Annotated in this window: 43 protein-coding genes, 1 pseudogene, 1 CRISPR repeat array and 1 riboswitch (1 of these 46 only partly in view); of the genes and pseudogenes, 11 read left to right on the forward strand and 33 right to left on the reverse strand. The window is 44.9% G+C overall.

The window, feature by feature from the left end; translation table 11 throughout:
• On the forward strand, positions 1-564 hold the 3' portion of the coding sequence (gene pdaB / locus AWB54_RS08835; protein ID WP_061214246.1) for a polysaccharide deacetylase family sporulation protein PdaB. Its footprint begins 171 nt before the window's first position; the window shows 564 of its 735 coding nt (coding positions 172-735); the start codon falls outside the window, past its left edge; it ends in the stop codon at positions 562-564.
• A 744-nt stretch (positions 565-1,308) separates the two neighbouring features.
• Positions 1,309-1,521 carry a YgaP-like transmembrane domain gene (locus tag AWB54_RS08840; RefSeq protein ID WP_061214247.1) on the forward strand — a complete coding sequence of 71 codons (213 nt, stop codon included), beginning with the start codon at positions 1,309-1,311 and terminating at the stop codon, positions 1,519-1,521.
• Between the two features lie 31 nt (positions 1,522-1,552).
• On the opposite strand, the gene AWB54_RS08845 is transcribed toward AWB54_RS08840, so the two are convergent.
• The 3 genes from AWB54_RS08845 to AWB54_RS08855 all read right to left on the reverse strand — a co-directional run bounded on the left by AWB54_RS08845 (position 1,553) and on the right by AWB54_RS08855 (position 3,536).
• Positions 1,553-2,482, reverse strand: coding sequence for an MBL fold metallo-hydrolase (locus AWB54_RS08845; RefSeq protein WP_061214248.1), 930 nt, complete (start codon positions 2,480-2,482; stop codon positions 1,553-1,555).
• 101 nt (positions 2,483-2,583) lie between these two features.
• Positions 2,584-2,988, reverse strand: a complete 405-nt coding sequence (locus tag AWB54_RS08850) for a hypothetical protein (protein ID WP_235811139.1) — start codon at positions 2,986-2,988, stop codon at positions 2,584-2,586.
• A gap of 233 nt (positions 2,989-3,221) precedes the next feature.
• Complete coding sequence (locus AWB54_RS08855; RefSeq protein ID WP_061214250.1) at positions 3,222-3,536, reverse strand: hypothetical protein; 315 nt, start codon at positions 3,534-3,536, stop codon at positions 3,222-3,224.
• Positions 3,537-4,487: 951 nt separating this feature from the next.
• On the opposite strand from AWB54_RS08855, the gene AWB54_RS08860 reads away from it, so the two are divergent.
• On the forward strand, positions 4,488-6,950 hold the full coding sequence (locus AWB54_RS08860) for a sodium-translocating pyrophosphatase (RefSeq protein ID WP_394326492.1): 2,463 nt from the start codon (positions 4,488-4,490) through the stop codon (positions 6,948-6,950).
• Between the two features lie 312 nt (positions 6,951-7,262).
• Here AWB54_RS08860 and AWB54_RS08865 read toward each other — a convergent pair whose 3' ends face one another.
• Positions 7,263-7,523, reverse strand: a complete 261-nt coding sequence (locus AWB54_RS08865; RefSeq protein WP_061214251.1) for a type II toxin-antitoxin system Phd/YefM family antitoxin — start codon at positions 7,521-7,523, stop codon at positions 7,263-7,265.
• A gap of 471 nt (positions 7,524-7,994) precedes the next feature.
• On the opposite strand from AWB54_RS08865, the gene AWB54_RS08870 reads away from it, so the two are divergent.
• Positions 7,995-9,953 (forward strand): endonuclease MutS2, encoded by a 1,959-nt coding sequence (locus tag AWB54_RS08870; RefSeq protein ID WP_082736114.1) that lies wholly within the window; start codon positions 7,995-7,997, stop codon positions 9,951-9,953.
• A gap of 54 nt (positions 9,954-10,007) precedes the next feature.
• On the opposite strand, the pseudogene AWB54_RS15345 reads toward AWB54_RS08870, so the two are convergent.
• Positions 10,008-10,633, reverse strand: a pseudogene (locus AWB54_RS15345) (MerR family transcriptional regulator); the annotation flags it as partial.
• A 119-nt stretch (positions 10,634-10,752) separates the two neighbouring features.
• On the opposite strand from AWB54_RS15345, the gene AWB54_RS08885 reads away from it, so the two are divergent.
• The 5 genes from AWB54_RS08885 (at position 10,753) to AWB54_RS08900 (ending at position 18,272) form a co-directional block, all read left to right on the forward strand.
• Positions 10,753-12,729, forward strand: coding sequence for a sigma-54-dependent Fis family transcriptional regulator (locus AWB54_RS08885; protein ID WP_061214255.1), 1,977 nt, complete (start codon positions 10,753-10,755; stop codon positions 12,727-12,729).
• Between the two features lie 202 nt (positions 12,730-12,931).
• On the forward strand, positions 12,932-14,161 hold the full coding sequence (locus AWB54_RS08890) for a hypothetical protein (protein ID WP_061214256.1): 1,230 nt from the start codon (positions 12,932-12,934) through the stop codon (positions 14,159-14,161).
• A gap of 2 nt (positions 14,162-14,163) precedes the next feature.
• The gene (locus tag AWB54_RS08895) at positions 14,164-15,591 is read left to right on the forward strand and encodes an acetate--CoA ligase family protein (RefSeq protein WP_061214257.1); all 1,428 of its coding nucleotides are present in this window, start codon (positions 14,164-14,166) and stop codon (positions 15,589-15,591) included.
• Between the two features lie 70 nt (positions 15,592-15,661).
• A complete protein-coding gene (locus tag AWB54_RS16780; RefSeq protein WP_153014700.1) occupies positions 15,662-15,847 on the forward strand; it encodes a hypothetical protein in 186 nt (61 codons plus the stop codon).
• Entirely contained in the window at positions 15,831-18,272 is a 2,442-nt protein-coding gene (locus tag AWB54_RS08900) for a sodium-translocating pyrophosphatase (RefSeq protein WP_061214258.1), read from the forward strand. The genes AWB54_RS16780 and AWB54_RS08900 overlap by 17 nt, the downstream gene beginning before the upstream one ends.
• Before the next feature lie 421 nt (positions 18,273-18,693).
• Here the strand turns inward: AWB54_RS08900 and hypE are convergent, their stop codons facing one another.
• From hypE to AWB54_RS09010, 22 genes are all read right to left on the reverse strand, one after another.
• Entirely contained in the window at positions 18,694-19,698 is a 1,005-nt protein-coding gene (hypE, locus tag AWB54_RS08905) for a hydrogenase expression/formation protein HypE (protein WP_061214288.1), read from the reverse strand.
• A 6-nt stretch (positions 19,699-19,704) separates the two neighbouring features.
• The gene (gene hypD, locus AWB54_RS08910; protein ID WP_061214259.1) at positions 19,705-20,781 is read right to left on the reverse strand and encodes a hydrogenase formation protein HypD; all 1,077 of its coding nucleotides are present in this window, start codon (positions 20,779-20,781) and stop codon (positions 19,705-19,707) included.
• Positions 20,778-21,011: a HypC/HybG/HupF family hydrogenase formation chaperone gene (locus AWB54_RS08915; protein WP_061214260.1), complete on the reverse strand. Its 234-nt coding sequence runs from the start codon at positions 21,009-21,011 to the stop codon at positions 20,778-20,780. The genes hypD and AWB54_RS08915 overlap by 4 nt, the downstream gene beginning before the upstream one ends.
• Entirely contained in the window at positions 20,989-23,298 is a 2,310-nt protein-coding gene (gene hypF / locus AWB54_RS08920; protein ID WP_061214289.1) for a carbamoyltransferase HypF, read from the reverse strand. The genes AWB54_RS08915 and hypF overlap by 23 nt, the downstream gene beginning before the upstream one ends.
• A gap of 153 nt (positions 23,299-23,451) precedes the next feature.
• Entirely contained in the window at positions 23,452-23,913 is a 462-nt protein-coding gene (locus AWB54_RS08925) for a HyaD/HybD family hydrogenase maturation endopeptidase (RefSeq protein ID WP_061214261.1), read from the reverse strand.
• A gap of 29 nt (positions 23,914-23,942) precedes the next feature.
• Entirely contained in the window at positions 23,943-24,590 is a 648-nt protein-coding gene (gene cybH, locus AWB54_RS08930) for a Ni/Fe-hydrogenase, b-type cytochrome subunit (protein ID WP_061214262.1), read from the reverse strand.
• Positions 24,591-24,601: 11 nt separating this feature from the next.
• Positions 24,602-26,044 carry a nickel-dependent hydrogenase large subunit gene (locus tag AWB54_RS08935; RefSeq protein WP_082736115.1) on the reverse strand — a complete coding sequence of 481 codons (1,443 nt, stop codon included), beginning with the start codon at positions 26,042-26,044 and terminating at the stop codon, positions 24,602-24,604.
• Positions 26,044-27,108 (reverse strand): hydrogenase small subunit, encoded by a 1,065-nt coding sequence (locus AWB54_RS08940; RefSeq protein ID WP_061214263.1) that lies wholly within the window; start codon positions 27,106-27,108, stop codon positions 26,044-26,046. The genes AWB54_RS08935 and AWB54_RS08940 overlap by 1 nt, the downstream gene beginning before the upstream one ends.
• Before the next feature lie 81 nt (positions 27,109-27,189).
• Entirely contained in the window at positions 27,190-27,855 is a 666-nt protein-coding gene (gene hypB, locus AWB54_RS08945) for a hydrogenase nickel incorporation protein HypB (protein ID WP_061214264.1), read from the reverse strand.
• On the reverse strand, positions 27,855-28,208 hold the full coding sequence (hypA, locus tag AWB54_RS08950; protein ID WP_061214265.1) for a hydrogenase maturation nickel metallochaperone HypA: 354 nt from the start codon (positions 28,206-28,208) through the stop codon (positions 27,855-27,857). The genes hypB and hypA overlap by 1 nt, the downstream gene beginning before the upstream one ends.
• 144 nt (positions 28,209-28,352) lie before the next feature.
• A riboswitch (molybdenum cofactor riboswitch) is annotated at positions 28,353-28,471 on the reverse strand.
• Between the two features lie 349 nt (positions 28,472-28,820).
• Positions 28,821-29,618, reverse strand: coding sequence for an energy-coupling factor ABC transporter ATP-binding protein (locus AWB54_RS08955; RefSeq protein WP_082736116.1), 798 nt, complete (start codon positions 29,616-29,618; stop codon positions 28,821-28,823).
• Positions 29,611-30,576, reverse strand: a complete 966-nt coding sequence (gene cbiQ, locus AWB54_RS08960; RefSeq protein WP_061214266.1) for a cobalt ECF transporter T component CbiQ — start codon at positions 30,574-30,576, stop codon at positions 29,611-29,613. The genes AWB54_RS08955 and cbiQ overlap by 8 nt, the downstream gene beginning before the upstream one ends.
• A 4-nt stretch (positions 30,577-30,580) precedes the next feature.
• On the reverse strand, positions 30,581-30,895 hold the full coding sequence (locus tag AWB54_RS08965) for a PDGLE domain-containing protein (RefSeq protein WP_061214267.1): 315 nt from the start codon (positions 30,893-30,895) through the stop codon (positions 30,581-30,583).
• Positions 30,888-31,604 (reverse strand): cobalt transporter CbiM, encoded by a 717-nt coding sequence (gene cbiM, locus AWB54_RS08970; protein WP_061214268.1) that lies wholly within the window; start codon positions 31,602-31,604, stop codon positions 30,888-30,890. Before cbiM ends, AWB54_RS08965 begins: the two co-directional genes overlap by 8 nt.
• Before the next feature lie 255 nt (positions 31,605-31,859).
• Positions 31,860-32,660 (reverse strand): CooT family nickel-binding protein, encoded by an 801-nt coding sequence (locus AWB54_RS16700; protein WP_082736117.1) that lies wholly within the window; start codon positions 32,658-32,660, stop codon positions 31,860-31,862.
• Positions 32,653-33,264, reverse strand: coding sequence for an FmdE family protein (locus AWB54_RS08980; protein ID WP_061214269.1), 612 nt, complete (start codon positions 33,262-33,264; stop codon positions 32,653-32,655). Before AWB54_RS08980 ends, AWB54_RS16700 begins: the two co-directional genes overlap by 8 nt.
• Before the next feature lie 43 nt (positions 33,265-33,307).
• Entirely contained in the window at positions 33,308-33,730 is a 423-nt protein-coding gene (locus AWB54_RS08985) for a DUF3842 family protein (RefSeq protein WP_061214270.1), read from the reverse strand.
• A 272-nt stretch (positions 33,731-34,002) separates the two neighbouring features.
• Positions 34,003-34,917 (reverse strand): MBL fold metallo-hydrolase, encoded by a 915-nt coding sequence (locus AWB54_RS08990; protein WP_061214271.1) that lies wholly within the window; start codon positions 34,915-34,917, stop codon positions 34,003-34,005.
• Between the two features lie 53 nt (positions 34,918-34,970).
• Positions 34,971-35,222, reverse strand: coding sequence for a DUF4491 family protein (locus AWB54_RS08995; protein ID WP_061214272.1), 252 nt, complete (start codon positions 35,220-35,222; stop codon positions 34,971-34,973).
• Positions 35,223-35,434: 212 nt separating this feature from the next.
• Positions 35,435-36,172, reverse strand: coding sequence for an amino acid ABC transporter ATP-binding protein (locus tag AWB54_RS09000; RefSeq protein ID WP_061214273.1), 738 nt, complete (start codon positions 36,170-36,172; stop codon positions 35,435-35,437).
• Positions 36,156-36,962 (reverse strand): amino acid ABC transporter permease, encoded by an 807-nt coding sequence (locus tag AWB54_RS09005; RefSeq protein ID WP_061214274.1) that lies wholly within the window; start codon positions 36,960-36,962, stop codon positions 36,156-36,158. The genes AWB54_RS09000 and AWB54_RS09005 overlap by 17 nt, the downstream gene beginning before the upstream one ends.
• Before the next feature lie 34 nt (positions 36,963-36,996).
• Positions 36,997-37,830 carry a transporter substrate-binding domain-containing protein gene (locus tag AWB54_RS09010; RefSeq protein ID WP_061214275.1) on the reverse strand — a complete coding sequence of 278 codons (834 nt, stop codon included), beginning with the start codon at positions 37,828-37,830 and terminating at the stop codon, positions 36,997-36,999.
• A 252-nt stretch (positions 37,831-38,082) separates the two neighbouring features.
• Here AWB54_RS09010 and AWB54_RS16515 point away from each other — a divergent pair, with 252 nt between their 5' ends.
• Both AWB54_RS16515 and AWB54_RS16520 read left to right on the forward strand, forming a co-directional pair.
• Positions 38,083-38,634, forward strand: coding sequence for a glycosyl hydrolase family 18 protein (locus tag AWB54_RS16515; RefSeq protein ID WP_160328937.1), 552 nt, complete (start codon positions 38,083-38,085; stop codon positions 38,632-38,634).
• A gap of 2 nt (positions 38,635-38,636) precedes the next feature.
• Positions 38,637-39,122: a glycosyl hydrolase family 18 protein gene (locus AWB54_RS16520; RefSeq protein WP_268873643.1), complete on the forward strand. Its 486-nt coding sequence runs from the start codon at positions 38,637-38,639 to the stop codon at positions 39,120-39,122.
• 43 nt (positions 39,123-39,165) lie between these two features.
• Positions 39,166-47,513: a CRISPR direct-repeat array (repeat unit 30 nt; unit sequence GTTTCAATTCCTGATAGGTACGCTAAAAAC).
• A gap of 166 nt (positions 47,514-47,679) precedes the next feature.
• Here the strand turns inward: AWB54_RS16520 and cas2 are convergent.
• The 6 genes from cas2 to AWB54_RS09050 all read right to left on the reverse strand — a co-directional run bounded on the left by cas2 (position 47,680) and on the right by AWB54_RS09050 (position 51,129).
• Complete coding sequence (gene cas2 / locus AWB54_RS09025) at positions 47,680-47,943, reverse strand: CRISPR-associated endonuclease Cas2 (protein WP_061214278.1); 264 nt, start codon at positions 47,941-47,943, stop codon at positions 47,680-47,682.
• Positions 47,944-47,955: 12 nt separating this feature from the next.
• The gene (gene cas1b / locus AWB54_RS09030; protein ID WP_061214279.1) at positions 47,956-48,948 is read right to left on the reverse strand and encodes a type I-B CRISPR-associated endonuclease Cas1b; all 993 of its coding nucleotides are present in this window, start codon (positions 48,946-48,948) and stop codon (positions 47,956-47,958) included.
• A 15-nt stretch (positions 48,949-48,963) separates the two neighbouring features.
• Positions 48,964-49,509 (reverse strand): CRISPR-associated protein Cas4, encoded by a 546-nt coding sequence (gene cas4 / locus AWB54_RS09035; protein WP_235811140.1) that lies wholly within the window; start codon positions 49,507-49,509, stop codon positions 48,964-48,966.
• A 158-nt stretch (positions 49,510-49,667) separates the two neighbouring features.
• Positions 49,668-50,156: a DUF3368 domain-containing protein gene (locus tag AWB54_RS09040; protein ID WP_061214280.1), complete on the reverse strand. Its 489-nt coding sequence runs from the start codon at positions 50,154-50,156 to the stop codon at positions 49,668-49,670.
• A gap of 2 nt (positions 50,157-50,158) precedes the next feature.
• Positions 50,159-50,434 carry a UPF0175 family protein gene (locus tag AWB54_RS09045; protein WP_061214281.1) on the reverse strand — a complete coding sequence of 92 codons (276 nt, stop codon included), beginning with the start codon at positions 50,432-50,434 and terminating at the stop codon, positions 50,159-50,161.
• A 128-nt stretch (positions 50,435-50,562) separates the two neighbouring features.
• Complete coding sequence (locus AWB54_RS09050) at positions 50,563-51,129, reverse strand: group II intron maturase-specific domain-containing protein (RefSeq protein WP_061214282.1); 567 nt, start codon at positions 51,127-51,129, stop codon at positions 50,563-50,565.
• Between the last annotated feature and the right edge of the window lie 101 nt (positions 51,130-51,230).

The raw sequence follows: 51,230 nt of genomic DNA on the forward strand, positions 1-51,230 counted from the left end.
GATATTAGTTGGGGTAATAAAACTCCCCTGCCGGTTATTGAGATTCTGAAAGAAGCGGATATAACCTGCACCTTTTTCCTTTCCGGTCCCTGGGTTAAAGAAAACCCGGAAGCAGTACAAAGGATTAAAAAGGACGGTCATGAACTGGCCAGTCATGGCTATCGCCACATCAATTACAGTACTTTGAGTAAAAGCGAAATTAAGGAAGAGGTTATGAAAGCTCACAAGAATATCCATGAGGTAGGAGGAGTGAATGCTAATTTGATAAGAACCCCCAACGGAGACTATAATGACCACGTTATTGAAGCCATTCATGAAATAAATTATGAGGCTATTCAATGGAGTGTTGATTCTCTGGACTGGATGAATCCGGGAACCGCTACCATTATAGAAAGAGTAAAGAAGAAGGTTCATCCCGGTGCCATTATTCTTATGCACGCCAGCGATACTTGCAAGCAGACTACCGATGCTCTGCCTGTTGTAATTAAAAATCTTAAGGAGCAAGGCTATGAACTGGTTACAGTCTCGACCTTGCTTAAAGAAATGCCCCCAGAAAATAATTGAAGCCATTTGATCCTACCCTCAAATGGCTTCCAGCTTACTCTTCCTGGTCTTCAAAACCGTCAATGTGTTCCAGACCAATGTCTTTGAGTATTTCGTCTATTAACTTTTTATCCAATTGTAGTCCCTCCTTTCTAAGAATATATATAGCTTAATGTTCTCAAAAAGCCCCGGCCCAGTTTCATTATCGCTATTATAAATAGCTGGCAACAAGGCTGCTAAACATAAACCTAACCAAGCATAACGCATATCCCTGATTTTTACAAGGGTTAAACCGCTATTTACAGATAATAGAAAATCTCTTCGAGATACAATCGCCGAAAACTGATATTTCCGTTAGCACTTTGCTAGCGGTTTTTTTATATCTCGGCAAACCAACTTAGTAGTTTTTATCCACCATTTCTCCGTCTCAAGCTTGAATTCTAATTCCTGTCCTATTTTTAATTCATTCTATAATACCACTTTTAAGAAATCATTAGGACTTCGTAAAAAGCAGGTTAAAAAGGTTTAAAAATCTCTTTTTAAGAAAATCTGTCCTGATTAATCTAGCGTTTTTCTCCTATTTCTCCTGAAATAATCCCCACTATCCTAAACTTAACAATGCCAGCTCGCATACTTGGACTTTCCAGACTTAATACTAGACTTAAGTAATCTTTTTGCAAACGTAACGATAAGATAACAACTGATACTAAGGGTGGTATGAATCTATTTCCAGTCAAGCATTAAAAATAAAGTGAGGTTAAGCTAATGTTAAGTAGAGATGGGGTAATAGCCCGGTATATTTTAGCCTTTTGCTTCTTTTTCTCTTCCGGTTCGGAAATGTTAACCGGTTGGCTGGCTACCCTTAGCGGTATCCTGGGTTGTGTGGAATTGGCCACGGCTCTATTAAAATATTCCCCGCTATATGAATTATGGGCTGTAATAAAAAATCATTACCAACAAAACAAAGCACTGGAATAACGAAGGACATATCGAATAGGGCCAGGGAATTCTATCCTATTCTTATGTAATGGGTATCATCAATTTTTTTCACTTTCCCGGCTTTCTCCAGGCGCTTAAGATGCTTATCAATCATCATTTTGGTAAAAAAAACAGCAAACGGCGTTTTCCCTTTGAAGCCTTCTATGAAATCCTGTCGTGCAATATCATCAATAGTCCTGGGCTCAGCCAGGTAAACCAGGCTCTGTTCTTCCTTCTTCAAAGGCACATCCAGATAGGTCTGCAACAAAGCAGGAATATTGTCCTGAGCAGCGTCAAATACCCGCCGGTGCGAAGTTACCAGTATACGGGGATTTATTTCTATTAGCTTTTTTATTGATTTTTCCAATTCGTCGAAATCAGATAATCCTCCCCCATACCAGGGTCCGTCCGGTGCCAAATCCAAATCGGCGGAAAAGAGAATCCCTTCTTTTTCGCAATAAAAAGCATAATGACCGGGGGAATGACCCGGCAGATGGATGGCCCTCAGCGAAGTTACCCCCAGTTCGAAAACATCCCCATCCTTGATCAAGCCATCCAATTGAACTTCCTGAAAACCACGCTGGGCAGGTACATCTTCCGGAAGTGGCATAGTGCCCGAGAGAAGCCTTCTATCCATCTCACCCATCAGTCTTTCCCAATCATAAAAACCGGAGAATTTCAGGTAAAGCTCCTGGTCCTGATAGGTCAGAGCTTCTTCCCTGCCCGCCATAATCCTGGCTTGGGGGAAAAAACTGATTCCATTCACATGGTCAAAGTGGTTATGACTTAGCAAAAGCAGTTCGATATTGTCCACGGGTACTTCAGCAAAAGCCCTCCCACCTGAACCGGCATCTATAAGAGTTTGCATCTCATCATCGATGTACAACGAATTACTGTACGGGAACACAGCCCTGGCCTCCGGCCTAATCAACTTAATTACGCTGGTTAAAGCAATTATCATTTTGTAACTCCCCCTCCAAAAACAACTTCTCTTTCTAGATAAAAAAGCCCGGAAAGTCCCGGGCTTGACTAACATTTCATTATGGAACTATTAGCATGTATCTACTCCAACTTTTCCAACATTTCCAATACCATATCAAAGAAATAGTTAATATCTTCCCGGTTGTTAATTCCGGCTTTGAAAGCCACTTCAGGGAAACGGCTCTGACTGTTGACTTTAACACTAACTGTATATAGCGCCTGATCAATCTCCTCTTCCAGGCTCTCCAGGTCAGCCTCACTCCACTCTTCATCCAGAACTAATTCATCATCGTCATGATTATGTCTTATGTGATGAAGATTGATTTCCTCGTTATTATCGATAATCTGGGCAACTATCCACATTACATCCGTACAAGTCATATCCATTTCTTCGCTCAATTGTAGTATTTCGTTGGCTACAGGTGTGATCTTCAATAAGTCGGAGAGATTTACCGGTTCTCCCTTTCCCCATCTTTTCTTCACCATATCACCTCCGTAAATATTAGCCGACGGATCAACATAAGCTTTACCAGGGTTACTATTATGGGTAATACAATAAACCATTGCCTATTAATTGTCCATATCAAATTCTACTCTTATTATTAAGATAATATGTAAGTCCCCGCCAAAAAATAGGATTTAGAGGGTCTCACTATGACTTGCAGGTAATTATACCCTATTACTCAGACCACGCTCATAAAAATATCATAAATAAAATCTCATGGCAAATTTTTATGTGGGTTATTAAATTCTTCCACCCCATATAACTCTTTACGTTTTTGTCGACGTAAGCGTTCCACATCAGGCTGAACCATTTTCTTAAGTTCCAGTCGATTATCGCTAATAAATTTCTCCAGCTCAGCGGTAGATAATTTTTTATCATGACGGTTCAGACGAATACTGAGACATTCATTTAATTGCAGATAAAAACTGAATTCTGCTTTGGCTTTTTCTCCATTAAGTTCAAAAACCGCATCTCCGCCCGCTCTATTGCGGTCAGTCAGCCGTAAATTTTCAAAACCGATAAATTTCAAAAAACACACCTCCAGGCTTACATTCCTACATATTTCCTCGTTTAAGCATCGTAAGAAACTAGCAAAGTAGTTTCAACACAGCGCTGCAACGAGGCGGGGATTAGAACCCGTTGCCTATTTTAATTAATAGCCCGGGCTTAAAGAAGCGGAGAAATATTTAGCCTCGTTATAAATATTCGTTTCGACGTCTAAAAGCATAATCCCTGCAAAATGCATTGCTAGTATGTAGAAGTCATTATTATTATAGATTTTCCTATTTCGCAAAAGAGCAAGAATGGATAAGATAAATAAAAAACAGGAGACATCCCCTGATCCAATAGCTGTGTGTTTCATAAAATTCCTTGGCGATATTAGCTTTACATAAAGTTGTTGTCAAGTCAAGAGATAATCAAAGAAATCTCGTTAATTTCTGAGATAGCCTGAAATATCGCACAAATTTCCTGTTTTTTCGGTACTTTGCCAGGAAAGCCTGTATTTTGGGCTTTGAAATATATCTCGGAGAAGTCTAATATTTTTAATATGACCTTATTGTGACCATTTTTCACCTCAAATCAACCGCAGTAGAACCAAGCCTGTTCTGTGAGACCTTACTCATCAAGTGCAGTAGCTTAGCATATAAATCGTTTCGGGCTTTAAAAAATATTCTGTCTAAGACAGGATCAGGTTTTTATGAGGTATAAGGAGGCGATAAAACGTTAATAAATAAAATTATGTCAGCAAGCTATTCCGGGGGGTTAATATCCTGTGCTATAAGGACTTGTTGAAACTATTATTCGAAGAATTAAGCCATGTCAGCTCTAATTGGCCCCAGGTTAGACCCGGCAACACTCAAAATCAGAGTGGATTAGCTACCGTCAAAATGAACTGTTGACTGCCCGGGCGAGCTACATAAAGACTAGTGATTCCGCACTAAGCAAGACATAATAAATGAAGAAAGAAGGTTGATAAGTAGTGACTTTGGATTCTGTCACTCTATTTCCAATAGGGAAGCAGGTAAAAGCAGCAAAGGCCATGTTCTCTGCCCTTTTAAGCTTGCTTATGCTGTTGCTATGGCCGGCGGCAGCCTTTGCCGGTGAAGCCAACCTGGTTATTCCGACTTTGAGCCCGGCGCAGAATAATTTGCTTATTGTTGGTATCGTGGTTTGTGTACTGGGTATGCTATTTGGTCTTTATCAATTTACCCAGGTTAAAAAACTCCCCGCTCATCAATCCATGTTGGATGTGGCGAGTATTATTTACGAAACCTGTAAGACCTATCTGATTCAGCAAGGCAAGTTTCTTATTTTGCTATTTACCTTTATCGGAGTTTGCATAGCCTTCTACTTTGGCTTCCTGCAAAAAACTCCCTTGAGCGGGGTACTGCTGATCCTGGCCTGGACCGTGATAGGTATCCTCGGTTCCTACAGTGTGGCCTGGTATGGTATCCGCATGAACACCCTGGCCAACAGCCGGACCGCCTTTGCAGGCCTGGAGAAAAAACCGCTCAAAGTTTTGAATATTGCACTTGATGCCGGTATGAGCATTGGGGTACTCCTTGTCTGCGTTGAATTGATTATGATGCTCATAATCCTGCTCTTTGTGCCGCGGGAACTGGCCGGCGCCAGCTTTATCGGCTTTGCTATCGGTGAGTCTCTGGGGGCCAGCGCTTTGCGTATAGCGGGCGGAATATTTACCAAGATTGCCGATATCGGTTCCGACTTGATGAAAATCGTCTTTGGTATAAAGGAAGATGACCCGCGTAATCCCGGGGTTATTGCCGATTGTACCGGGGATAACGCCGGTGACAGTGTAGGCCCGACTGCGGACGGATTTGAAACTTACGGGGTAACCGGCGTAGCCCTGGTCACCTTTATAGTTCTGGCAGTAGCACCAGCCCTGCAAACGGCTCTTCTGACCTGGATATTTGTAATGCGCGTATTAATGGTTATTACCTCCATAGCATCGTTTTTTATCAACAGAGCTTTCAGCCAGGCCAAATATGCCGGCAAGGAAGAATTTGATTTTGAACAGCCCTTAACCAGCCTGGTGTGGATTACTTCCCTTCTTTCCATTGCGGTCACTTTCGCAGTAAGCTATTTCCTGCTGGGACCGTCCTCCGACGCACCAGCTAACCTGCAATCGCTATGGTTTATCCTGGCGGCAATAATAAGTGTTGGAACCCTGGGAGCCGCCCTGATTCCTGAATTCACCAAAATCTTTACCAGTCCCAAATCCGATCATGTGGCTGAAGTTGTCAAGGCCTCTCGTGAAGGCGGTCCTTCCCTGAACATTTTATCGGGTCTGGTAGCTGGTAATTTCAGTGCCTTCTGGATAGGTATGGTTTTCCTGGCTCTCATGTTTACCGCCTATTATTTCAGCGGCTTTGGATTAGCCGAAATTATGATTTACCCCTCCATATTTGCTTTTGGTCTGGTGGCTTTCGGTATGCTGGGTATGGGTCCGGTTACCATTGCCGTAGACAGCTATGGACCGGTTACTGATAATGCCCAGTCTATCTATGAGCTATCTCTGATTGAAACTATTCCCAATATCAGCAAACAGATTCAAAAGGACTTCGGCTTTAAACCTGACTTCGATAAAGCCAAGTACTATCTGGAAGCCAATGATGGTGCCGGTAATACCTTTAAGGCCACGGCCAAGCCGGTATTAATCGGAACCGCTGTGGTTGGAGCTACCACCATGATCTTCTCCTTGATTCTGGTTATCCAGAGTGTTCTGGGAGTGGAACCAGAGAGCATTCTTACCATACTCAATCCCTATACTATTCTGGGATTCATCTGTGGCGGCGCGGTAATCTACTGGTTTACCGGTGCTTCCACCCAGGCCGTAACCACCGGGGCCTACCGGGCCGTGGAGTATATCAAAAAGAACATTCAGCTCGACGAAAAGGCCAGCCAGAAAGCATCTACGGAGAAATCCAAGGAAGTGGTAAAGATCTGCACCCAGTATGCCCAGGCCGGCATGATCAACATTTTTATCGCCATTTTCTCCTTTGCCCTGGCTTTTGCTTGCCTCTCCGCTCCCAGGACCTATGAGGCTCCAGTAGCTCTCTTTGTATCCTACTTGATTTCCATCGCCTTGTTCGGTTTGTTCCAGGCGGTTTTTATGGCTAACGCTGGTGGCTGCTGGGATAATGCCAAGAAAGTCGTAGAAGTGGATATGCAGGAAAAGGGTACTCCTTTACATGATGCTACCGTGGTTGGTGATACTGTAGGCGATCCTTTTAAGGACACCTCTTCAGTGGCCTTGAATCCCATCATCAAGTTCACCACCCTCTTCGGTTTGCTGGCTATGGAAATTGCCATTTCCGAATCCTTCCGGGATATAGCTCCGGTAGTCGGCGGTATATTCCTTATTATTGCTCTGTTCTTCGTATGGCGTTCCTTCTACGGCATGAGGATTCCCACCGAATAGAATAATAATAGAGCTATAGTACCAGAATTAAAGCCTCAAAACCCTTATGTTCTCGTTTAAAGGGACAGATTGTTCATGTACAAGGCGGACGGCGAAAGCCGTTCGCCTTATGCGTTTTCTATGCAATGTTTTCCTGTTCCATATCCACTATAACCCGATAAATTGAAGTTGCTCGAAGTGCCTACATAACCTGAAAATACAGAGGAATTTAATGCTGTTTTGTTATACGCTATTATCCAGTGGTATACTGAGAAGGGTAAAAAATCAAATTCCAATCTATGGCGGGGATGAGCAAGTTCTGAGACAATCAATTTATACATTGTATTTTTCTCTTATCTTCTTCAGAGAAGTATCTCCTTCAAGTATCTCCCCTTCCGCCAATTGTTGCTCGGCATCCCTTAGTTTCTGGTAGACATCCAACATAAACATCTTTTCTTCGTACAGCTTAATGCTCATTATAACCATATCGCCATATCCATTTTTGGTCACAAAAATAGGTTCATCTGAAGCATGACACATTTGAGAAATCTCACTTGTATTTTTTAAATCCCGAATCGGAATGATTTTAGGCATAATTGTTACTCCTTTCGTGGCTCTAATGTACCATAATTATATCCTCAAATCAACAATCCCTTGAGGGAAGCGAGGGGACGTTCTTTTTGCTTCTGTATCCTGTCTTGCTTTTTGGAAGCGGGAGGAATATGATAAAGGTAGGCTCAAAGGAAAGGAATGCATTTATGTCCGAGGTTGTTCATTACCGACTGTAGTTGCATACAGGGCGGCAGATACCCCCGAAAAGGCCCCTGAAAAAGGGCTGTTTCGGTGTGCTGTTTGCAGCAGAACGACACCGGCAGGCATTCTTTCTTTAACAGGTATTAAGTTATGGTTAGAGCTGTGCTGATGGCACGGCTTTCTTATTACCTGCTTTATACTTTGGCCATAATCATTGGTTGATGGGACCGGACCTGGCACAGCCGTGTGCTCTGCTGCGGTCCGTTTTTTATTGGGCCGCCCTGTTCCTTATGAATTAGGGAGGAGAGACGAGTGAATCAATCAACCCTGGAGGTACTGGAATTTGACAAGATCCTGGAACAGGTTAAAACCTATGCTTTGACCGAAATAGCCCGGAACCGGCTGCAGCAGCTGCAGCCTTCGGCCCGTTGCGAACAGGTGCAGAACTGGATGGATGAAACAACTGAGGCCCGGGCCATGCTGGAGGTCAATGCCAGTGTCCCTATTCCCATAATGGATAGAATGAGCGAGGTCATGGCCAAGTTGGGCAAGGGCTTTGTCCTTACCCCTGCCGAACTGGAAGCCTGTCAAAACCTTCTTGAAGGGGTAAAAAGGCTGGGCAAGTACATGGAGGCACTGGAAACTACAGCTCCCCGGCTGGCTTCCTATGCTAGTTCCATGTTTGTCCTGCAGGAGTTGCAGGAGGAAATTGCCGGGGCAATCGTCAACCAGCAGGTAGCTGACCGGGCCAGCGCCGCTCTCTTAAAAATCCGTAAACGCCGGTTGATTATTGAGGAACGGATTCGGCAGAAGATGCAGGAGGTGTTAAGGTCGCCCGCCTATGCTTCCATGCTTCAGGACACGGTAATCCAGGAGAGAAATGGTCGTTTGGTGGTGCCGGTGCGCCGCCAATACCGGAAGGCCTTTGCAGGAACCGTGGTGGATACTTCCTCCACTGGCTCCACGGTATTCATCGAGCCAGCGGCGGTAACCCGCTGGCTCGATGAGCTGGGCCAGCTCAAAGCGGAGGAAAAGAAGGAGGTCTACCGCATACTGACCCATTTAACCGGACAGGTGGAAAAACACGCCCGCGAGCTGTCGGTAAATATTGAAACTATCGCTCATTATGACTTTGTTTTTGCCAAAGCCAAATACAGCCGGGCGCTGGATATGAGATCGGTTAAACTAAATACCCGGGGGTATTGCTTGCTCAAACAGGGCCGTCACCCGCTGCTGGGAGCGGGGGCGGTGCCGCTGGATTTTTACATCGGGGAATCCAACCGGGCCCTGCTTATTACCGGTCCCAATACTGGTGGCAAGACCGTGGCCTTAAAAACGGTCGGTTTGCTCACCCTCATGGCCCAGGCCGGTCTGCACGTGCCGTTGGAAGCGGGCAGTGAAATAGCTGTATTTGTGGATATTCTCGCAGACATTGGCGATGGCCAGAGCATGGAACAGTCTCTTAGCACATTTTCCGCCCATGTCCTCAATATTCTGACCATGCTGAACTGTGCCGATTCCCGCACTTTAGTGCTGCTGGATGAATTGGGAGCAGGCACTGACCCGGCTGAGGGACGGGGCTTTGCCATTGCCGTGCTGGAGGAGATCTTTGCCCGGGGGGCCACGATTGTGGCCACCACCCATTTTGGTGAGATCAAGGAGTTTGCCGCCTATACGGAAGGCTTTGTCAATGGCTGCATGGAATTCGACCCGGACAGCCTGCAACCACTGTATCGGTTAAAAATCGGTACCTGGGGCGACAGCCATGCCTTTTTGATAGCCTTGCGTCTGGGGATGGATCCGGACTTAATCGCCCGGGCGCACGAAATCAGCTATGGGGAGCAGATCAGTTATCGACCCGAGCCCCTGCCCCGGACGGAGAAGCTGATGGATTCAAAGGCGGTTGAGGAACATCGGGAAACGGCTCGCGCTCTGGAAAAAGCGGAAAAGGACCAGGAACGTCTGCAACGGCAGCGTCGCTATGAAAAAAAGAACCTCAAAATCGGGGACCGGGTCTATATCAGCACCATGCAGCGTACCGGGGTGGTCTGTGAGGAGGAAGATGAAAAAGGCGACCTGGTGGTACTGGTTTTGGGCAAGAAGGTGCGGATTAACCAAAAGCGCCTGACCCTGCACATCGACCGCGCTGAATTGTACCCGGAAAACTATGATTTGGATATCGTCCTGGAAAGCAAAGAAGACCGGAAGAAGAGAAAAATCATGAGGAAACGGCATGTTGAAGGATTGGTAATCGAACACCATGACGAGTAAAAGAGCAGGACGGTCCGTCAGGACCGTCTGTTACACTCCAGTCGAAAAGCCAAACTACTTTTTCTTTCCGGCAAAAACCAGAACGGCATCCCGTAAAAAGGCGGCAGTCCCGGGTTGTTTTTGGTCATAGTAGGCCCTGAACCGTTCGTCATCAACATACATTTGCGCCAGCCCGATATGGGCCTCTTTACTGTAGCTGTGCCAGTAGTAGCTCAGCCATTGACGATGCAGTTTAACTGCTTCCTGGGCCAAGTCGCCAGCCGGGTCACCAGCCTGAAAGGCGGCGTTAAGCACTTCTAGCAGCTCCTCGCCCAGCGGGCAACCTCTTCATATTGCTCCGGGCTCATATTCATGAGTTTTCGATTGGCCTGGTCAACGGTCTGGTCACCATACTTATTGCGAATTTCCTGACCGTACTTTTCCTCATTTTCCTCAATCAGCTTTTGCTTAAAGCCTACAAATTTTTCTTGATCAGTCATGGTAGCTCTCCCTTCCTTAAGAGCAATAGTTTTCTCAACATTGGCAATCAACAGGTCCAATTGCTCTTTTTTGGCAAGAAGTTTGGCATGGTGTTCCCACAATGCTCTGGTGGCATTGAAAGAGGGGGCGGTTACGATCTCTTTAATGCTTTCCAGGCTCAGTCCCAGTTCCTTGTAGAAAAGGATCTGCTGCAGGCGGTTTGCGATTGTGGGGCTTTCCTTTAATGGGGATTTCTGAGCCTGAACAGTCGGACAATTTAATGGAGGATTTCATGAAATAAAGTCGAATATCGCATTAATGAATTTTTGGAGGTGATCGGATGGCGAACAGCATTCAGATTGAATCCACAAATCTAAGAAATGAATGGGTAAGCTTTATTAAGAACGGAACGATGCCCAAAGCTGTTAGAGCACCTGTACTCCGCTCATGGATAAGGTGTAAAAAGCTGGGTATAGACCCTGAAGGCGGAAAAGGAAACAATGTGCTTTCCATAGTTGAATTGAATCGATGCTTAAAAGACAACGCCCTGTTGATCGGGATTGTCCGGGACCTCCTCCAAGGCGTTTCCTGGGCCGCAAAAAGCAGCGGCTATATATTCTATCTAACCGATAAGTATGCTAATCTTCTATACATCGCCGGCGATACCAGAGTATCCCGTGAATATGAAGAACTGATCAATTTCGGAGTGGGAGTAAACTGGGGTGAAGCTGCGGTTGGAACCACCGCTGTGTCTTTGGCTCTTGACGAAAACAGCCCGATATTCTGGATATCGGAAGAAAAGTATTGTGTTGTGCTGAAAGATAAGGCTTGTGCCTCGGTTCCCATACAGGCTAAAGACGGCAGTGTAGTGGGGATATTAGGAACTGCAACCGATACGGACGGACTTTTGAAATCTGCCTGCCCGGTCTTTGATTTTCTGTTAATGGCCGCTGCCGCAGTGCAAAACTATTACCAGCGCTTCGAGGTCGAAAACGTCTATTATCGTATTGAAAAGAGTCTATCCCTGGTTTTAGGCGAGATTCCCGAAGGAGTTCTCATTACCGACCAGGGCGGCATGATTGTGGAGGTTAACAAAAGTTTCGGGGCTCTGCTCGGGTTGGATATATCCGAAGCTATAGGAAAACCTGTCGACTCTGTATTCCCACAAGTCTCTCTGCCGCTAAGTCGGGATCTGACTAATGGCGTCCAGCTCTTTAAAAGCAGTTATGGAGAAAATAAGCATTTAAATACAGAGGGTCTGGTAAGTAGAAAGCTTGGTTTTAAAGACGCCAGCGGACTTAAGGAATATAGCATCCATATCCTGCAAAAAAAACCTGAAAAAATGAAGAACGTCTCGGGCAGCCGCCCTTTTCAGGCCAAAATATTTATTGATGATATCATAGGCGAGAGCCGGGAGATTAAACAGACCAAGAGTCAAGCCTTGATTATGGCCAAAGCACCTTACGAAGTCCTTATCGAGGGCAAAACCGGAACCGGCAAAGAGATGTTTGCTCAGGCCATTCATAATTCTAGCGACCGGGCAGAAGCACCCTTTGTTTCCATTAATTGCGGAGCAATCCCGGATGAGTTGATGGAAAGCGAACTTTTTGGTTATGAAGGTGGCGCCTTTACCGGAGCGCGCTCCCATGGTAACCCCGGCAAATTGGAACTAGCCGAAGGAGGCACTCTTTTCCTTGACGAAATAGGAGAAATGCCGTCGAACCTGCAGGTAAAGCTCCTGCGGGTGGTGCAAGAAAAGCAGTACATGCGACTCGGCGGCCTCCGCCCCGTTTCCACCAATGTAAGAATTATCTGCGCTACCAACCGGGATATGGAAAGCATGGTCGAAGCCGGAGCTTTTCGGGAGGACCTGTTTTGGCGTTTGAATGTGCTGGCCTTGCACGTCCCTTCATTGTATGAGCGCAAAACTGACATCCCTATTTTGATTGACTATTTCCTAAAACAGCATTCCGCTGAACAGGGCCTTCCGTATACCCTCAGCGATGAAGCACGAAATTTGATGATGACCTACAGCTGGCCGGGAAATGTGCGCGAACTTCAAAATGCGCTTAAATGCGCGGTGGTCTATGCCGAAGATGGGTTAATTCTTCCCTGCCACTTGCCGCAGCATATTGTTAATGACAGAAACATCCACCATGAGGAAGATTCGAATATGCCTCTGCAAAATGCTGAAAAGCAAGTGATTAACCAAGCCCTAAGCTCCTGCGGAGGCAATCTCAGCCAAGCTGCCCGGATGTTGGGAATAAGCCGAGTAACCTTGTATAAAAAGATAAAGCAATATTGTCTGGTTCGTTAAATATCTTTACAATTGTCCATATTATTTACGGAATGTTAAGCAGACGCTCCTTTAACCCCTGAAAAATTCAGGGGTTTTTTGTTGGCATGGTTTTTGCATTTAAAGGGGAGGAATCAGTCTGGAGCAATCCCAACAAGGAGGTGAAGCTCGGTTCCCCATACATCTTAACCTTGAAAACCATACTAACTAAGGAGGAAGGACAATGAAAGAAGAACAAAGCAAGCCCGCCCCGGAATATTTATTGGGCAGCCCAGAACAGCAAAGTTGGATGAAGAAATATTTCTTCTCACCCCGCGGCCTCGGATTCTTAGAGCCAGGAATAGTAGGATTGGATGACGCTAAAATGAGCGCCTACAATGTTGCTAAATCTTCGTATCAGATCCGTCCCGATGTTTTTAACATGAACTACCTCTCCAAAACCGTCGGCCTCGGTAAAGAGGAGATCATACAGCGGATGCAGCGGATGTACGAACAGCGCACCATCGTATTTGTTATGAATCCGGCGGTGTCTGTTTACGGTTGGGGTCTATATTATTGGATGGTCAAACTCAATGAAAACACCCCCCCCGAAGCCAAAGCCGAATTATCCGAATGGTTTCAAAACAAGGACGATATCTGCACTGGTTACGAATGCCAGGGGGATTTCGATTTCTACAACGGCAATCATATGAGGGTAATTGACAACCTTCTTTACGACGTTTTAGAACCGTGGAAAAACCGGCCGGAAGTTAAATACGTACATCTATGCCCTATCCGCCGCGACCTGCGTGAGTCGCATGTTAACCAGTTCGACTGCCCGGGCGACGGCTACCGCGAAGTTTTATGGGGCCCGGGTCAAATCGAAAAGCTGGCCCAGGTTCAAGACAAACTGGATCTCCCTGATCTGAAAATTATACAGGCCTTAAATGCTAAAAGACCCATGGAAGATTTCTTCGACTTCAAGGTGCTGGCTGAAGTATCCGGTCTGGACGAAAAGGCCATGCTGGACGGAATTAAAGAATTGGTTGAAGTTAAACGCATCATCGTTCCTCTTTTCCACCTGAATTTTATGAAGTTGAACCTGACCAACCGTATGTTTGTTATCCGCCTGTTCCAAAACATTCCCTGCTGCCGCAAAGCGGAAATCAGCGATGAATTATCAGCTATAAAGGAATTTAATACGGTTAAAGAATTCAGTGATTCCTTCTATGACATAATCTTGTGGGCCTACAACGAGATCACAGATATCCCGGCTTTAAGAGCTAAACTCAACTCCTACAGCGAGATCGAAGAGATTAAAGAAGCGGATATGACCCGCATGTACCGGCGCTGGGTCTGCCGCCTGGATGATCAGAACGGTTACTGGGAAGAATGCGTATTTACCGATGACTTTCTACAGGACAGGACCCAGCCCGGTGGACCCGAATGTACAATCAGGAAGGGGGCTAAATAATTATGAAGATTGATGCTCCACGCAAGTACGTAATTGACAACCTGAAACATTTCCTAAATCCCTCTTCAATAGCTGTGGTGGGGGCTTCGCGCTACCCGGCCAAGGTGGGTTACAAAGTCATTCAAGGCCTGAAGGATTGGGGCTACCGCGGAGAAATCTATCCGGTTAATCCCCGTGCTGACAAGGTTCATGGTTTAACAGCTTACAAGACAATAACCGATATTCCCGGACCGGTGGACCTGGTGTTTGTAGCTGTTCCGGCTCACCTGGTCAAGATGACTCTGGAACACGCGGTTGCCAAGAAAGCTAAAATCGTAGTCATCGCTACCAGCGCCTTCAAGGAAATCGGCCGCGGCGATTTGCAGGATCGTTTAACCCAATACTGCCGGGATAACAAGCTCCCGCTTTTCGGTCCCAATTTAGTAGGAATGGGCAGCCCCTATCTCAATTTTAATTGCGGCTTTATTCCATATTTGCCTATAAAAGGACCGGTGGCTATGATTTCCCAGTCAGGGGCAAATCTGCTGGCTGCCCTGGGGAACTCAACCACCATGCATTTCGGGATGAGCTTTTTCGTGGGGCTGGGCAACAAGGCTGATGTGGACTTCTCTGAACTGATTGAATATGGCAATACCGATCCTCATACTAAGTCACTGGCCATCTATATCGAAGGTCTGGACTCCCCGACAGCCTTTGTCAAGGCCTGTACTTCGGTGGTTCCCAACAAACCTATAGTGGTTATAAAGGTGGGTGGGTCGGAAATCGGCGTCAAGGCAGCTTTTGCCCATACTGCCTCCGAAAACGAAGGCACCAGCGATGCTTTCTATGATCAGCTCTTCGAACAGTGCGGCGTAATCCGTGCCACCACTTTCCAGGAGTTTTTGGATATTTCACTAGCTCTGGGCTTGCAACCGGAATTGAAGGGAGACTGCGTAGCCATGATTACCAACGGCGGCGGTTCAGGCTTGCTATCCTGTGATCATTTTGAAAGACTTGGCCAGCCCATGCAGGAGTTAAGCTCGATTTCTCCCGACCTGGGATTAAGGATCAGGACTTACATGCCCATGTTCGGTTCTCCGCTTAATCCGGTTGACATCTCTGGAACCGCCAGCCCGGTTCATTACAAGGGAGCTCTGCGCCAGGCCATGCGCGACCCCAATGTGGATATGGTTTACTGCTCCATCTGTCCGACGGCGGTTACCGATGTCCCAGGAGTGGTTGATGTCGCTATTGAAATGTACGAAGCTTACAAACCCCTGGGTAAACCCTTTGTTATGGAATGTCAGGGTGGAGCCGAGTGCCTGGAAGCAATTATCCGATTAAGGAACCACGGCATTCCCGCCTATGCAACTCCTGAACAAGCGGTTAACGCCATTGTAGCCCTGCGTAAATATTCCAAAATCAAAGAAAAGTTCTCGAAAAAGAAATAACTGAATTCATGAGCGTACCCTGGCGGAACCTCCAGCTTAGGGGAAGTCCTGAGTATGGAAGTGGAAGTCTATCTATCACTCATTAAATAAAGTTCTATCTGCCAAAGGGATGGTTACTTCCGCAGGTGATGAGGGCGGTTTTGCTCCCTATCTTTCTTCAAATAAAGCCGCCCTGGAGGTAACCATTCCGGGACTTATGTTCAAGTCCAAAAAATACAGTAAGGAAGTGATTCGTCAAAATGGAGGTTGTCTCTAGAAACAAAATCAGGACGATGCTGGGCAGTTTGCTTAGCTTTGTTTTATTACTGCTTTCACCGGCAATGGCGGTTGCTAGTGAGGCTAATTTGAAGATTCCTAATCTGAGCGCGGATCAAAACAGTTTGCTTTATGCAGGTATAGTGGTCTGTGCGTTGGGTATGCTGTTTGGTTTGTATCAATTTATGAAGGTCAAAAAATTGGTGGCTCATCAGTGCATGCTGGATGTAGCTCAAACCATTTATGAAACTTGTAAAACATATCTTATTCAACAGGGCAAGTTTATTGCTATACTATTTGCTTTTATCAGCGTGTGTATAGCATTTTATTTTGGCTTCCTGCAGGAAATGCCGATTGCTTCGGTATTGTTCATCCTGATGTGGACTGTGATAGGTATTCTCGGTTCTTACAGCGTAGCTTGGTATGGTATCCGCATGAATACCTTGGCTAACAGCAGGGTGGCATTTACCTCATTGGAAAGAAAACCGCTCAAGCTCTTGAATATTGCTCTTGATGCCGGCATGAGCATAGGTGTACTTTTGGTCTGCGTTGAGCTAATCATGATGTTAATAATACTGTGCTTTGTTCCTCGCGAACTGGCCGGGGCCAGCTTTATCGGCTTTGCCGTTGGTGAATCCCTGGGGGCCAGTGCACTGCGTATTGCCGGCGGTATATTTACCAAGATAGCCGACATCGGTGCCGACCTCATGAAAATCGTTTTTGGCATTAAAGAAGACGATCCGCGTAATCCCGGCGTTATTGCCGACTGTACCGGTGACAACGCAGGCGACAGCGTTGGGCCAACTGCCGATGGTTTCGAAACATATGGAGTTACAGGTGTTGCTCTGGTTACATTTATTGTATTGGCAGTGGCGCCGGCTTTGCAAACTACGCTGCTTACCTGGATATTTGCCATTCGTGTATTAATGGTTATTACCTCCATTTTTTCATTCTACATTAACAGAGTATTTAGCCAGGCTAAATATGGGAGCAAGGACGATTTCGATTTTGAAGCGCCCCTCAGCAGTCTGGTATGGATTACTTCCATTATTTCCATTGCGGTTACTTTTGGTGTCAGCTATTACATTCTGGGACCGGGTGCAGGCACAGAAACTGCTCTGACACCTATCTGGTCTGTGCTGGCCCTGATTATCAGCTTTGGAACCCTGGCAGCAGCCTTGATACCTGAATTCACTAAAATATTTACCAGTCCCAAGTCCCTGCATGTAGCGGAAGTTGTCAAAGCTTCCCGCGAAGGCGGGCCTTCACTGAACATCCTGTCAGGTCTGGTGGCGGGTAACTTCAGCTCATTCTGGATTGGACTGGTTTTCGTGGGTATTATGTTCGGTGCCTATTATGCGAGTATACCGATTTCCCACTATATAATGAGTTACTCTTCCATATTTGCATTTGGTCTGGTGGCTTTCGGCATGCTGGGTATGGGCCCGGTAACCATTGCAGTTGACAGTTATGGCCCGGTAACCGATAATGCTCAGTCCATCTATGAACTCTCCCTGATTGAAGAAATAAAAGACATTGACAAGGAAATCCAAAAAGAATTTGGCTTTAAGCCCGATTTCGATAAAGGTAAATACTATCTGGAAGCCAACGACGGCGCCGGCAATACCTTCAAGGCAACTGCCAAACCGGTATTGATTGGTACTGCTGTGGTGGGTGCTACCACCATGATCTTCTCCCTGATTCTGGTTATAAAGAATGTATTGGGAGTTGAACCGGCCACCATCCTTACTCTGCTTAATCCATACACCATTTTAGGATTCTTATGCGGCGGGGCGGTAATCTACTGGTTTACCGGGTCTTCCACCCAGGCAGTTACCACCGGAGCCTACCGGGCGGTTGAGTATATCAAGAATAATATCAACCTGGAAGAAGCGGCCAACGTAAAAGCCAACACCGAAAAATCCAAAGAAGTGGTAAAAATCTGCACCCAGTATGCACAGTCGGGTATGTTCAATATCTTTATCGCCATATTCTCCTTTGCTCTGGCCTTTGCTTGCCTTTCCGCACCTCAGGCCGGTAATTCTCAACCAGTTGCCTTCTTTGTGGCTTACCTTATTTCCATAGCAGTCTTTGGTTTATTCCAGGCGGTCTTTATGGCCAATGCCGGCGGCTGCTGGGATAATGCTAAAAAAGTGGTTGAAGTGGACCTCAAGGAAAAAGGCACTCCTTTGCATGAGGCTTCAGTAGTGGGCGATACCGTAGGTGATCCTTTTAAAGATACTTCTTCAGTAGCCTTAAATCCGATTATCAAGTTCACCACCCTGTTTGGATTGCTGGCCATGGAAATAGCCATATCTGAAACCTTCAGAGACATAGCTCCTTATGTCGGCGGCGCTTTCCTTACCATTGCCATAATCTTTGTGTGGCGTACATTCTACGGTATGAGAATACCAAGCGGCAAGTAAAGAATATAGCTGTAAATTAAAGAAACGTCAAGCCCCACAGCATTTGCGGTTGTGGGGCTTTCCTCTATTATGGGGATTTCTATATCTAAATCTAAGATGAGGGGTTAAACCTGTACGGCAGTAATTTGCTTAAATGGTGGAGCAGGTCAGCGGGGCAGAATTTCCTGGAGAAAAGAACAGAGTTTTTCGCTTTTGGTTTATCCATTATAAAGCGAGAGATCGATAGGTATGATTCCCCTGTGTTTAAGAAGTGTGGCGGTGATTTCATCCGGCTTAAACAGCAAAATGAATGAATGAGGATATCGTTTTCCTTAAGACCCTGCCTCATACGCCTCAGTTTAAACCATAAATAACGTACATTAAAATCCGAAAAGCGTAGTTGTGAGGCTTTTTTACGATAACTAAACAGATGAAACCAGCGCTAGCAGATGCGGGGAACATGCTCCCCTTCCAGTATGCCCAATATACGCTCGGCTCCCAGTTCGGTTTCAATTAAGACCAAACCAGCAGGTTCTGCTCTAACTTCCCCGATTATGGCAGCTTCCGCAGCTATGTCTATTTTTTGCAATTCAGCAAGTATTTCTGCAGCCCTTTCTGGGGCTAAAACAATTACCATCTTCCCCTCATTGGCCATATAAAGCGGGTCCATTCCCAGCATATCACAGGCCCCGGCAACAGCCGGATTTACCGGTATATCTTCTTCCACCACCTTTATTCCCCGGCCGGACTGCCGGGCCAGTTCATTAAGAACCGTAGCCAGGCCACCCCGGGTGGGGTCGCGCATGCAGCGAACATTACCGCCAAAGGCTTCCAGAACTTGCCCTATACGGAAAAGCGGAGCACAGTCACTATTTACCGGAGTGGAAAAGCTCAAACCCTCCCGCCGGGCCATAATGGCCAGGCCGTGATCTCCCATAGTTCCACTGACCACTACCAGATCTCCCGGCTGGATACGCTGGGGCCGGTAATCGATACCTTCAGCTATCACTCCGATTCCAGTGGTATTGATAAAAATCCCATCCGCGCTTCCCTTTTCAACCACCTTGGTGTCACCCGTTACCAGTTGCACACCTGCCTCCCTGGCCGTACGGGCCATCGATTGGGCTATTTGGATTAAGTCGGACATGGGCAAACCTTCTTCTATTATCAAGGCGGTCGATAAAAAAAGAGGCTTGGCCCCACAGGCTACCAGGTCATTAACCGTCCCGCAAATGGAAAGCTTGCCTATGTCGCCCCCTGGAAAAAACAGAGGAGTAATAACGAAGGAATCGGTAGTCATAACTACCCTGCCTGCCGGCAAATCAAGCAAAGCCCCGTCCAACATGGGCTCCAGGTAAGAATTATTCCACTCTTTTTTAAATATTTCCTCTACCAGTTGCTGGCTCATAAGGCCTCCACTGCCGTGAGCCAACAATACACGGTCTATCTTCATCTAATTTCTCTCCTTTGCTGGGGTATAACGATAATAAGCGGCACAAGCCCCTTCATGGGAGACCATGCAAGGGCCAACCGGTTTCAAGGGGGTACATCCCCGGCCAAAGAGTAAACACTCCCGGGGGCTGATTTTGCCCGTAAGTACCTCCCCGCAGGAACAACCCTTAATAGGTAGATCTGCAATTTGGGGAAGCTGAAACTTTTTGGCTGCATCCAAGAACTCATAGGCTGAGCGCAATTTCAGCCCGCTGCCGGGGATAGGCCCCAGACCTCTCCAACGGGCTTCCTCCGGCTGAAAAATCCGCTCGAGCAGTTCCACCGCTACCGGATTGCCTTCTTTCCTCACTACCCTACGGTACTGAATATCCGCCCGCGCTTCTCCCTGGCTCATTTGATGCAGGAGCATTATTATTCCTTCCAGTATATCCACGGTTTCAAAACCAGTGACAACACAAGGTTTGTGGTATTTGGCCGCCAGTAGTTCATAGGGTTTAAGACCGATTACCGCCGAAACATGCCCGGGACAAATCAGCCCGTCCACCCTTATATCAGGATCGGAAAAAATAACTTCCAAAGCTGGAGGTACCAGCTTATGGTAAGAGAGTAGCGAGAAATTATTTATCCTTTCCCTTTCCGCCTGCTCCAGGCTAACCGCTATAGTCGGCGCCGTAGTTTCAAAGCCGATTCCTAAAAAAACTACTTCTCGTTCCGGGTTTTTACGCGCTATCTCCAGGGCATCCAAAGGCGAATAAACCACCCTTATATCGGCACCCCGGCTGCGCTCCTCCTGTAAGGAACTTTCACTTCCCGGCACCCTCATCATATCGCCAAAAGTACAAAGGATAATTCCCGGTTCCCGACATAATTTAATTACCGCATCGATATCACCCTGGGAGGTTACACATACCGGGCAGCCCGGCCCGGAGAGCAGTTTAATGTTCGCCGGCACCATTTCTCTGATCCCGCTGCGGGCAATAGCCATGGTATGGGTTCCACAAACCTCCATCAAGGATACTTCCTGCTTATAGCTTTGTATCTCCTGGAGTAATTCTTTCATATAAGTTTTATCATTCATATACCCAACTCCCTGTATTTTTGCAGCTCTTTTAAGAGATCCATGGTTTCCACCGCCCGGCTTTCATCAATTATCTCCATGGCAAAACCGGCATGAACCAGGACGAATTGCCCTTTTTGCACCTCAGGGGTAAGTCTGATACTGATATCAAGCTGGTTACCGTCAACATCTACCTGAGCTACATCATGTTCCTTGATTTCCAGTATTTTACCCGGTACTCCCAGACACATTAGCTTTCACCTCACTTGCGATTATGGCCTGTCCCAGCGCTATTCCCCCATCACCCGGCGGAACCTGCTGCTGGTGATACACCTCAAAACCGGCTTTTTTTAAAGCCTCACTCAACTTGAAGAGCAGAATCTGGTTGTGAAAGGCCCCTCCGCTTAATACCACCCGGCTTAACCCGCTTTTCTCCCTGCTCCTGTCCAGAGCGGCCGTAAAAACATCCACCAGGGTCAGGTGGAATTTCTGGGCTATGCCACCGACAGAAATACCCTTTTTGCGGTCAGCCAACAACTCCGGCCACATAGGAAGCAGATTCATTATTAGCATGCCGTTTTCATCATTCAAAGCATAGGAATAACTACCTCTTTGAGTATAATCGGCCCGGGCCTCCAGTTCAATTGCCGCCTGGCCTTCATAACGGTTCACAATGCATATCCCCAAAACTGCCGCCACCGCATCAAAAAGCCGGCCACAGGATGAGGTCTGCAGTTCCCGCGTCCCCTTTTGCCAGCGCTGCAGCATTAGTTCCCTTTCTTCCTCGGGAAAAGCTGGAATCAAGTCACGGCTCAAAGCAGCCGCCTTTTCCCCAATAGCTGCCAGCAAGTACAACAGAGCCATACGATACGGTCTTCGTGCCGTCAGATCTCCCCCGGGCAATGGCAGGTATTGCAAATGTCCCAAACGCGAAAACTGCCGGTAATCCCCTTGGAGTATTTCTCCACCCCAAACTGCCCCGTCAGTACCCCAGCCGGTACCATCGCAAATCAAACCCAATACCTCGCCCTGAAGCTGATTTTCCGCCATGGCCGAGGCCATATGGGCCCAATGATGCTGAATGGCTATCTTCTCCATATGCTCCTGTTCCCTGGCCCAGCGAGTAGTCTGGTAATTGGGATGCAGGTCATGAGCAATCACCTGCGGTTCAACCGCCAGCATGTTTTTAAAGCGTTCAATTCCATCCTGGAAATTACGAAAGTTAAGATAATGATTCAGATCTCCCCAATGCTGGCTTAAATAGGCCTCTCCCTGCCGGGTTATACAAAAGGTGTTTTTCATCTCCCCACCTACCGCCAAAACCGGAGATGAGCTGCTGGGAATCCTTATTCCTAACGGTACATAGCCTCGGGCACGGCGAAAAAGCTGGGGGGTATTAAGAGCAGTAACCCGCATTACGGAGTCATCACAGGGATTAAAAATATCCCGGTTGTGCAGCAGAAAATAATCGGCAATACCGGCCAACTTTTTCTGAGCGGTTTCATTTTCATATATCAAAGGTTCATCACTTATATTGGCACTGGTCATAACCAGGAGTTCCAGTTCGTCATCAAAAAGAAGATAGTGCAACGGGGTGTAGGGGAGCATTATTCCCAGAGTGTTAAGACCCGGGTGAATCAAATCCTGTGGCAAATCAAGCTCTGTCCTGCTCTCCATTACCACAATCGGGGCCCGGCCGGAGGTCAAATGCTGTTCCTCCAGCTGGCTGATATGGCAATATTTACGGGCTGTTTCCAAATCCCGGGCCATTAGCGCGAAGGGTTTAGCATCCCGGTGCTTGCGCTGTCGCAGGCAGCTTACCGCCTCCCGGTTGCGGGCATCAACCGCCAGGTGAAAGCCACCCAGGCCTTTAACCGCCAGAATACAGCCCTTTTTTAACAACTCCACCGCCCCTTGCGCCACCTCATTCCCATTGGAATCGAGCATAGAAATATGCGGCCCGCAAAGCGGGCAGGCATTGGGCTGGGCATGAAAACGCCGGTGTAATGGATTGTGATACTCCCTATCACATTCCGGGCACATGGTAAATTCCGCCATAGTGGTCTGGGCTCGGTCATAAGGCAGATCTTTTATTATAGTAAAGCGCGGCCCGCAATTGGTACAGTTGATAAAGGGATAAGCATAACGCCGGTCAACAGGATCCATTACCTCCCGCCGACAATCATGACATACCGCAATATCGGGCGATACCATAACCAGGAGTTCCTCCTGGCTTTCACTCTCCCGGATCTGAAAATCGCTGAAGCCCTGCGCTTCAATCTCCCGGAGCTGATAATCCCTGATCAGGGCCAGGGGCGGAGGTTCTGCCAGCAAACGGCGGGTAAATTCCCGCAAGCTTTCTTCCTCAGCTTCCACCTCCAGGAAAACCCCGGCGGAGGAATTTAATATCCAGCCCCTTATTCCCAATTCAGCAGCCAAGCGAAAAACGTGGGGACGAAATCCCACCCCCTGAACTATGCCGAATATTTTCATTTCATAAGCCAAGACTGCGGACGCTTCTTGCCTTGTACCTTCCATAATTTTTACATGCACCTTTCCTGCCAGCGGACCTACCAGTGGAATAAGATGAACAATTCTAATAAGAGATTATCCCTGCTCTGCTTACAATATCCCCAATTAACAAGGTGGGCTACTAGAGTAACCCACCCTGCGGGGAAAAATATTTTACAATTATTGCAGGAGCCTTTCCACTTCTTCTTTAACCAGTTCCACCAAACGCGGGACTTTTTCAGCAACTTGCGGAGTCAAATCCAGGCTGAGTCCAATGTTTTGCGGCTCAACTCCAAAAACCATAACCTCCGGGTCATAACCTAAAAGTCTCACCAGATACATGGCTTCCACAAAATGCATTTCGTGAAGAGAAGTAATGTTTTCATCAGGTTTTAGTCCTAACTCATCAAAAGGAGCACGGTAGATGGTACCGGGTTCCCCACCAGCCTTCATAGCATCGATGATAATCAGATTATCCGCCTGACAGAAAAACTCAACCAGATCATAGCTGTGGGTTCCACCATCTATTATTTCAACATTTTGAGGAAAACTCATTTGGGCCAGCTGGTTAATTGCATGTACTCCAACCCCTTCATCCTGCATAAGCAAATTGCCGATACCCACTACCATAATCTTCTTCAATCAGAATCCTCCTTGCTTATCCACATGCATCAAGCACCAATACTTTCTCCTGGAGCCGGTGCGTGTTCCTCATGGGTGCCATGGTCAAAGTCGGCCGGAATCTTACCGGTAAACATGGATTTCAACACCGGAACACCTTCGGAGATATCCAGGTAAACATGAGCCAGTACGGATAATACAAATAGCCAGGTTACAATATAGTGAATAACCCTGACTGCCATATAGCCACCCAACCATCCACTTACTGCCATAAACATATCAGGCTTGTATAATACGAAACCTGTAATAATTTGGATTAGCGCCATAAAGAGCCAACCGGTGTACATCATTTTCTGTCCGGGGTTATACTTACCATAGTAAGGATGGCTATCCGCCATAAAGAGATAATATTTCATCATGCTGGGAAATTTGGGGGTATCCTTGGTGACACTAAACACTATGTTTTTAGCATCATCAGCCACTATGGCATAATACACCCGACCCAACACTCCAACACAAAGCAGATAAGCCATGCCAAAATGAATCATACGAGCATTGTCCATGTTGGCGAAGAGCCGGAAAGACTCCGGAGCATGAATATAGAATCCGGTTAAGCACAGCATGGTGATGGCGATCATATTGGTCCAGTGAAAAATCCTGATCCAGATAGAATGTCTGTCCTCCATCTGTTTTACCATTTTGTCACCCCCTAATTAATGGCAAACTTACTGACGGTTTTCTTATCAGGGGTCATGATATGAATAGCACAGGCCAGACAAGGATCATAAGACCTCACTATTCTTACTATCTCCACTGGATTCTTAGGATCTTTCACCGCAGTTCCGATTAAGGCCTGTTCCATAGTCCCCATAACGCCTTTGGCATCCCGCGGCGACATATTCCAGGTGCTGGGAACAATAGCATTATAAACTGAGGTTCTCTGATGTTTGATTACATTCCAGTGTCCTAATGCTCCACGGGCTGCTTCGGTAAGTCCCATACCTACTGCTGAGCCAGGAATCTTATGGGGAGTAGATACTGGTTTTCCGGGTTCTACTTGACCAACCCATTCATCCAGGGCATGAGCAACGGCTGAGGCTTCAATAGCCCGGGCAAAGTGACGGCCCATTACGGAGAATGCTTTTTCTCCCAGAGCAACAACATCCTTTTGCTTTAAAATCCACTGGCGGGCCAGGGGTCCTACTTCTACGACCTCACCGTTATAACGAGGGGCCTTAATCCAGGAATAGGCATCCTTCTTTTCCGCATTAGGGGTTACCACCGCTTCAACCGGCTTGTTCCCGCCGGTATCATCTTCGTACCAGGAATACTTTACTTCCTCCGTAATATAATCCGGTTTCAATTCCTTGTACTGGCCACGGATATAGACACCCGAGGGGAAGAACTTTTGCTTATTAACATGATCCATACCTTCTTCCAATGGGAAAGCGCCATAAGCCAAGGCACCCATGGAACCACGCCCAACATCAAAGAGATCGGAATAGGCTCCGGCCACTGCTTGTACAATCGGGATATAAACATTGTCTATAAATGCAGTTATTTCCTTTAAGCGATATTTAAACTCAATTACCTTCTGGGCATCCGGAATCTCGGTTACCCCACCAGGAGTAATGGCCTGCTGGTGAGGCATCTTCCCGCCCCACAGAGCCGTCATTTCATGGGCTTTACGGCGCATTTTAAGGGCTTCCAGGTAAGTTTCTACCGCCTTTTGGTTAACATCAGGAGGCAAACGATAGTCTGCTTCATAACGAGGAATAAATGGCGGTATATCGGGACCTTTTACATAGTCTAAAGCGGCCAAATGGAAAAAGTGAAGAATATGAGATTGCAGATAATTAGAACCGAGAATAAGGTTGCGAATAATACGACCGTTGGGGGGAGGTTCAATTCCAAAAGCGTTATCCAGGGCCAGCGTACCCGCGCTGGCATGGCCGACCGGTCAAACCCCGCAAATTCTCTGCATTATTTGCTGGGCATCACGCGGGTCACGTCCCCTCATAATTAACTCCATGCCTCTAAACATCATCCCCATAGATTTGGCATCAACTACTAAACCACCCTCAACCTCAACTTCTACCGCCAGGTGGCCTTCAATTCGAGTTATGGGATCTATCATAATTTTATCTGCCATTAGTTGTCACCTTCTTTCTCAGCATCGTTCTTTTTAGGCCCGATGCGGCCGGTGGCGATGTTACCCGCTAAATGCCCGCCTATACCCAGAACCGCGGCAGCACCCAGTACTCCACCTATCTGGTCAATAGTGGCAGTCATAGCCGGTGCTATTGGCATTTCAGGAATTCTCTCGTACATAGGCCATCCCGGGAATTGTGGTTCAGTACAAGCGATACAGGGAGCACCAGCCTTGATGCACCAGTTTACACCGCCATTCCATAGGCGGGTGGTGGAATCACAATGAGCGATGGGACCCTTGCATCCGATTTCCAGCAAACATCCTGGATCACCGAAATTTTTAGCAAATATGGCATTGTCAAAGTATTGACGCCTGGGGCAATTATCATGAATAATTCCGCCGAAGAACATCTTGGGACGTCCAAAGCTGTCTACTTCTGGTACATCCCCATAGAGCAGTACATGAGCAATGGTTCCAATCATCCAATCGGGATGGGGCGGGCAGCCCGGAACATTTACTATGGGAACTGTCTTTATTATTTCGGAAACGGGTTTACACTTGGTAGGATTCGGTGGGGTGGCAGGGATTCCCCCAAAAGCCGAACATGTGCCAAAATTCAGAATTGCCGCTGCCTGGCTGCCGATTTCTTTTACTGCTCTCTCGAAAGTAAGGTGCTGTCCATCTTTTTCACCAATTATACAATACATCCCGTCTGCGGCAACTGGTACTGCTCCTTCCACCACCAGGAAAAATTGACCTTTAAATTCCTCGGCAGTTTTATAAAGGGCTTCCTGAATAGCCAGATCTCCGGCCGCAGCAGAAATATTAGGATGATAACGCAAGCTGATTACTTCCGTCAATACCTTTTCAATATCCGGTGAAACCGTATTCAAAATGGAGATTGAACAACCAGTACAACTTCCTCCTTGAATCCAAAGAACTGGAGGTGCACCAGCGGCAACAGCTTCTGCCATAAACGGCGCCAGATAACTGGACAGGGATATGGCCGCAGCGCCACCTGCACAGAGACGGATGAAATCACGTCTACTCAATTTGGTAGGCATTTTACACATTCCCCCCAATCAATTTATAGAAAATACTCCTTGCATTTTATACAATCCCAAATCTATTGAGTTTATATCTATCTAAAAACGGTTCTGCTTTTTGCTCACCTCCTCCAGTAACCATTCAGTCCACTCTTTTACTCCCTCGCCCGTGCGTCCAGAAACCAGGAAAACTATGGCCGACGGGTTGATTTGAGCCAGATCCTCTTGGAATTTTTCCAGGCTGAAATCGGTATAGGCTAGGAGATCAATTTTATTTAAAAGGATCACCCTGGCTTCTCTAAAAATTAAAGGGTATTTCAAAAGCTTATCGTTTCCCTCAGCGACACTGAAAACCACCACCCGGAAATCCTCTCCCAGGTCAAACTCGGCCGGGCAGACCAGGTTGCCAACATTTTCAATAAAAACCAGCTGGTAATCACTGGCAGGCAATCTTTCTAAAGCCTTATTTACCATCCCCGCATCCAGGTGGCAGGTCCCTTCGGTGTTGATTTGCACCACTTCTACGCCTTTTTTTCCGATCCTTTGGGCGTCCTGATCGGTATAAAGGTCTCCCTCAATTACTCCGATCTTAAGCTTTCCTGTTATTCCTTCCAGGCTCCGCTCCAGAATGGTAGTTTTTCCTGCACCCGGTGAGCTCATTAAATTAATAACCAGAGTCCCATCCTGCTCAAATAGCTTGCGATTTTTTCTAGCCAGGAGTTCATTGGCTCCCAGAATATTACTTCCCAATGCTATCTGTACCATCAATTCTTGTCCCCTTCATAATGGTCAATATATAATTCCCGACCACGTATTATTTCCACATTTACGCCATTACAGAAATTGCAAACAAAACGATAGTCTTTATCGACAACGAACTCCTGCTGGCAGTCACTGCAACGGCACTGTATCTCCTGCTCTTCTATCTCCAGTTGCGCCCCCCGGAACAAATCGTCCTGCTCTCCCAGAACCTGAAAGGCAAACTGCAGGCTATCCGGCAAAGCCATGGAGAGTTTGCCAATAACCAGCTTTACCCTGGTGATTCGTACAATATCATGCTCCAGCGCACTGGCCCGGACGGTATTCATTACTCCTTCTATCAGCGTTACCTCATGCACTCTAAACACTCCTCAAAAAGGGGATGTCATTATTTCACTTGGATAATTTCAAAATCTGCATTAAAAAAGCCCAGCTAAAGAAATGCTGGGCACAGATGCACAATCATAAGCAGTTGAACCCTTCATGGGTACGCTTATCAAGTACCTGCCTGCTGAGCATCTCCTTTTCGCAATACGGGAAGGCATATCCGTTTCCGCATATACCCACAGGCTTTTAAACCATAGTACACCTTAGGTCTAAAAGCTCGGAGAACTTTATAATTTGGGGCTTAACCCGGCCAATTCCGGCCATTCATTTTCCAAGAGCCTTTTCTAAATGATTAATTATCCTGTCCCTTTCCAAGACAAGCTTTCGAGAAAATCAGTCATTACCATTAAATTATCTTTTTGCATCGGCAAGCTATGAATACCTTGGTTCAGGCTTTTCTTTTAAGCTGAACCACAACATTTAACCCAGGGAAAACATAGGATTCATTCCATGTTAAATCTTTCACCTGGATTCTCTATTTACAAATATTTATAGCTGATTTATAGACTTTTGGCAAGAGCAAATTAAAAAGTTCCATATAATTCTTCATTTTCTGCCCCAGGTAAGAGCTTAAAAAAACAGCTTTATTCATGGGTATAACAATGAATATGTTCACCCTCACCGTGAATATGACAATATTCATCTATCAGGTTTACTTCCATTAATAAATCCCGGTTTTCCAAAACGTCGGAGGCAGGGCCGTCATAAACCAGGCAATGCTGCTCGGATAGAACCAGAGCTCGCTCCGAGATACTATGGGCCAGAGCTAAATTATGGGTAGAAGTAACGATGGTTCTTCCCCCCCGCTTTAATTCCAGCAGAAGATCAACCAACCAACGCTGTGTCTTGGGATCCAACCCGCTGGTCGGTTCGTCCAGAATCAAGACTTGAGGATTGAGCACCAGCACTGAAGCCACTGCTACCTTTTTCTTTTCCCCTCCACTAAGACGATAAGGCGAACGCTCTTTAAGGTGTTTGATCCCCAGCAAGTTGATAACATCATCCACCATTTCCCGCACTCTATCCTGTTCCCAGCCTAATTGCAAGGGACCGAAAGCTATTTCATCCCAAACTCGGGTGGTAAAGAGCTGGACATCGGAGTTTTGAAAAATAAAACCCAGCCTCCGGTGATACTCCTTGGAAAAAGCCTCATTTTCCATTGCTTCTTCGTTTATAACCTGGCCAAAAGCTCTGAAAATACCCTCACTGGGAAAAACCAGAGCACAGAGTATTTTTAAAAGAGTGGATTTCCCTGAACCATTAGCCCCGAGAAGTGAAACACTCTCGCCTTTCTGAATAATAATACTTAAATTATTAAATACCGGCTGAAAGTCCTGATATTTAAAGCTAACCCGGTCAAGATAAAACAACTCTTTATCCAAAAAATGCTCCCCCAAAGGTTATGCTGAATGTTAATACAATTATAATTAATATTGCAGCGAAGTCCAGTCGCCCCATTTTCATTTCCTCAATACTTACGGCTTCCCCGGTATAACAACGGGAAGCCATAGCCTGGTAAACCTCTTCCGAAAGGGTCATGCTCCGCACGAATAGAGCTGCAATAGAAGAAGCAACCATCGCCCTCTGGGTCTTTGGGGGTAGTTTTCCCACCGTTCGCAAGCTGCGGGCTTCATACATTTCAATGGAAATATTAAGCAGCAACAAAAGATAACGAAAGCTCATTTCAACAATCATAATAAAAAGCTGCGGCACCCCCAGCACTTGCAAGGAGCGAAGCAAACGAGCCACCGGCGTGCTTATAGCCAGTAATATACCGAAGGTCAGGGATATGCCCACCCGCAAGAAAAGAAAGGCTGCCGAGCAAGCCCCCTGCCAGCTAATATACAAGACAGCAGGCAGTTTTATTCCTAAGAACTGCGCACCTTCACCAAAAGAATGTATTTTAAGCAAGATATCTCCCGGATTAAAAATATTCAAAGTGGCGGGCAGGGATATTAGTAAAGTAAGAAGGGGAATAAAAAGCCAGATTCTTTTCTGCAGGGATAAAACCGGCAGGTGAGAACAATACATGAGGACCAGGCTCAAGAGCCATAGGGCGAGCAGTACCGTGATACTCCTGGTTAATCCGGCCAGGAGTATCACGATTATAGCCATAATAAGCTTACTTCTAGGATCAAAACGCTGCAAAAGCCCGTCCTGACCCGCATAGTATTCGGCAGTCAGGTCATCCGCCAGGGTTTTCTTCATTTCGTTAATGGTTCGGCCCAAAAAGCGATGTGTTTTGCGGCCAGAACAGGGGGCGAAAGTACCGGGATCATTACCCTGCTCCATCCATAGAGGTAGTTTGATGCGATTGCCGGAATCCATTTGGTTTAACATTATATCAGTCTTTCGCTATTTTACTTAAAATTAGTATTGCAGCGGATACCAGAATTACTCCTACCATGGCCGAGAATATATATCCAAAGGCAGCCTGGCTAAAGGTGGCATCCATACCAGGTATTCCATAATCAGGCAGTAGCGAATGCTGCCAAAATTCAGCCAACTTTTCCAGTCCTGCAGGAATAAAGCCGACTTCCTCAACCAACTCGTCCAGGCCCCATTCACCAAAAGCAGTTCCCGTAGCCAGCAACCCCAGAGGGGATAAAATGATTAGTGTACCCAGAGCCAGCCATAAAGCCTTATAGTTTCTAAACATGACTATCCACCCCCCAGTTTTTACCGCCAGCAATCATATTTCGGGACAGCATTTCGGGATAGTTCCTACTCACAAAAAGCATACCTAACGAAGTGACTATCCCTTCTACCGGTCCGGCTAAAAGCAGGTGTTCGGACATCATGGCCGCTATAGCCACCTTGAGAGGGTACATGAAATATAGGGGTGTACCATCCGCCGCCTGAAACAGGTGGTACTGGGAGCCAAATTCCAGGGCAGTTATGAAGGCTGCTGCGTTCAACGCTACATAACCGGCTAAAAACGCAGCTACCACCGCTCGTCCGGACGTGCTATCCGCATTGCCTCTTATCATCCTGTAGACATAATAGCCCACAAATGACATAACCAAAGCAATATTAATACAATTGGCTCCAATGGCCATAACTCCCCCATCACCAAAAACCAAAGCCTGGATGATGAGGGCTACCGACACTCCAACAAAAGCAGCCCAGGGCCCCATAAGTATAGCCAATAACACTGCCCCCACCGCGTGAGCCGAACTCCCCCCGGGAATCGGCAGGTTAAACATCATGATTACGAAAGAAAAGGCAGCTCCCACAGCTAATACTGGAACCTCTCGTTTTTTTACTGTTTCTCCAACTTTTTTTACACCCACTGCCAGTAAAGGTACCGCGGCTACCAATAAAGGTATGGCTGTCTGCGGCGCCAGGTAACCGTCCGGTATATGCATTAGTCATTCCTCCCCCAAGTCCGTTTTCATAAATAAACAGATTGGCTCCATTGCAGAAAAACAAAAAACCACGACAAAATAAGCCGGGCTTCAAGCCAGCATATACCTTCATGGTTTGATCTCCAGAATATACAATTTAGTTAAATATTCAAAACTTATTGTCTGTGCTGCATCTTCGTGACACAATTGCAAACAATATTCTGCAAAAAAATCAATATTCCTGCAAAGATTTAAGGGTATTTTACCCTGAATATCTTAAAAACTTTTCATCAAGGTAAAAGTGCTGCGTATTTCCCCATCATTAACCGAAAATAGGTAATTTCCTCTGGCGGTCAGAAATATTTTTACTTTACCTTCATCATTAGTGTTCAGCTTATGCGGGTAATCCCGATTATGGGTGCCGGCAAAAGTCGCCCGAACCAGTACTCCCGGTAGTGGCTTGCCTTCTTTTAAGACCTGAACTTCATAGCTCTCTCCCATTCGGGCATGGCTATAATCACAAGGAATAATTTCCAACGGTAAACCTATGGCTTGCAAACCGCGATGGTGATGATGCCCAACCTCCACAACTACTTTGGCATAGTTATCTATTTTCCCGCTTTCCCGAACATAAACTTGAACCAGTCCATCCACCTCAGACCCCAGGTTGATCTCTCCACAATCCTCTTTCTCCGCGATATCAATCTGCCTAGCTTCTCCATCCACCACGGCGAAGGCCTTTAGTTCAGGACAAGCAGGCTTACCCTCAGCCCGCATATTATATCCCTGAAAAACCTTTAACCTGACCTCTTCTCCCTCATGGAAATGACCATGGTCGGTCTCAGGCTCCAGCCAGATTTCTTTATCCGGAGTAATGATTTCCTGTTTTACTTCCTCCAAAACGACCCTATGATGTACTAATTCCATCTCACGGATTCGGGCTTGTACTATCTTTCTCTCTCCAAAAATACTCTCCAAAAATATATTGTTGTCCTCGCCAGGAATTATTCGATCCACCTTTTCCATGAGGATTTCTTCCCGACCCTCACGGTTAATATAAACATTAGCCTCACACATTTAATTCACCTCCAAATTCCGCCTGGCAAGAAGGGCACAGCTTACCTCTTTCACTGATAATTACCCGGGTCTCCATAACTCCCTCACCACATAGTGCACAAGGAATAGTCTTATGAATGCGAGCTTTGGCTGGGATCTCATAAGGGACTTCCCGCCACTTAAAAAGCTCCTCAAAAGAAGCGGTCATAATCTTTTCGAAAAGTTCTCCCACCAGGTTCTCCTTTTCAGCTACCTCATCACTGCTCAAGCTGGTTTTCTGGTTCAGTTCTCGAAAACGCTTGAACTGAGGTTTAGCAAGAGCGTCAATGTTTTGGGAAAACCTAACAGCTTTGGACTTTTCCCGGCTGCCAATGGTAAAAACACTTTTGCCATAATCCTTGAAAATGAGGTTTCCCTTGCCAAAAGTACAACCCAGTATGGCCTGAATAGCATCAACCGCACAGGAATCGGTCTCAACTATCGCCACCAGTTCCTCATCATAATCCCGGCCAACCCCCAGGTATTCCTGAGCAAACTCAGCAACCCTGACTCCCATCAAAAGCCCGGGACAGATATGTCCATGAAACTGAATAGCCAGTTCCAGAGGGGGCATGTCTTTACACACTTTCTCTTCCACCTTTCTCTAACTTGTCCCCAATAAGAGTATTTTATGACTTTTTTTCATCATACAACTTTTTTACCCGGTTTACCAGGTGATCCACCTGAATAGGCAAAGGTTCGTCATAAACCCCTGAGATCTCTATTCCACAGCGATTTAAAGGTATGAGAATTTTAATCGCTTCCGAAGAAGCAATCGCCTCCGCCATGCGCGGTGTTAGTTCTCCGGAATAAGAATTAGCAGCCAAAATAGCCACCGAGCCGGCAATTATGTCTGCCCTTTTAAGCGAGTAAGTAACGGCATTCTCACCACTAGCCCCTTCATTAGCTCCAGCTTTCAGCATCATAGAACTGGCTACGGCATTGGTACCCAGAGCAATAATACTACAGCTTTGCCCCAATTCGTGACGAAGCTTTTCCACAATAACTCTTCCTATCCCCCCTCCTTGGCCATCGATTACTGCTATTCTCAAGCTCTCCCCCCCCTTTCTATATTTTTCACCTAAGTATAGCATAACTTTGCTTACATAAAAGCAAAGCACAGCAATGTGTTTTTTCCTGAAAAACATCGGGGCAAAAACCATTGATATGCTTAAGATTTCTCAATTATTCTTTTGTTTTATGATATTTAAGGCAACCGCCAACAAAGCATTGGGGAGCAGCGGCGATACAAATAGTAATGAAAAGGTATTTTTCACGCCAGCCCCTGGCGAAAAGGAAAATACTTATCAGGTACAGAAGTGGTTTAACAACGTTTATAGCGACCCTTTTCCACTTCTTCTACCATCCCCTCCCGCTGTAAAAACCGTATATGGTTGCGAAGGGTCATCTTTTCCCAGAATATGAGATAAATATCCCGACGCCCGTGGAAAACCATTTGATATTCAAGCAGTTCATCAATAGTATGCGCCTCTTTAAGCAAGTCCAAAATGCGCTCTTGCCTTTTAAAAACTACTCCGATATACTGTTCGAGCCTTTTTTCAATCTTATCTAAAATTGGCCTCCGGTGGGAGGGTACGATAAGGCCTGGGCTGATTTCTCGAATACGTTGAACTGAAGAAACAAGCTGGCCTATATCAGCACTATTACTGCTGTACCACGGTCCGGCTACTACCAAATCCATGTCGGCAGAAAACAAAATTCCCTCTTTTTCAATCCAGAAGCCATAATGCCCGATAGTATGACCCGGAAGGTGTATAGCCGTAATTTCAGTTTTTCCCAGTTGAAAACGTTCCATATCTTTAAAAATTCCCGCCAGCGGTATATAACGAAATCCCGGTTTTACGGGGACATCATCGGGAAGAGGGCTAACCTCACTGAAAGCTACCCTTTTTATTCCCGGCATCATTTCCGCCCATAGTTCATAACCATGAAATTTAAGATATTCGTTTTCATCACTATAAGTTTTGCTCTCTTCTTTTCCCGCATACAATCCTGCTCTGGGGAAAAAACTATCTCCATGAAGATGGTCAAAATGAGAGTGACTGATTAAAGCCAACTGCACCTTTTCACAAGGTATCTCTTGAAACGCTCGGCCTCCAGCCCCCAGATCCAATACGGCGGGGACATCATCTTCCACATAAAGACAGTTTCCATAAGGATATCTCGGACTATCTTCAGGAGTCACCACAAAAATCCTTGGACCAATCTGCTTTAACAAAGATTGCCACCACTTTCAAAAATCAAAAACTCTATAACCCATTAAGCAGCATATTAAGCTCGCCGTTTGCCCTGGTCAAACATCTCCTTTACCGACCACAGGTTAATAAAAGCATTATAGCCCCACCACATGGACCAGCCCACATCCTGCACTCTCAGCGAGAAATACAGGCAGACCAGCCCCAGCAAGAGAAACCCCACCCAAGGCCAGGTACCAAAGCGCAGTTCAAGTTTTACAACCAGTATATGATATATGCCAATTGTAGCCAGCACATAGAGACCGAAGTATAAACCTATCCAGTTCATTATCCAATTATACCTCCAATCTTCCAAGTGAAAAAAGTACGGGACTAATCTTCAGATTTTCTCCAGATAAACCTGTTATTTCCCCTCTGTTGATTAAGAACTTAAGGGGAGGCAGCATAAGCATAAGCTGTAGTTACAATCAGTATAGCAAAAATGCTAAAAAATGCAGGCATGACCATTGAAGGATATTAGGATAGGCAGAAGTCGGCGGGCTAATTCTCCAGAATCCTTTTTAGAAAAATACGGGTTCTTTCGTTATTGGGATTGTTAAACACTACATCAGGAACATCGTCTTCGACAATGACCCCGCTATCCATAAACACAACTCGGTTGGCTACATCGCGGGCAAAGGCCATTTCATGAGTAACAATCAGCATAGTCAAACCGCTTTTAGCCAGGTTCTTCATTACTTTGAGCACTTCACCTACCATTTCGGGGTCGAGGGCACTGGTAGGCTCATCAAACAGCAAAGCTTCAGGTTCCATGGAAAGTGCTCGCGCGATGGCAACACGCTGTTTTTGCCCGCCCGATATCTGATGGGGCTTGGCATTGATAAACTGCGACATACCCACCAATTCCAGGTAATCCAGGGCCGTTTTCTTCGCCGCCGCAGTATTCTTTTTTAACACCTTGACCTGTCCAATAACACAATTGTCCAATACGTTCAGGTTATTAAAGAGATTGAACTGCTGAAAAACCATACCCATTTTGGCTCTATATACGGCATTGGACATTTTTTGCTCCAGAATGTTTTGTCCGTGATACACTACTTCCCCGCTGCTCGGGATCTCCAGAAGATTTAAACAGCGGAGAAGAGTTGACTTTCCTGAACCACTGGAGCCGATTATACAGACCACTTCGCCTTTACTGACTGAGAAGTTAATATCTTTCAATACTTCAATCGCTCCGAAACTTTTCTGCAGGTGGTTTATTTTAATGATTTTTTCCATTTTTCTTGCTCCCTGTCGAAATCTTAATTTCCGCCTCAGGTACCGTTTGCGAACCATGGATGGTGTAGACCGATGGACCTTCTAATTTTGCTTCAAAATATCTAAGTATGCGGGTTACAGTAAAGGTCATTATGAAATAAATAATGCAGGTAATCAAAAATACTTCAAAATAGCGGAAGTTATTGCCTGCCGCCGAATTAGACTGGAAATAAAGCTCGGTAACCCCTATAACATTAAGCACTGATGTGTCTTTAATATTGATAACGAACTCATTGCTTAAAGCCGGTAAGATATTGCGAATGGCCTGAGGCAGCACAATACTGATCATGGTCTGAGCATGAGTCATGCCTATAGCATGTGATGCTTCAAACTGGCCTTTATCTATGGATATAATACCACCACGGACAATTTCCGCCATATAAGCCCCGGTATTTATGGAAACAATAAACACACCGGCAAATATCGGGGACATGCGTATGCCATAAATCATGGCACTGCCATAAAAAATAACCATAGCCTGTACCATCATAGGGGTGCCACGAAATACTTCTATATAGCAAAGCAAGAAATAATCAATTATCTTCAGAACGATTCTTTTAAACAGATTGGTATTGTGGTCAATGGGAATCGTGCGGATGATTCCTATTAATACACCAATAAGAAAACCTATAATCGTACCGCTAAGCGAGATTATAAGGGTAACCTGGGCCCCTCTCAAGAAGAGGGGCCAGGAACTTTGCAAAATATATAACACCCAGGTAATAAAACTACTATTTGCATCCACTGCCATCAGATAAACACACTCCAGTTAATTGCTACATGGATTATTGCGATGCAGGCTGGTTTAAAATGGCATTTTTCATTAGTTCATCCCGTTGTTCCTGTGATATACCGGCTAAAACCTTGTTAATATTATTAAGCAGCTCAGTGTTGCCTTTTTTAATCCCCACCGAAATGGCGATATCATCAGCAGTAAATTCAAATCCCTGGCCTTTAGCAAATTCAGCCATGCCAAACTTGGCATTGGCGCTTGTGGCCGAAACACCTTCAGGCTTTTCCGAGACATAACCATCAATGATACCCGACTCCAGGGATACCCGCATAGCCGGAAAGTCAGCCATGGCAGTTTGTTTTTTTACATTGGGAATTTGGTCAATAACTGTGTAGTGGAAGGTGTTTTGCTGGGCGGTAATTTTGGCTCCGGTGAAGTCCTTTAAACTTGTAGCTTTTTCATATTTCGAGCCTTTCTTGACAACAATAACCAGGTCAGAACTGTAGTAGTAATCGGAAAAGTCCAGGGTCAGTCTCCTATCAGCCATTGGAGACATACCGGCAATAATGCCATCAATGGTACCCGACTGTACTGCCGGGGTGAGCCCGTCCCATTTGGTTTTAACAATAACCAGTTCCTTGCCCATTCCCTCAGCCAGTTTTTTGGCAATTTCCACATCATAGCCACCGGCAAACTCCTTGCTGCCAGCAATAGGAACTGCTCCATTCGAGTTGTCCAGTTGGGTCCAGTTAAATGGAGGATAGCCGCATTCCATACCTACCTTAAATTTCTCGGCCTTATCACCACTTTTACCGCAGCCCACAACACTTATGCACAGAGCCATCATCAGGACTGCGCATATTCCTAGTTTTACAAATTTCTTCATTTTGTCTCCCCTCTCAATAAAAATATTTTGGGTTTCCGCACCCTTAGATAAAGATATTGTAACATTTTATCGAATGGCATTCCCAGTTTATTTTTTAATTTTGCTATTATAGTTAAATTAGACTCCTTAAGAGCTCTCAATGGCTTTTTGATTTATGCAAGATCCTTATTCAGGAATAGGTCATAGGAATTTGCGTAATATAATACTCGAAGGTGTTATATTAGCGTGAATTCTACACAAAAGTTAATAAAGTTGAAAAAAATAATTTCTATAATAATGCTTATCCTACTCCTGGCTGGATGTAATGGCTGTAATGCGGCCAAAAAACCACTACACATTCCCAGGCAAAAAAAATTGCAAGTCATGGCTTTCTACGAAAAGGGTTGGAATGATCTTACCTATGGGTTTCCCTCCCTTAAAACACATTATACGGATATTAGTATTCTTATGCCCTACTGGTACACCCTTAACATCGATGGCAGTATAAAAGTTTCGGCAGTTGGTCTGGAACCGGATGTAATAGTTTTTATGCGCCAACACCCGGAAATCAAACTACTTCCCTTGATAAACAAGGATTTGGTCAACCAGTCCGTTCTTACGGACCCAACTATAAGGACGACCGCCATAAATAATATAGTCAAAATCATAGCAGATAATAATTATGACGGCATTAATATTGATTTCGAGTTGCTTCCCGCGCAAAACCGGGATGATTTAACAATCTTTGTTCGTGATTTGGCCAAACAGCTACATGCTCAAAATAAGATGATATCGGTATCAGTAATGCCCAAATTAGATGGATAGAGATAGGTGCCGCCTATGATTACGGCGCACTGGGGGGATTGGCCGATATAATAACCATTATGACCTACGACAAGCACTCGGCAAACACTAAGCCAGGTTCTGTTTCCCCTTATAAATGGGTGGAAAAAAACATCAAAGAAGCCCTCAAATCAATCCCCGCCAATAAATTGGTGGTTTGTATCGGAGCTTACGGGTATGATTGGCCGGTTCCCAAAACAGCCGAAATAAAATATATAGGCCAGCGGGAAGCGCAACAACGCGCTGATTCTCATAAAGCCAAAGTCCAATGGGATAATGATTCCCAATCTGCTTTTTTCTTTTATTGGGATAGAGGGCTCAAACATGAAGTCTGGTTTGAAAATGGGTTTAGCATAACCAGAAAAGTGGCATTGGCTAAAAAATATAGCCTACGGGGAGTCGCCATATGGCGAATGGGATTTGAGGACGAGCAGTACTGGGTCAAATTACGCAAGGCCATTAGCAAATAGCATTTATCAATCAATCCGGCCTAATGAACGCCCTGAGTTTTAGGTTGCAATTCCTGATAGGTACGCTAAAAACGCTGACGATTTATACCCAATGTAAAGGAGAGGAGAAGTTTCAATTCCTGATAGGTACGCTAAAAACGCTCGTTACGGAGCTGGTTACGAAGTTGCAGGATTCAGTTTCAATTCCTGATAGGTACGCTAAAAACCATCGTTCCAAGCGCGCTGCGGGACTTCCTGGAAAAAAGGTTTCAATTCCTGATAGGTACGCTAAAAACCGTGCCCCTTCGGTACCGGTCCGTTAGCTGCCTCCGTTTCAATTCCTGATAGGTACGCTAAAAACGATATTGAATTTCGAGGAAAGAACCGAGCGCCGGCGTTTCAATTCCTGATAGGTACGCTAAAAACGAAATTTTTATCCGATTTTACTGCCGAAGTTGAGCTGTTTCAATTCCTGATAGGTACGCTAAAAACGCCCTTTATACTCAGCCCCGTCAGCATCCCTGCCGCGTTTCAATTCCTGATAGGTACGCTAAAAACTACAATCAATTGCGATACGAATGATTGTGTTTATAGTTTCAATTCCTGATAGGTACGCTAAAAACGCGATAGTTGAATGGTGTTTTCTGGAAGACCGATGTGTGTTTCAATTCCTGATAGGTACGCTAAAAACTTGGTTAGTTTTTTCGTTGCTGTAGCTTTTTTAGGTGGGTTTCAATTCCTGATAGGTACGCTAAAAACGAAATTTTTATCCGATTTTACTGCCGAAGTTGAGCTGTTTCAATTCCTGATAGGTACGCTAAAAACGCCCTTTATACTCAGCCCCGTCAGCATCCCTGCCGCGTTTCAATTCCTGATAGGTACGCTAAAAACTACAATCAATTGCGATACGAATGATTGTGTTTATAGTTTCAATTCCTGATAGGTACGCTAAAAACGCGATAGTTGAATGGTGTTTTCTGGAAGACCGATGTGTGTTTCAATTCCTGATAGGTACGCTAAAAACTTGGTTAGTTTTTTCGTTGCTGTAGCTTTTTTAGGTGGGTTTCAATTCCTGATAGGTACGCTAAAAACTTTATAAGCATCTGTTTCAGCCGGAAAGTCCTCTGCGTTTCAATTCCTGATAGGTACGCTAAAAACCCCACGAGGGAGCACATATACGATTTACCAGTCTTGTTTCAATTCCTGATAGGTACGCTAAAAACGAGTGCGAAGCAAGAAAGCAGCAAGTAGAGATGGGAGTTTCAATTCCTGATAGGTACGCTAAAAACCTGGTAAGATTATCTGTTACTACCGAGGATATAAAGTTGTTTCAATTCCTGATAGGTACGCTAAAAACTTGGGCTGAAGTGCCGGCGGGATTTCCCAGCATAGTTTCAATTCCTGATAGGTACGCTAAAAACTCCGCACTCAATGCATTGCATGATTTCCCCTCCCCGGGTTTCAATTCCTGATAGGTACGCTAAAAACAGTAGTTGCTGTAAAATTAGAAGGATGGGAAAAGGAGTTTCAATTCCTGATAGGTACGCTAAAAACTCAAATGTCCTAATATCTATTCCTTCTTGCTTTTGTGGTTTCAATTCCTGATAGGTACGCTAAAAACAACGATAACACAACGAAGTCGAATAAAATTGATATGGTTTCAATTCCTGATAGGTACGCTAAAAACTATGACAGCGAACACTTAGTCATGCTTCTCACTCTTAGTTTCAATTCCTGATAGGTACGCTAAAAACAATATCTCTTTAAACATTATTCTTCACCTTCTTCACGTTTCAATTCCTGATAGGTACGCTAAAAACCCGGGTCGGCACCGTTTGGAAGGTGCCCAATCCGAAGTTTCAATTCCTGATAGGTACGCTAAAAACCTTATTTTCTTCCATTCAACAAACCTCCTACACCAGTTTCAATTCCTGATAGGTACGCTAAAAACTCTGCAATCGCAGAATGGCCAGATATATCTTGCAAAGTTTCAATTCCTGATAGGTACGCTAAAAACTCGCAGTTCGGGCATTTGATGATACTGAACGCTTTAAGTTTCAATTCCTGATAGGTACGCTAAAAACAACCTTTGATCCTTTTGATGGATACCGGGAAATCAGTTTCAATTCCTGATAGGTACGCTAAAAACCAAATTCGGCCATATATATAGGGAAGGGAGGTAAGTTTCAATTCCTGATAGGTACGCTAAAAACCAACAGGTCATTTATACAGAGTTAAAATGTTGGAAGATGTTTCAATTCCTGATAGGTACGCTAAAAACCCGTCCGGCGAATGAAACCGGGGAGGTGGTTAGTTGAGGTTTCAATTCCTGATAGGTACGCTAAAAACCCGGGTCGGCACCGTTTGGAAGGTGCCCAATCCGAAGTTTCAATTCCTGATAGGTACGCTAAAAACCTTATTTTCTTCCATTCAACAAACCTCCTACACCAGTTTCAATTCCTGATAGGTACGCTAAAAACTCTGCAATCGCAGAATGGCCAGATATATCTTGCAAAGTTTCAATTCCTGATAGGTACGCTAAAAACTCGCAGTTGGAAAAACCGATTGTGCGGTCGTTCCCAGTTTCAATTCCTGATAGGTACGCTAAAAACACCAAAAAAGGCTTGGCTTTGCAAACCAAAGTCCAGTTTCAATTCCTGATAGGTACGCTAAAAACAATCTCTCCTGCACAGAATGGAACAGCTCCTCTCCAAGTTTCAATTCCTGATAGGTACGCTAAAAACTTTCGAAACAGCATGTATATTGTTTTCCTGGTCCAGTTTCAATTCCTGATAGGTACGCTAAAAACCAAAGCGGTCAAACTAAATACGAAACTAAGCCAAAGTTTCAATTCCTGATAGGTACGCTAAAAACCTTTTGCTCCCGAAGTATTATTAAAAGCGAGAGCCAGTTTCAATTCCTGATAGGTACGCTAAAAACTTGTCGTTGCTCTAAGCGGAGAAGAGTTCCAACTAAGTTTCAATTCCTGATAGGTACGCTAAAAACGAGCTGGGGCTTTTCCGTTTCTACTGAGGAATACTGAGTTTCAATTCCTGATAGGTACGCTAAAAACCCCTCGCGGGAAAACAATGTGCCCCAGGGTGTCTCTAGTTTCAATTCCTGATAGGTACGCTAAAAACGACCGCGGCTGGTTCGCGTATGAGGTGCGCGCCGCAGTTTCAATTCCTGATAGGTACGCTAAAAACGATATTTCGGAACAAATACAACTACAGCATGTAAGTGTTTCAATTCCTGATAGGTACGCTAAAAACATATCGGGGGACTTGCGAACAGGGTAGCTTGTGGTAGTTTCAATTCCTGATAGGTACGCTAAAAACAGGCCCGGACGGTTCCGGACTTCGTGAGGCGAACTTGTTTCAATTCCTGATAGGTACGCTAAAAACACGGACTTGTAGCCTGTTCACGGTTGTCTGCGGTGTTTCAATTCCTGATAGGTGCGCTAAAAACCGTCCTTCACTCCGTTTAATCCCGGCGGGTAAAATTAGTTTCAATTCCTGATAGGTACGCTAAAAACTATATTGCCGGGTATGCTCCAGCAGATGCTCACATAGTTTCAATTCCTGATAGGTACGCTAAAAACCCCCCGCTTCATTGCGGCTATGGCTTTACTCTGAAAAAGTTTCAATTCCTGATAGGTACGCTAAAAACTGAATGGTCGGCACCGGAAAGAACGGTATATATTACGTTTCAATTCCTGATAGGTACGCTAAAAACTTGGCCTTGCTCCAAAGTTTCCAAACGCGAGTTGGGTTTCAATTCCTGATAGGTACGCTAAAAACGGTATCCCGATGGACCGGGCCGCAGAGCTTGGCATGTTTCAATTCCTGATAGGTACGCTAAAAACTTCAGGTTTACCCAGGCGGCTCAGGAGAACCTAAGTTTCAATTCCTGATAGGTACGCTAAAAACTGCGTAGTGGTAGCAATTAGCATTCCTCCTTATTCGGTTTCAATTCCTGATAGGTACGCTAAAAACGATAATTGACGGTGTTCGCCATCCTATCATCCTCCTTGTTTCAATTCCTGATAGGTACGCTAAAAACAGGGGAGACCATGTATTACTTACAGTTACCAGATTTGTTTCAATTCCTGATAGGTACGCTAAAAACTCATGCTGTGCGTCAGGGTTCCCGTTAGCCGGATACTGTTTCAATTCCTGATAGGTACGCTAAAAACCCATAAATCGGTAAACCACTGCAGCCCTTCATCAGGTTTCAATTCCTGATAGGTACGCTAAAAACGAATGTCAGAAGTGTAAACGTGCCGGCCGATATAGGTTTCAATTCCTGATAGGTACGCTAAAAACCATATACTTCCATACAAAAACTGTAATTACTCCATGTTTCAATTCCTGATAGGTACGCTAAAAACTGCAAGGAGGTTCCTGGTTCGGATGTGGCTGGGGCGTTTCAATTCCTGATAGGTACGCTAAAAACCAATAGCGTTCGTTACTACGACAATGGGTGGGTCGGTTTCAATTCCTGATAGGTACGCTAAAAACCAGGGTAATAGCGGGCTACTATCAGAAAGAGTGGCGTTTCAATTCCTGATAGGTACGCTAAAAACAGAATCCATAAAAAAATACCGTCTATCCTTAATATGTTTCAATTCCTGATAGGTACGCTAAAAACCATCTGCCAGCATCCAGGCCTCATCGACAAAAAGAAGTTTCAATTCCTGATAGGTACGCTAAAAACGAAAACAATCAACTGGTAATGGCCAGCGAACCTTTAGGTTTCAATTCCTGATAGGTACGCTAAAAACATTTGATTTGGTGTACACAAATGGGGGTCGGGGAAGTTTCAATTCCTGATAGGTACGCTAAAAACTAGTCACGGAATCCCCATCGGCATCCGACACCTGGGTTTCAATTCCTGATAGGTACGCTAAAAACCTTATTAAGTTATGTAAACAACAAATAATGTTTCGGTTTCAATTCCTGATAGGTACGCTAAAAACACCAAAAAAGGCTTGGCTTTGCAAACCAAAGTCCAGTTTCAATTCCTGATAGGTACGCTAAAAACAATCTCTCCTGCACAGAATGGAACAGCTCCTCTCCAAGTTTCAATTCCTGATAGGTACGCTAAAAACTTTCGAAACAGCATGTATATTGTTTTCCTGGTCCAGTTTCAATTCCTGATAGGTACGCTAAAAACCAAAGCGGTCAAACTAAATACGAAACTAAGCCAAAGTTTCAATTCCTGATAGGTACGCTAAAAACTCTGCCGCCTGCTTTAACTCCGGCATTTGCTGGTCAGTTTCAATTCCTGATAGGTACGCTAAAAACGTTAAATGCCCGACAAAAAGACATGCAAAAGTAAAGTTTCAATTCCTGATAGGTACGCTAAAAACGGCTGAGGCCCTGGGTGCAAAGGTAGACTGGGACGAGTTTCAATTCCTGATAGGTACGCTAAAAACTTTGCAATCAAAGGGCGGCGCTAAGGCCGCCTTGGATGTTTCAATTCCTGATAGGTACGCTAAAAACTTTGAGATGGGACGATGCCAAAACCCCGGAAACCCGGTTTCAATTCCTGATAGGTACGCTAAAAACGTTTTCAAGCCTGTTCTCTTCAAGCGTCCTGGTTGGTTTCAATTCCTGATAGGTACGCTAAAAACTTTAGGCCGCATAGCCGCCCGGACGATATCGGACTGAGTTTCAATTCCTGATAGGTACGCTAAAAACAATGATACATGAGAAAACCGACTGCGAAGAGTGCGGTTTCAATTCCTGATAGGTACGCTAAAAACTCACGGCCTCATACTGTCCTTTCTTCACTTCTTTACGTTTCAATTCCTGATAGGTACGCTAAAAACCGCTCATATGGGTCTGTCTTTTCCGACTGGCTGAAGTTTCAATTCCTGATAGGTACGCTAAAAACTTGTCCATGGGTCACCATACTCCCAGGGCTGAAATGTGTTTCAATTCCTGATAGGTACGCTAAAAACTCGCTTGGTAATTTATAGAGCGGCTTTGCTGCGCAGTTTCAATTCCTGATAGGTACGCTAAAAACCCTTGTATTCGTTCCCGTTCAACTTGCACTTGCCGGTTTCAATTCCTGATAGGTACGCTAAAAACGATTTCCAAGAACGTAAGCGCATTTTAACAGAGCACTAGTTTCAATTCCTGATAGGTACGCTAAAAACGTAACGGCTGCGGCCGGGCACCCATGCCAGAGTCTAGTTTCAATTCCTGATAGGTACGCTAAAAACCTCGAGCAGGAAGGACTGCAGGCTATAGCTACCCGGGGTTTCAATTCCTGATAGGTACGCTAAAAACCGCCAGGCTTAATCGCAAATGATTGTAGCTACCCGGTTTCAATTCCTGATAGGTACGCTAAAAACGGGTAGGGTGGACAGCGGCAATCATTACTGGGCTGCGTTTCAATTCCTGATAGGTACGCTAAAAACGTTTATGACCAATAGCATAGCACATTTGGGAAATAGTAGTTTCAATTCCTGATAGGTACGCTAAAAACTTTGTCAATTTGCCCCATAAACTTCAGGTATAAGTGTTTCAATTCCTGATAGGTACGCTAAAAACGCGGCCTCGCATTCAGGAGAGTAGGCAACCTGTTCCTTGTTTCAATTCCTGATAGGTACGCTAAAAACGATCACAATCGAAATAGGCGGCGATACCCAAAAGCGTTTCAATTCCTGATAGGTACGCTAAAAACTTGCGGTGCAGACGATACAACCCTCGACGTACACCAGTTTCAATTCCTGATAGGTACGCTAAAAACCTCACAACCCGCTATTACCAGATTTTAGGATATGTGTTTCAATTCCTGATAGGTACGCTAAAAACAGTGCTACATTTACCGGGAATTACACCAGCCAGGCCGTTTCAATTCCTGATAGGTACGCTAAAAACTCGTGGGTTCGTGCCGCCATCGATGCGGAGCTGGCGTTTCAATTCCTGATAGGTACGCTAAAAACCGACATGGGCGACGTTGTGAGGCTTAAGCTCTGGCGTTTCAATTCCTGATAGGTACGCTAAAAACTCTATCTCATTCCTTTCTTATTTGCTGACCCTAGTAGTTTCAATTCCTGATAGGTACGCTAAAAACTACCCTGCTCCGGGCTGGAACCGGGGCGGGAATAAGGGGTTTCAATTCCTGATAGGTACGCTAAAAACTAACTTTCAACCATTTTTATTTTCCTCCTTTAAACGTTTCAATTCCTGATAGGTACGCTAAAAACCGAGAATCTCCTTGCAACATCAAGCAAGCAAATGTAGTTTCAATTCCTGATAGGTACGCTAAAAACCGCCTCTACTCAGGTGGGGGCGGTTGGGAGGGAACTAGTTTCAATTCCTGATAGGTACGCTAAAAACCGAGTGCGAGGCCGGAGCCTGCGCTTTACCTATCTTGTTTCAATTCCTGATAGGTACGCTAAAAACTAGCGGTCGTAAGGAAAAAATTAAAAGGATGGGGATGTTTCAATTCCTGATAGGTACGCTAAAAACAGCGCAACCGTAAAAATGGAGGACGATGCACAGTTGTTTCAATTCCTGATAGGTACGCTAAAAACTTTGTCCCATTTCCTTTTTTGTTCTTCTTGATTTTATTTGTTTCAATTCCTGATAGGTACGCTAAAAACCGAGTGGCAGGCACATTGCAACGAGCACGCATGGGATGTTTCAATTCCTGATAGGTACGCTAAAAACGTGGCAGAACAAACACAGTGAGTTTCGTGAGGCGAGTTTCAATTCCTGATAGGTACGCTAAAAACAGGCACCAAGGAGGAGACCTCCAGTGGAGAAGACTATGTTTCAATTCCTGATAGGTACGCTAAAAACTAACTTTTCTACCCCATTTGGCCCATTCATTTCAATGTTTCAATTCCTGATAGGTACGCTAAAAACTTCAAACTCTTCTTCATATATAACAACCTTGATCAAGGTTTCAATTCCTGATAGGTACGCTAAAAACTGCATGGTATGGATACCATTCTTGACTGTATGCGGTTTCAATTCCTGATAGGTACGCTAAAAACTCTCTTCACCCTTGAGGTCCTGGCATGACTGTTCGATGTTTCAATTCCTGATAGGTACGCTAAAAACTTTATCGTCTGTTTTAAGGGTTCCGGATCTCTTTGCTGTTTCAATTCCTGATAGGTACGCTAAAAACTTCAGGAAGTTCAATTCGATTATCTGCAATAATCCCAGTTTCAATTCCTGATAGGTACGCTAAAAACTCCATTCGATTTTAAAGTCAATCTTACTGCATCAGGGTTTCAATTCCTGATAGGTACGCTAAAAACAGAATCAATATTAAACAGGTTTAAAAAGTTTATTAGGTTTCAATTCCTGATAGGTACGCTAAAAACCGGCCTGTTGTCCTTGCGCTTGTGTATGTCTTATCGTTTCAATTCCTGATAGGTACGCTAAAAACTCGTCCGGGGTAAGAAATAATGGCATAATCACAAAAATGCCATGTGCCTATTTATATTATACCTAAATCTTTAAAAAGAGGAAATCTCGGAGGTTGACCTTATTTTATAATGTCGTCGCCACCCAAGCTTTTTAACGCTACTGATGGTCGACGACATTTTTTCAACTCATAGGAAGTTATCCTCCCCACCTTTCTTAACCCCCATTATCTCACGATCAGAATACTTTGTGGTTCGGAAAGTATAAAAAATGACCGAATCATAATCCTCATCAATAATCTTTTCTAATTCCACCTTTAATTGCTTAAAGCTACTTTCGCTAATATTCCCTTCCAAGACTGAATTCTGTACCCAGTATAGATGTTTCCGCGCCGTTTTTAACACTTTAGTAACTCTTTTTTCACCAACATCATAAACAAGAATTACAAACATCACTTCTCCCCCTTACCAGCGAGAAACAAACGGTTTAAAACCCTTTTCTCCCATTAAATGCTTTTCCAATTTATAAAGATCCATGCGTATGATACGGCGATACGAAACTTCCCGCCCGAGCTGTCGATGTTTTATAGTGGTGCGTAACTTGTTTTCCCATTCTTCCACAAATATTTTTCTACCTTTATCATTCATTATAATACTCTGGGTTTTATTTTCGAAATGACCAGCACGTAGCATGTTTCTACCCAGGAGTGAAAAAATAACTCGATCCACCAGGATCGGCTTAAATATCTCCGCCACATCAAGGTTAAGAGTAAAGCGACGAAAATTAGTAGTATGCAAATATCCTATACGCGGATCCAGGTGAGTCTTATAGATTTCGCTGAGTACAGCCATATAGGCCAGAGTATTGCCAAAACTAATAAGGGCATTGATGCGGTCTCGCGGTGGACGCCGGTTACGACCCTGAAAGTCGAATTCAGCCTTACCTATAATTGCATTAAAACTTTGGTAATAATGATCCCTAATATTCCCTTCAATGGCCATTAGTTCATCTACCGCCTTACTATCCTCCAATCGTTCTGTAAGATTTGATATAGCTTCCACCTGTTTCTGTACTTCTTTACCCCGGTTAGCGTAATAGCTTATTACCTCCAGCATATTTGCCGATGCTCCCCGGACAAAGCATTTAGCCAGAACCAGCCTTTTTACTCCATCCAAATAGTGCTCTGCCTGTCTAAGAATCATATAGCCTGAATTGAGATGTTCCCGTGGGTAATAGGAACCTGTATAGTAGCCATAATTGTTTAGAAAATGAAGGATTATTTCTTTTTGAGTAAGAAATTCTAAAAAGCGTTTATTTAGAGTCACTTCACCAAATACAATAATTTCCTTTACATCCTCAACCGGAATATACTTTTTGCCTTCTTCGGTTTCAAAATAAAGGGTGTTATCCTTGCGCTTAAATTCTCCATCATTAAACACATAAATGGTCTTCTTCATACTACCCCCTCCCCCTTAAGACCAGCAAAACTCGCTATAGGCACAATTTCGGCAATATTTTGTTTTCGCCACCTCCGGGGGCCTGTCCATCCTTACAATAGCCTCAATATCTTGCATTGCTTGCCTTATTTCTTTCTCCCCATCATCATCAAGCAATACCTCTAATTTATCTCTTTCTTCTGGAAAAAGTAGTTCACCCCTGGCCTTTATCCCCATTTCTTTGAGCTGCAGCAAGTAAAATAGCAGTTGTTTACCAGCACTCTCTTTAAAGCGCGAAGTCTTTTTTACCTCACCAACTACCATTTCACCATGTTCAGTTCTAATTAAATCAATCTTGGCATTACCCAGGTCAATTTCCTTTTTATCTCTTGGATAAGTGCTTTCACCAATTATTTTACCAATCTGTAAATTCTCATGCTCCTGATCCGGTTCCAACTGATGAGCCATTAACCAGACTTCTCTTTTGCATATGTAGTAATACCAAATAAGGGTTCCGGTTACTGAAAAGTCCATGTCAACCCTCCCCCAGGCCTGTTTTTTGGTCTTAAACTTTATTACCATTTTAAACTCCCGAATTGCAATATCGTCTCGAAGTTAATCACTCTTTAGTATATTCACTCCGGGGAATATTTTCAGTCTTCAGTATATAAATAAAACCATTTACTGATAAGCCTGCAATCTCGCTGGCTTTAGCCAATAATTATACCGCCTGATTAAAATTAGTCTGTCTCCTGAGCCAGTCTCAAAACCTCATCATATAGCTTATTAGATATCCAAATTCCCTTTTTCTTTAGCTGTTGCATCAGGGGTTTTACTTCAGCTATTATCTTTAATTCCTTTGACATTAGCAATAATCCCAAAGTACCAATCACATCTATCCCCAAATAATTAGCCATTTTACGGCCTTTCAATTCATCAATTATTACAAAGTCCGGTTTTAGCTGGTAAGCCAGAGCCAGAACTTCCGCTTCTCCAGGATCTAGCGAATATGACAAAATATCAACAGTAATTTGATTGCTAACGCGAACCACCTTTAACCAATTAGCTGCTTTCAAAACTTCGCTTCCTGGTCGCTCTGTTTCGTTACCAAGAACCTCGTGATACACTTGAGACGGTACATATACTTCTGAGAAAACCTCCCGTATAATATTAAGTTGATTAATGAGCGCCAGGCTGATTAGCGGGCTGGCGTTAATTACTGCAATCATAATTATTTTTTCACTGCTTTCTTAATTTTCTCAAACTCCTTATTTAATTCACCCTCTTCATATCTGTAAATGTCAATTTTTTGCTCCTGCAAATATTTCATGAAATCCAATCTAGCAAGTCCAGCTACCATTGCTGCTTTTCCCAAGGATACTTCCTTATCAAGAAACAGTTTTGTCGCCAGCCACAATTTAGTCTCTGCCTCAAATTCCTTTCTTTCTTTTCCCATGTTCGAAAGTACTTCTTCGGGTATTTCGATGTTGATTTTTACTAGCTGCATTAATAATGTCGAGTAGACGCTCGACTTCCACCTCACTTTTCCATGATTTGTTGAATGTGAGAAGGCCGTCCACGCCCCTCACAGAACCCAACGTGCCCTATTAAGGCATTGGGCTCTTCATATAAGCCTTACACAGCTTGCCAGATGTTCACATATATCCTCGGTTTTGCTATAGGGTGCTTTTCAAGGAGCATCCTATACCGCCTCCACGTTAGATATGTCCTCTGGCTGCGCCTCGTCAGCGTCTTATATAGCGCAGTTCTAATGTAACGGTAGAATTTCAGAAGTCCCTCGTAGTTACCGGAGATGCCATAATACCTGTAATGCCCCACCAGTTTCTTGTTCAGTCGTTCTATCGTATCGGATGGCTTGCTATGAATGTTCTCCTTAAGCCATTCCTTTACATTCTGCTTCTTGGCTTTCGGCTTCTTCTTGCTGGTACGGTGCAGTACTGTGTATTTACCCGTCAGCGTTTTGCCGTTGATGTGGGTAAACCCCAGGAAATCGAACGTATCTGTTTTACCGTCAGCACTGTGCTGCTTCGCAAATCTGCCGAACCGGATTATCTTGCTCTTGTCCTTTGATAGTTCCAGATTGAACTTCTTTAGCCTTGCTTCCAGCATTTCATAGAAGGCCTTTGCCTCGTTCTCATGTTGGAACGTGCAGATAAGGTAAGTAGCCCGGGGGAATCTCACCCCCAGGCCCTCTCAGAACCGGACGTGAACCTCTCAGCTCATCCGGCTCCCATTATCCAGCCGCAGGACGAATCCCCATTTGCCAATGTGCGAACAACTTC

Source organism: Syntrophomonas wolfei subsp. methylbutyratica (genome assembly GCF_001570625.1).
Lineage (GTDB): Bacteria > Bacillota > Syntrophomonadia > Syntrophomonadales > Syntrophomonadaceae > Syntrophomonas > Syntrophomonas methylbutyratica.

Excerpts from the sequence above, each read along its gene's own strand:
- AWB54_RS08840 (WP_061214247.1), top strand. The coding sequence starts at position 1,309 with ATGTTAAGTAGAGATGGGGTAATAGCCCGGTATATTTTAGCCTTTTGC.
- AWB54_RS08995 (WP_061214272.1), bottom strand. The coding sequence starts at position 35,222 with ATGAACTGGATAGGTTTATACTTCGGTCTCTATGTGCTGGCTACAATT.
- AWB54_RS09045 (WP_061214281.1), bottom strand. The coding sequence starts at position 50,434 with ATGCAGCTAGTAAAAATCAACATCGAAATACCCGAAGAAGTACTTTCG.
- AWB54_RS08845 (WP_061214248.1), bottom strand. The coding sequence starts at position 2,482 with ATGATAATTGCTTTAACCAGCGTAATTAAGTTGATTAGGCCGGAGGCC.
- AWB54_RS08890 (WP_061214256.1), top strand. The coding sequence starts at position 12,932 with ATGAAAGAAGAACAAAGCAAGCCCGCCCCGGAATATTTATTGGGCAGC.
- AWB54_RS16700 (WP_082736117.1), bottom strand. The coding sequence starts at position 32,660 with ATGTGTGAGGCTAATGTTTATATTAACCGTGAGGGTCGGGAAGAAATC.
- hypD (WP_061214259.1), bottom strand. The coding sequence starts at position 20,781 with ATGAATGATAAAACTTATATGAAAGAATTACTCCAGGAGATACAAAGC.
- AWB54_RS08865 (WP_061214251.1), bottom strand. The coding sequence starts at position 7,523 with ATGCCTAAAATCATTCCGATTCGGGATTTAAAAAATACAAGTGAGATT.
- hypB (WP_061214264.1), bottom strand. The coding sequence starts at position 27,855 with ATGGTACAGATAGCATTGGGAAGTAATATTCTGGGAGCCAATGAACTC.
- cbiM (WP_061214268.1), bottom strand. The coding sequence starts at position 31,604 with ATGCATATACCGGACGGTTACCTGGCGCCGCAGACAGCCATACCTTTA.
- AWB54_RS08940 (WP_061214263.1), bottom strand. The coding sequence starts at position 27,108 with ATGCCTACCAAATTGAGTAGACGTGATTTCATCCGTCTCTGTGCAGGT.
- AWB54_RS08885 (WP_061214255.1), top strand. The coding sequence starts at position 10,753 with ATGGCGAACAGCATTCAGATTGAATCCACAAATCTAAGAAATGAATGG.
- AWB54_RS08965 (WP_061214267.1), bottom strand. The coding sequence starts at position 30,895 with ATGTTTAGAAACTATAAGGCTTTATGGCTGGCTCTGGGTACACTAATC.
- AWB54_RS09005 (WP_061214274.1), bottom strand. The coding sequence starts at position 36,962 with ATGGCAGTGGATGCAAATAGTAGTTTTATTACCTGGGTGTTATATATT.
- AWB54_RS08895 (WP_061214257.1), top strand. The coding sequence starts at position 14,164 with ATGAAGATTGATGCTCCACGCAAGTACGTAATTGACAACCTGAAACAT.
- AWB54_RS09040 (WP_061214280.1), bottom strand. The coding sequence starts at position 50,156 with ATGATTGCAGTAATTAACGCCAGCCCGCTAATCAGCCTGGCGCTCATT.
- cas4 (WP_235811140.1), bottom strand. The coding sequence starts at position 49,509 with ATGGTAATAAAGTTTAAGACCAAAAAACAGGCCTGGGGGAGGGTTGAC.
- cybH (WP_061214262.1), bottom strand. The coding sequence starts at position 24,590 with ATGGTAAAACAGATGGAGGACAGACATTCTATCTGGATCAGGATTTTT.
- cbiQ (WP_061214266.1), bottom strand. The coding sequence starts at position 30,576 with ATGTTAAACCAAATGGATTCCGGCAATCGCATCAAACTACCTCTATGG.
- AWB54_RS08915 (WP_061214260.1), bottom strand. The coding sequence starts at position 21,011 with ATGTGTCTGGGAGTACCGGGTAAAATACTGGAAATCAAGGAACATGAT.
- cas2 (WP_061214278.1), bottom strand. The coding sequence starts at position 47,943 with ATGTTTGTAATTCTTGTTTATGATGTTGGTGAAAAAAGAGTTACTAAA.
- hypF (WP_061214289.1), bottom strand. The coding sequence starts at position 23,298 with ATGGAAGGTACAAGGCAAGAAGCGTCCGCAGTCTTGGCTTATGAAATG.
- AWB54_RS09000 (WP_061214273.1), bottom strand. The coding sequence starts at position 36,172 with ATGGAAAAAATCATTAAAATAAACCACCTGCAGAAAAGTTTCGGAGCG.
- AWB54_RS09010 (WP_061214275.1), bottom strand. The coding sequence starts at position 37,830 with ATGAAGAAATTTGTAAAACTAGGAATATGCGCAGTCCTGATGATGGCT.
- cas1b (WP_061214279.1), bottom strand. The coding sequence starts at position 48,948 with ATGAAGAAGACCATTTATGTGTTTAATGATGGAGAATTTAAGCGCAAG.
- AWB54_RS08900 (WP_061214258.1), top strand. The coding sequence starts at position 15,831 with ATGGAGGTTGTCTCTAGAAACAAAATCAGGACGATGCTGGGCAGTTTG.
- AWB54_RS08850 (WP_235811139.1), bottom strand. The coding sequence starts at position 2,988 with ATGGTGAAGAAAAGATGGGGAAAGGGAGAACCGGTAAATCTCTCCGAC.